General features: G+C 71.8%; 57 protein-coding genes (2 of these 57 only partly in view). 13 read left to right on the top strand and 44 right to left on the bottom strand.

All coding sequences use genetic code 11. From position 1 onward, the window contains the following. Positions 1–821: the 5' portion of an LLM class flavin-dependent oxidoreductase gene (locus ACFPFQ_RS32700; RefSeq protein WP_379625822.1), read on the bottom strand. The gene continues 223 nt to the left of window position 1, outside the view; 821 of the gene's 1,044 nt are visible here — the first part of the coding sequence; it begins with the start codon at positions 819–821; its stop codon lies beyond the left edge, outside the window. 337 nt (positions 822–1,158) lie between these two features. On the opposite strand from ACFPFQ_RS32700, the gene ACFPFQ_RS32695 reads away from it, so the two are divergent. The 3 genes from ACFPFQ_RS32695 to ACFPFQ_RS32685 are packed head-to-tail and all read left to right on the top strand — an operon-like array spanning position 1,159 to position 3,357. Continuing rightward, positions 1,159–1,530 (top strand): hypothetical protein, encoded by a 372-nt coding sequence (locus tag ACFPFQ_RS32695; RefSeq protein WP_379625820.1) that lies wholly within the window; start codon positions 1,159–1,161, stop codon positions 1,528–1,530. Further along, positions 1,517–2,155, top strand: a complete 639-nt coding sequence (locus ACFPFQ_RS32690) for a GntR family transcriptional regulator (RefSeq protein WP_379625818.1) — start codon at positions 1,517–1,519, stop codon at positions 2,153–2,155. Before ACFPFQ_RS32695 ends, ACFPFQ_RS32690 begins: the two co-directional genes overlap by 14 nt. Next, positions 2,152–3,357, top strand: a complete 1,206-nt coding sequence (locus ACFPFQ_RS32685) for an MFS transporter (RefSeq protein WP_379625816.1) — start codon at positions 2,152–2,154, stop codon at positions 3,355–3,357. The genes ACFPFQ_RS32690 and ACFPFQ_RS32685 overlap by 4 nt, the downstream gene beginning before the upstream one ends. Here the strand turns inward: ACFPFQ_RS32685 and ACFPFQ_RS32680 are convergent. From ACFPFQ_RS32680 to ACFPFQ_RS32640, 9 genes are all read right to left on the bottom strand, one after another. Then, a complete protein-coding gene (locus tag ACFPFQ_RS32680) occupies positions 3,311–4,240 on the bottom strand; it encodes an Abi-alpha family protein (protein ID WP_379625814.1) in 930 nt (309 codons plus the stop codon). The genes ACFPFQ_RS32685 and ACFPFQ_RS32680 overlap by 47 nt on opposite strands. Position 4,241: 1 nt before the next feature. Then, positions 4,242–5,597: a hypothetical protein gene (locus ACFPFQ_RS32675; protein WP_379625812.1), complete on the bottom strand. Its 1,356-nt coding sequence runs from the start codon at positions 5,595–5,597 to the stop codon at positions 4,242–4,244. 12 nt (positions 5,598–5,609) lie between these two features. After that, positions 5,610–6,383: a universal stress protein gene (locus ACFPFQ_RS32670; protein ID WP_379625810.1), complete on the bottom strand. Its 774-nt coding sequence runs from the start codon at positions 6,381–6,383 to the stop codon at positions 5,610–5,612. 165 nt (positions 6,384–6,548) lie between these two features. After that, positions 6,549–7,022, bottom strand: coding sequence for a (2Fe-2S)-binding protein (locus tag ACFPFQ_RS32665; protein WP_379625808.1), 474 nt, complete (start codon positions 7,020–7,022; stop codon positions 6,549–6,551). Between the two features lie 9 nt (positions 7,023–7,031). Further along, positions 7,032–7,838 carry an FAD binding domain-containing protein gene (locus ACFPFQ_RS32660; RefSeq protein ID WP_379625806.1) on the bottom strand — a complete coding sequence of 269 codons (807 nt, stop codon included), beginning with the start codon at positions 7,836–7,838 and terminating at the stop codon, positions 7,032–7,034. Beyond that, positions 7,835–10,198: a xanthine dehydrogenase family protein molybdopterin-binding subunit gene (locus ACFPFQ_RS32655; RefSeq protein WP_379625804.1), complete on the bottom strand. Its 2,364-nt coding sequence runs from the start codon at positions 10,196–10,198 to the stop codon at positions 7,835–7,837. Before ACFPFQ_RS32655 ends, ACFPFQ_RS32660 begins: the two co-directional genes overlap by 4 nt. Further along, positions 10,176–10,940, bottom strand: coding sequence for an SDR family NAD(P)-dependent oxidoreductase (locus ACFPFQ_RS32650; protein WP_379625802.1), 765 nt, complete (start codon positions 10,938–10,940; stop codon positions 10,176–10,178). The genes ACFPFQ_RS32655 and ACFPFQ_RS32650 overlap by 23 nt, the downstream gene beginning before the upstream one ends. 11 nt (positions 10,941–10,951) lie before the next feature. Continuing rightward, the gene (locus ACFPFQ_RS32645; protein ID WP_379625800.1) at positions 10,952–11,746 is read right to left on the bottom strand and encodes an MBL fold metallo-hydrolase; all 795 of its coding nucleotides are present in this window, start codon (positions 11,744–11,746) and stop codon (positions 10,952–10,954) included. After that, on the bottom strand, positions 11,733–13,265 hold the full coding sequence (locus ACFPFQ_RS32640) for a class I adenylate-forming enzyme family protein (RefSeq protein WP_379625799.1): 1,533 nt from the start codon (positions 13,263–13,265) through the stop codon (positions 11,733–11,735). The genes ACFPFQ_RS32645 and ACFPFQ_RS32640 overlap by 14 nt, the downstream gene beginning before the upstream one ends. Before the next feature lie 79 nt (positions 13,266–13,344). Between ACFPFQ_RS32640 and ACFPFQ_RS32635 the strand changes: the two genes are divergently transcribed. Next, positions 13,345–13,944, top strand: a complete 600-nt coding sequence (locus ACFPFQ_RS32635) for a TetR/AcrR family transcriptional regulator (RefSeq protein ID WP_379625797.1) — start codon at positions 13,345–13,347, stop codon at positions 13,942–13,944. A 174-nt stretch (positions 13,945–14,118) separates the two neighbouring features. Here ACFPFQ_RS32635 and ACFPFQ_RS32630 read toward each other — a convergent pair whose 3' ends face one another. Continuing rightward, positions 14,119–15,021: a LysR family transcriptional regulator gene (locus ACFPFQ_RS32630; RefSeq protein WP_379625795.1), complete on the bottom strand. Its 903-nt coding sequence runs from the start codon at positions 15,019–15,021 to the stop codon at positions 14,119–14,121. A 93-nt stretch (positions 15,022–15,114) separates the two neighbouring features. Between ACFPFQ_RS32630 and ACFPFQ_RS32625 the strand changes: the two genes are divergently transcribed. Next, entirely contained in the window at positions 15,115–16,347 is a 1,233-nt protein-coding gene (locus ACFPFQ_RS32625; RefSeq protein ID WP_379625793.1) for an MFS transporter, read from the top strand. Position 16,348: 1 nt separating this feature from the next. On the opposite strand, the gene ACFPFQ_RS32620 is transcribed toward ACFPFQ_RS32625, so the two are convergent. Both ACFPFQ_RS32620 and ACFPFQ_RS32615 read right to left on the bottom strand, forming a co-directional pair. Further along, positions 16,349–16,873 (bottom strand): YybH family protein, encoded by a 525-nt coding sequence (locus ACFPFQ_RS32620; protein ID WP_379625791.1) that lies wholly within the window; start codon positions 16,871–16,873, stop codon positions 16,349–16,351. Positions 16,874–16,885: 12 nt separating this feature from the next. Beyond that, positions 16,886–17,917: a nitronate monooxygenase gene (locus ACFPFQ_RS32615; RefSeq protein WP_379625789.1), complete on the bottom strand. Its 1,032-nt coding sequence runs from the start codon at positions 17,915–17,917 to the stop codon at positions 16,886–16,888. Between the two features lie 41 nt (positions 17,918–17,958). Between ACFPFQ_RS32615 and ACFPFQ_RS32610 the strand changes: the two genes are divergently transcribed. Continuing rightward, positions 17,959–18,873 carry a LysR family transcriptional regulator gene (locus ACFPFQ_RS32610; protein WP_379625787.1) on the top strand — a complete coding sequence of 305 codons (915 nt, stop codon included), beginning with the start codon at positions 17,959–17,961 and terminating at the stop codon, positions 18,871–18,873. Here the strand turns inward: ACFPFQ_RS32610 and ACFPFQ_RS32605 are convergent. Both ACFPFQ_RS32605 and ACFPFQ_RS32600 read right to left on the bottom strand, forming a co-directional pair. Continuing rightward, a complete protein-coding gene (locus tag ACFPFQ_RS32605) occupies positions 18,794–19,021 on the bottom strand; it encodes a tautomerase family protein (RefSeq protein ID WP_379625785.1) in 228 nt (75 codons plus the stop codon). The genes ACFPFQ_RS32610 and ACFPFQ_RS32605 overlap by 80 nt on opposite strands. 1 nt (position 19,022) lies before the next feature. After that, positions 19,023–19,736 carry an SDR family NAD(P)-dependent oxidoreductase gene (locus tag ACFPFQ_RS32600; protein ID WP_379625783.1) on the bottom strand — a complete coding sequence of 238 codons (714 nt, stop codon included), beginning with the start codon at positions 19,734–19,736 and terminating at the stop codon, positions 19,023–19,025. A gap of 347 nt (positions 19,737–20,083) precedes the next feature. On the opposite strand from ACFPFQ_RS32600, the gene ACFPFQ_RS32595 reads away from it, so the two are divergent. Next, positions 20,084–21,682 carry an HNH endonuclease signature motif containing protein gene (locus tag ACFPFQ_RS32595; RefSeq protein WP_379625781.1) on the top strand — a complete coding sequence of 533 codons (1,599 nt, stop codon included), beginning with the start codon at positions 20,084–20,086 and terminating at the stop codon, positions 21,680–21,682. 5 nt (positions 21,683–21,687) lie between these two features. Here the strand turns inward: ACFPFQ_RS32595 and ACFPFQ_RS32590 are convergent, their stop codons facing one another. Beyond that, positions 21,688–22,224, bottom strand: coding sequence for a hypothetical protein (locus tag ACFPFQ_RS32590; protein WP_379625779.1), 537 nt, complete (start codon positions 22,222–22,224; stop codon positions 21,688–21,690). A 334-nt stretch (positions 22,225–22,558) separates the two neighbouring features. Here ACFPFQ_RS32590 and ACFPFQ_RS32585 point away from each other — a divergent pair, with 334 nt between their 5' ends. Further along, on the top strand, positions 22,559–23,452 hold the full coding sequence (locus tag ACFPFQ_RS32585) for a hypothetical protein (protein WP_379625777.1): 894 nt from the start codon (positions 22,559–22,561) through the stop codon (positions 23,450–23,452). On the opposite strand, the gene ACFPFQ_RS32580 is transcribed toward ACFPFQ_RS32585, so the two are convergent. The 7 genes from ACFPFQ_RS32580 to ACFPFQ_RS32550 are packed head-to-tail and all read right to left on the bottom strand — an operon-like array spanning position 23,427 to position 30,186. Next, positions 23,427–24,353, bottom strand: a complete 927-nt coding sequence (locus ACFPFQ_RS32580; protein WP_379625775.1) for a carbohydrate ABC transporter permease — start codon at positions 24,351–24,353, stop codon at positions 23,427–23,429. The two genes, ACFPFQ_RS32585 and ACFPFQ_RS32580, sit on opposite strands and share 26 nt — an antisense overlap. Further along, on the bottom strand, positions 24,343–25,221 hold the full coding sequence (locus ACFPFQ_RS32575; RefSeq protein WP_379625773.1) for a carbohydrate ABC transporter permease: 879 nt from the start codon (positions 25,219–25,221) through the stop codon (positions 24,343–24,345). The genes ACFPFQ_RS32580 and ACFPFQ_RS32575 overlap by 11 nt, the downstream gene beginning before the upstream one ends. 40 nt (positions 25,222–25,261) lie before the next feature. Then, complete coding sequence (locus tag ACFPFQ_RS32570) at positions 25,262–26,605, bottom strand: ABC transporter substrate-binding protein (RefSeq protein WP_379625771.1); 1,344 nt, start codon at positions 26,603–26,605, stop codon at positions 25,262–25,264. Further along, positions 26,605–27,615, bottom strand: a complete 1,011-nt coding sequence (locus ACFPFQ_RS32565; RefSeq protein WP_379625769.1) for a dihydrodipicolinate synthase family protein — start codon at positions 27,613–27,615, stop codon at positions 26,605–26,607. The genes ACFPFQ_RS32570 and ACFPFQ_RS32565 overlap by 1 nt, the downstream gene beginning before the upstream one ends. 17 nt (positions 27,616–27,632) lie before the next feature. Further along, positions 27,633–28,412: an amidohydrolase family protein gene (locus ACFPFQ_RS32560; RefSeq protein WP_379625767.1), complete on the bottom strand. Its 780-nt coding sequence runs from the start codon at positions 28,410–28,412 to the stop codon at positions 27,633–27,635. After that, positions 28,409–29,173, bottom strand: coding sequence for an amidohydrolase family protein (locus tag ACFPFQ_RS32555; protein ID WP_379625765.1), 765 nt, complete (start codon positions 29,171–29,173; stop codon positions 28,409–28,411). Before ACFPFQ_RS32555 ends, ACFPFQ_RS32560 begins: the two co-directional genes overlap by 4 nt. After that, entirely contained in the window at positions 29,170–30,186 is a 1,017-nt protein-coding gene (locus ACFPFQ_RS32550) for a Gfo/Idh/MocA family protein (protein ID WP_379625763.1), read from the bottom strand. The genes ACFPFQ_RS32555 and ACFPFQ_RS32550 overlap by 4 nt, the downstream gene beginning before the upstream one ends. Before the next feature lie 199 nt (positions 30,187–30,385). Here ACFPFQ_RS32550 and ACFPFQ_RS32545 point away from each other — a divergent pair, with 199 nt between their 5' ends. Next, positions 30,386–30,796 (top strand): RidA family protein, encoded by a 411-nt coding sequence (locus tag ACFPFQ_RS32545; protein WP_379625761.1) that lies wholly within the window; start codon positions 30,386–30,388, stop codon positions 30,794–30,796. Here ACFPFQ_RS32545 and ACFPFQ_RS32540 read toward each other — a convergent pair. Together ACFPFQ_RS32540 and ACFPFQ_RS32535 are read right to left on the bottom strand one after the other, a co-directional pair. Continuing rightward, positions 30,787–31,434 (bottom strand): bifunctional 4-hydroxy-2-oxoglutarate aldolase/2-dehydro-3-deoxy-phosphogluconate aldolase, encoded by a 648-nt coding sequence (locus ACFPFQ_RS32540; RefSeq protein WP_379625759.1) that lies wholly within the window; start codon positions 31,432–31,434, stop codon positions 30,787–30,789. The two genes, ACFPFQ_RS32545 and ACFPFQ_RS32540, sit on opposite strands and share 10 nt — an antisense overlap. Continuing rightward, complete coding sequence (locus ACFPFQ_RS32535) at positions 31,431–32,384, bottom strand: sugar kinase (RefSeq protein ID WP_379625757.1); 954 nt, start codon at positions 32,382–32,384, stop codon at positions 31,431–31,433. The genes ACFPFQ_RS32540 and ACFPFQ_RS32535 overlap by 4 nt, the downstream gene beginning before the upstream one ends. Before the next feature lie 108 nt (positions 32,385–32,492). Here ACFPFQ_RS32535 and ACFPFQ_RS32530 point away from each other — a divergent pair, with 108 nt between their 5' ends. From ACFPFQ_RS32530 to ACFPFQ_RS32520, 3 genes are all read left to right on the top strand, one after another. Next, positions 32,493–33,515, top strand: a complete 1,023-nt coding sequence (locus ACFPFQ_RS32530; RefSeq protein ID WP_379625755.1) for a succinylglutamate desuccinylase/aspartoacylase domain-containing protein — start codon at positions 32,493–32,495, stop codon at positions 33,513–33,515. Next, positions 33,512–34,663 carry a mandelate racemase/muconate lactonizing enzyme family protein gene (locus ACFPFQ_RS32525; protein WP_379625753.1) on the top strand — a complete coding sequence of 384 codons (1,152 nt, stop codon included), beginning with the start codon at positions 33,512–33,514 and terminating at the stop codon, positions 34,661–34,663. Before ACFPFQ_RS32530 ends, ACFPFQ_RS32525 begins: the two co-directional genes overlap by 4 nt. 147 nt (positions 34,664–34,810) lie before the next feature. Continuing rightward, positions 34,811–35,617 (top strand): IclR family transcriptional regulator, encoded by an 807-nt coding sequence (locus tag ACFPFQ_RS32520; RefSeq protein WP_379625751.1) that lies wholly within the window; start codon positions 34,811–34,813, stop codon positions 35,615–35,617. Between the two features lie 9 nt (positions 35,618–35,626). On the opposite strand, the gene ACFPFQ_RS32515 is transcribed toward ACFPFQ_RS32520, so the two are convergent. The 18 genes from ACFPFQ_RS32515 to ACFPFQ_RS32430 all read right to left on the bottom strand — a co-directional run bounded on the left by ACFPFQ_RS32515 (position 35,627) and on the right by ACFPFQ_RS32430 (position 53,303). Next, positions 35,627–36,625: an ABC transporter ATP-binding protein gene (locus ACFPFQ_RS32515; RefSeq protein WP_379625749.1), complete on the bottom strand. Its 999-nt coding sequence runs from the start codon at positions 36,623–36,625 to the stop codon at positions 35,627–35,629. Beyond that, positions 36,618–37,625, bottom strand: coding sequence for an ABC transporter ATP-binding protein (locus ACFPFQ_RS32510; RefSeq protein ID WP_379625747.1), 1,008 nt, complete (start codon positions 37,623–37,625; stop codon positions 36,618–36,620). Before ACFPFQ_RS32510 ends, ACFPFQ_RS32515 begins: the two co-directional genes overlap by 8 nt. After that, a complete protein-coding gene (locus tag ACFPFQ_RS32505; protein ID WP_379625745.1) occupies positions 37,622–39,202 on the bottom strand; it encodes a N,N-dimethylformamidase beta subunit family domain-containing protein in 1,581 nt (526 codons plus the stop codon). The genes ACFPFQ_RS32510 and ACFPFQ_RS32505 overlap by 4 nt, the downstream gene beginning before the upstream one ends. Then, positions 39,199–40,083, bottom strand: a complete 885-nt coding sequence (locus ACFPFQ_RS32500) for an amidohydrolase family protein (protein ID WP_379625743.1) — start codon at positions 40,081–40,083, stop codon at positions 39,199–39,201. Before ACFPFQ_RS32500 ends, ACFPFQ_RS32505 begins: the two co-directional genes overlap by 4 nt. A gap of 34 nt (positions 40,084–40,117) precedes the next feature. Continuing rightward, positions 40,118–41,242, bottom strand: coding sequence for a mandelate racemase/muconate lactonizing enzyme family protein (locus tag ACFPFQ_RS32495; RefSeq protein WP_379625741.1), 1,125 nt, complete (start codon positions 41,240–41,242; stop codon positions 40,118–40,120). After that, complete coding sequence (locus ACFPFQ_RS32490) at positions 41,239–41,976, bottom strand: creatininase family protein (protein ID WP_379625739.1); 738 nt, start codon at positions 41,974–41,976, stop codon at positions 41,239–41,241. Before ACFPFQ_RS32490 ends, ACFPFQ_RS32495 begins: the two co-directional genes overlap by 4 nt. Further along, positions 41,973–42,401, bottom strand: a complete 429-nt coding sequence (locus ACFPFQ_RS32485) for a GNAT family N-acetyltransferase (RefSeq protein WP_379625737.1) — start codon at positions 42,399–42,401, stop codon at positions 41,973–41,975. The genes ACFPFQ_RS32490 and ACFPFQ_RS32485 overlap by 4 nt, the downstream gene beginning before the upstream one ends. After that, positions 42,394–43,311: an ABC transporter permease gene (locus ACFPFQ_RS32480; protein ID WP_379625735.1), complete on the bottom strand. Its 918-nt coding sequence runs from the start codon at positions 43,309–43,311 to the stop codon at positions 42,394–42,396. Before ACFPFQ_RS32480 ends, ACFPFQ_RS32485 begins: the two co-directional genes overlap by 8 nt. Positions 43,312–43,325: 14 nt before the next feature. Beyond that, the gene (locus ACFPFQ_RS32475) at positions 43,326–44,273 is read right to left on the bottom strand and encodes an ABC transporter permease (protein ID WP_379625733.1); all 948 of its coding nucleotides are present in this window, start codon (positions 44,271–44,273) and stop codon (positions 43,326–43,328) included. Between the two features lie 3 nt (positions 44,274–44,276). Further along, positions 44,277–45,911, bottom strand: coding sequence for an ABC transporter substrate-binding protein (locus tag ACFPFQ_RS32470; protein WP_379625731.1), 1,635 nt, complete (start codon positions 45,909–45,911; stop codon positions 44,277–44,279). A 259-nt stretch (positions 45,912–46,170) separates the two neighbouring features. Further along, positions 46,171–47,370, bottom strand: coding sequence for a 4-hydroxybenzoate 3-monooxygenase (locus ACFPFQ_RS32465; RefSeq protein WP_379625729.1), 1,200 nt, complete (start codon positions 47,368–47,370; stop codon positions 46,171–46,173). A 2-nt stretch (positions 47,371–47,372) separates the two neighbouring features. Next, positions 47,373–48,344, bottom strand: coding sequence for a Gfo/Idh/MocA family oxidoreductase (locus ACFPFQ_RS32460; protein ID WP_379625727.1), 972 nt, complete (start codon positions 48,342–48,344; stop codon positions 47,373–47,375). Continuing rightward, complete coding sequence (locus ACFPFQ_RS32455; protein ID WP_379625725.1) at positions 48,341–49,183, bottom strand: class III extradiol dioxygenase subunit beta; 843 nt, start codon at positions 49,181–49,183, stop codon at positions 48,341–48,343. The genes ACFPFQ_RS32460 and ACFPFQ_RS32455 overlap by 4 nt, the downstream gene beginning before the upstream one ends. 2 nt (positions 49,184–49,185) lie before the next feature. Next, positions 49,186–49,572 carry a protocatechuate 4,5-dioxygenase subunit alpha gene (ligA, locus tag ACFPFQ_RS32450; protein WP_379625723.1) on the bottom strand — a complete coding sequence of 129 codons (387 nt, stop codon included), beginning with the start codon at positions 49,570–49,572 and terminating at the stop codon, positions 49,186–49,188. Next, on the bottom strand, positions 49,569–50,480 hold the full coding sequence (locus tag ACFPFQ_RS32445) for an amidohydrolase family protein (protein ID WP_379625721.1): 912 nt from the start codon (positions 50,478–50,480) through the stop codon (positions 49,569–49,571). Before ACFPFQ_RS32445 ends, ligA begins: the two co-directional genes overlap by 4 nt. Continuing rightward, positions 50,477–51,496 carry an amidohydrolase family protein gene (locus ACFPFQ_RS32440; RefSeq protein WP_379625719.1) on the bottom strand — a complete coding sequence of 340 codons (1,020 nt, stop codon included), beginning with the start codon at positions 51,494–51,496 and terminating at the stop codon, positions 50,477–50,479. Before ACFPFQ_RS32440 ends, ACFPFQ_RS32445 begins: the two co-directional genes overlap by 4 nt. Beyond that, positions 51,493–52,605 (bottom strand): 4-oxalomesaconate tautomerase, encoded by a 1,113-nt coding sequence (locus tag ACFPFQ_RS32435; protein WP_379625717.1) that lies wholly within the window; start codon positions 52,603–52,605, stop codon positions 51,493–51,495. The genes ACFPFQ_RS32440 and ACFPFQ_RS32435 overlap by 4 nt, the downstream gene beginning before the upstream one ends. After that, entirely contained in the window at positions 52,602–53,303 is a 702-nt protein-coding gene (locus ACFPFQ_RS32430; protein ID WP_379625715.1) for a 4-carboxy-4-hydroxy-2-oxoadipate aldolase/oxaloacetate decarboxylase, read from the bottom strand. Before ACFPFQ_RS32430 ends, ACFPFQ_RS32435 begins: the two co-directional genes overlap by 4 nt. Positions 53,304–53,421: 118 nt before the next feature. Between ACFPFQ_RS32430 and ACFPFQ_RS32425 the strand changes: the two genes are divergently transcribed. Beyond that, the gene (locus ACFPFQ_RS32425; protein ID WP_379625713.1) at positions 53,422–54,207 is read left to right on the top strand and encodes an IclR family transcriptional regulator; all 786 of its coding nucleotides are present in this window, start codon (positions 53,422–53,424) and stop codon (positions 54,205–54,207) included. Positions 54,208–54,216: 9 nt separating this feature from the next. On the opposite strand, the gene ACFPFQ_RS32420 is transcribed toward ACFPFQ_RS32425, so the two are convergent. Further along, on the bottom strand, positions 54,217–54,803 hold the 3' portion of the coding sequence (locus ACFPFQ_RS32420; protein ID WP_379625711.1) for a LysR family transcriptional regulator. 322 nt of this gene lie beyond the right edge of the window; 587 of the gene's 909 nt are visible here — the last part of the coding sequence; its start codon lies beyond the right edge, outside the window; its stop codon occupies positions 54,217–54,219.

The raw sequence follows: 54,803 nt of genomic DNA, 5'->3' as shown, positions 1-54,803 counted from the left end.
TCGAACTGCGGGACCTGGTCGGGCGGCCCGAACGCACCCCACGAGATGTACTCGTTGAGCTGGTAGAGCGCGTGCTTGCCGATCCGCGACCACACCTCCTCCGGGTCCTCCGCGATGATCGCCCACTGGCCCGCGTAGATCCGGGCGTCCGCCACCGGCTTGCCGAGGCGCTCCAACGCCTCCAGGTAGGCCGTGTGGTGCGCGTTCTGGGTGCTGAGGAACCCGTCGGCGATGCGTGCGGCGCGCTCGATCGCGACGTCGGCCATCGCGCCGACGAGCAGCAGCGGCACCTGCTCGGGCGTCGGGGTGACCGCCACCGGCGGCAGCGAGTATCGCTTGCCCTCGAAGCCCGCGTCGGACCCCGACCAGGCCCGCCGGATGATCTCGATGCCCTCCTCGAGCAGGCTCGGCCGGTTGCGGACCTGCTGGCCGAACGCCGCGAACTCGCGCACCCAGTAGCCCTGCCCGACCCCCAGGTCGAACCGGCCCCCCGACAGCAGCGACAGCGTCGCCGAGTCCTCGGCGAGCCGCACCGGGTTGTGCAGCGGCGACACGATCAGGTTGGTGCCGATGCGCATCCGCGACGTCCGCTGCGCGATGGCCGACGCCAGCACGAACGGCGACGGGCTGTAGCCGTCGGCGCAGAAGTGGTGCTCGGTCAACCAGACCGAGTCCAGGCCACGCTGCTCGGCACGGGTGATCTGATCCAGGATCTCCGCGTAGAAGGAGCTGAAGGAACGCTCGGCATCGGGGTTGCGGAAGTCGTACCACAGCCCGAATGCCGGGCCGATCACCGCGGACGTCTCGCTCTGGCTGGTCATGTGGCGAGGGTGGACTCGGGATGCCGACTTGTCACGGTGGCGGGGGTGGGGGTGTTGTGGGTTCCTTCAAAGCGAGGCCGTGACTCGGGACGGTCGGGGCTCCGTCTTGGGATTGGGGCAGGTCAGCGGGCGAGTTGGGATGGGTGGGCCTGCGAGTTGCGACGGATGGGCCCGCGAGTTGCGACGGAACGACCCGCGAGTCGGGACGGAGGGGCCCGCGAGTTGCGACGGATGGGCTCTGAGTTGGAGTGGGCACCGCCGGTCAGGTCCGGGTTGGTCGGGTGCTCGGCCTTCGTGCCCGAGGTCGAGTGCGGTTTGGTCGCGTGCCCTGGCTTTCGTGCCTGCCGGACAGGTCGAGTTCCGGGTCGCGCGCAACACCCGGCTGCGGGATCAGAACTGCATCGGGCCGGGCTGCACCCGCACCGCACGACGCTCCGATCTGGATCACACGCTCGATCCCGGCAAGGGTGGGGACACCGTCGAGGAGAACGCCGGACCCGCCTGCTACCGCCACCACCCCGACAAGGACCGGGGCTGGACACTCTCCCAACCCGCACCGGGACGGTTCGTGTGGGTCAGCCCGCTGGGCAGGGTTCACCACACCCGGGGCGAACCGATACGCCACGATCTGCCCGACCCGCAGCCCTTCCGACATCATAGATACAAGCTTGCATCTGAGATGTTACGGTCGCGTCATGGCACCGTCTGACCTCGCGCCTGCCGCCGACCGCGCCTACGCGCTGACCAAGGAGCTGGTGCTCACCGGCGAGCTGCCGGGCGGGCACCTGTTCAGCGAGGGGGACATCGCTGCGCGGCTCGGTGTCAGCCGCACCCCGGTGCGGGAGGCGTTCCTGCGGTTGCAGGCGGAAGACCTGCTGCGGCTGATCCCGAAGCGGGGTGCGGTGGTGGTGCCGGTGCCGCCGGGGGAAGCCGCTGACGTGCTCGACGCGCGGGAGGCGATCGAGACGGCCGCGGTGCGGCGGTTGCTGCGGCGCCCCGACCTGGTGCCCGCGGCTGTTGCGGAGCTGCGGGCGGCGCTGGAGGTGCAGCGCGGGCACGCCGAGCGCGGGGACCTGGGCGGGTTCGCCGAGGCCGACGAGGTCTTCCACCGGACGCTGGTGGCCGCCGGGCGCAACGCGCTGACGGTGCGCTTCTACGCCACGCTCGCCGATCGGCAGCGGCGGATGAGCATCCACGCCCTGTCCCCCGTGCCCGGACGGCTGGACGTGGTGCTGCGCCAGCACGGCGAGCTGATCGCGATCATCGAGCGGGGCGACGCCGATCAGTTCGCCGTCGCGCTGGGCGCGCACCTGGACGGGACGCACCACCGATGAACGAGCGTTCCTGGCGGGTGGTCGCGGCGGCCATGTTCGTCTGCGGGTGGGGTGGCAACCAGTTCACGCCGCTGCTCGTGATGTACCGCGAGTCCGGGTGGTCGGTGCTCGTCGTCGACGCGCTGCTCGGCGCCTACGTCATCGGTCTGGTGCCGACGCTGCTGCTGGTGGGCCGGGTGTCGCAGCGGTTCGGGCGCCGCCCGGTGATGCTGGCCGGCACGCTGGCCTCGCTGGTGGCGAGCGTGCTGCTGGCGCTGGGCCCGCTCGGCAGCGGCTTCATCGCGGCCGGGCGGTTCGTCACGGGCGGGGCGGTCGCCGTCGCGATGGCCGTGGGCACGACGTGGGTCACCGAGCTGTCCGCCGTGCCCGCCGCGGGGGCGCGGCGCAGTGCGCTGTGGCTGACGCTCGGGTTCGGCATGGGCGCCGGTGTCGCCGGGGTGCTGGCCCAGTGGGCACCCTGGCCGATGGTGACGCCCTACGCGCTGCACGCCGTGCTCGCGCTGGCCGCGCTGGTGCTGCTGCCCCGCGCGCCCGAGACGCGGGTTCCCGGCGACACCGGTCGAGCGTCGATCCTCGCCGGTGCGCGCCATCCCCGGTTCGTCCGCGTCATCCTGCCGATGGCGCCGTGGATCTTCGGCTCGGCCGGGGTGGCGTACGCGATCATGCCGCAGCTCGTGGGCGACGCGCTGGGACGGTGGGGGCTGGCCTACTCGACCCTGCTGACGGTCTGCACGCTCGGCGCGGGCGCCGCGGTGCAGCCGCTGGCGAAGCGGCTCGACCGGCCGGGCACGGCGCGGGCGGTCGCGGTGTCGATGGCCGTCATGTCGGCCGGGCTCGCGGTGAGTGCGGTGGCGGCGATCGTGCGCTCACCGGTGGTCGCGCTGGTCGCAGCCATCACACTCGGCATGGCCTACGGCGTCGCCGTGGTCTCCGGCCTGCTGGAGCTGCAACGGCTCGCCCGGCCCGGCGAGCTCGCCGGCCTCACCGGCATCTACTACGCGCTGGCCTACATCGGGTTCCTGCTGCCCACGGTGCTGGCGCTGCTCGCGCGGGTGGCGAGCTACCCCGTGCTGCTCGGCTGCCTGGCGCTCGTCGCGCTGGCCGGCACCGCGGTGATCCTGCGCCACTCCCGGGCCCACCTCCCCGCGCCGCCGGTCAGGAGTGGTGCTTCTTCTTCACCTTCGGCGGCCCCTTACCGATGATCTTGTCGCCGCGGTCGTCGTCGGCCCAGCCGCCGGCGTCGTAGCCCGTCATGTCGAAGCACGCCTCGCAGAACTGCTGCCCGAACAGCGAGAGGTAGATGCTGCGGTAGACGGTGGTGGCCCGCTTCACCTTCTCCATGGCATCCGACACCTTGGGTTGGGCCTCGATCAGCGAGTAGCGACGGAAGTCGGCGACCGGTTCCTGCGAAAAGCGCACCAGGCCCAGCCGGTTGAGGTTGGCCAGGTAGTGGTGGTCGTGGTCGGGATAGGAGCAGCCGGCCATGTCGGCGATCATGTTCATGCCGCCCGCGATGCGCTCGGACCCGATCCCGAACGGCGTCCTGGTGCGGACGTCGAGCGACGGCTGCGGCCCGGCGACGGCGAGGAACCGCAGGATGCGGACCTCGTCGGGCGTCAGTGACGACAGCATCGCTGCGAACGCCGGGTGCACGTCGTGGGGCTGGTTCGCCGCGTACGCCGACGTGCGGAGCATGCGGTTGCCGATCGTGCGCAGGTCCTCGGCGGTGACGTTGCGGGTGGCCGCCGACCGCGTCGACGGCGAAACGGTGCCCACGATCGGCGCGCCGTCGAGGCCGAGCGCCTGCACCGCGAGCGAGCGCGCCTTCTCCACCTGGTTGTCGACGATGTCGCTGAGCGGCTCGCCCGACTGGACCTCCCGCACGATCTCGGTGGCCGCACCGAGGCTGCGCCGCGTCACCGCGTTCACGGCGCGCCAGACGACAGTGCCGGCAACGCGGGCCATGCCGATGGCGTCGGCCGCGTCCACGCGCGGCGCGCCCCGGACCAGGTCGGAGAGGCTGCCGTCGGACGCAACCCCGTTCGGCTCGGGCTCGGGCTGCTGGTACTGCGGTGCATCGCTCATCTCAGGCTCCGAACAGGATGAGGTGGGCCACGCCGACGGCGATGCCCAGCAGCCCGCCGTGGGCGTAGAGCAACCAGGCGTCCTGCTCGATCGCGGAGTAGAGCATGTCCATGAACTGGCCAGGAGGCAACGCGCGCAGCTTCTCGGTGCAGAACCGGTCGATCTTCTCCGCCTGCACCTTGCTGAACGCCGCGTCCTGCACGACGCCCGGGGCCACCTGCAGCACCGCGGTGCCCGCACCGGCCTGGATCGCGTCGAACTCCGACGCCCCGACGGCCACGCGCACCATCGACGTGATCGGCCCGAGTATGACGCCGATCTCCTTGGACAGCACGTCCTGGATGACCACCGTGGTGCGGTCGCCGCGCGGCCCGGCCAGCAGCTCGTGCGTCACGTTGGGCATCGTGATCACCTGGTAGGCGAACGCGTGGCCGAGGTCGGCGGCGGCCTGCGGCTGGCGCTTGGCGAGCTTCGCGTGCTTCCACGGGTACTTGTAGCGCGGCTGCGGCTCGCCGGGGGTGAACACGACCTTGATGGCGATGACGTTGACCGCGATGCCGATGAGGGACGCCCCGAGCAGCACGATGACCCACGACGGGATCCACGAGAGCAGGAAGAAGTGCTCGTGCACCTGCAGGTACACCGCGAGCAGGAAGCCGATCGGCGCCCCGAGCACGCCGCTGCGCACCATGAACCGCAGCTCCGGGGCGCCCATCCCGTAGAAGATGTCCTTGAGCAGCTCGGGGTGGCGGCGCAGGTGCCCGACGGCCAGCAGCTTGACGTCCACCAGCTGATCGACGTTGTCGCCGATGCGGTGCAGCGCGGTGCGGGCGATCTCCGGGATCTTCGCCTCCACCTGGCGGTGCACGAGCTCCTTCATGTGCGGGGAGAGGTCGCGCCACAGCTGCGGGTGCTCGCGCTGCATCAGGTCGGCCACCAGCGGCCGGAACAGCTCCTGCCCGGCGGCGGCCAGGTGCGCGGCGATGGCGTCCGGTTCGAGCTCGCGGTAGAAGTCGTGGACGCTGCCGATCTTGGTGATGGCCTTGTCCACCATGAGGCTCGCCATCTTCTCCGCGCGGGCCGGGATGAACCCCTGGAAGCCGAGGATCCCGCCGGGCGCGAACGTCGGCAGGATCTGCAGCTTGCGCGGCAGGAACGGGAACAGCGTCTTGAGCCCCGGCACGTAGAACCCGGTGAACCGGACGGGCGCGAACATCATCAGCACGCCCGTCCAGTTGGTCAGCAACCCCGCCAGCGCACTGAAGATCGGGATGCTGACGAGGTCGATCACCAGCTTCGACTGGCCGGTGAGCTCCTCCCAGTCGATCAGCCCCGAGGCCTGCACAACAACGGACATCGTCGTCCCCGTTCAGCCGCGAGTGGTGTTGACCAGCAACAGGTTGGTCCGGAGCTCGTGGGTGACCGTGTTGGCGATCGACCCCAGCAGCCGGCTCGGTCCGCTCATCCCGCGGTTGCCGATCGCCAGCAGCTCGTACTTCCAGCCCGCGTTGACGATCGCGCTCGCCGACTGCGGGTCGACGAGGACCTCGCGCTCGACGTCGCCGTCGAGGCCCATTCCGGCCGCCGCGGCCGCGAGCACGTCGTCGCCTGCCTCCTGGCTCCGCGCGGCCGTGATCAGGCGCGGGGTGGCGTCCAGCGCGTGGGCGAGGCGCAGGCCGTGGCGCACCGCCTCATACGACGTGGTCGACCCGTCGGTGGCGAGCGCGACGAAGTTCCACGCCTGCGGCAGCGGCGCCCTGACGAACAGGACGTCGGCGCGGCTGTGGTGGGTGAGCCGGTTGGACGTGCTGCCGGCGAGCCTGCTGGTGGTGCTGGCCAGGCCGGCCGCGCCGACGACGACCAGCTGCTCGGGTTCCTCGTCGGCCAGTGCGAGCAGGGCCTGCGGTGCCTTGCCCTCGGCCAGGAGGGTGCTCACGTCCGGGGCGCCCGCGGCCGCGGCCACCGCGGCGGCCTCCTGCAGCAGCAGGTCGCCGTCGTGGCTATCGCGCTCGACGTCCTCGACGGCGTGCACGATCGCCAGCGGCACGGCGAGGAGGCCCGCGACGGTGGCGCCGAGGTGCACCGCCGCCACCGCATCCGGGGAGCCGTCGGTGCCCACCAGCACCCGCGGATAGCTGTCCATCGGCGTGGCGTCCCCTCGTCGGCACGGGCGGCCCACATCGCGGACGTACGCGGTGGCCTGTTGTGCTCAACGTCTCATCACCGGCCCAGGTGACGGCCGCCGCGTTACGTGATCGTTATTCGCCCGAATGCCCCATGCGGAGGACACCCATGCGGTGGAGTCGGATCACGCCGAACCGCGCAACACCGCGGCCGCCGCCTCGACCGCGTCGACGATGCCCTGGTAGCCGGTGCAGCGGCAGATGTTGCCCGACATGCCCTCCCGGATCGTCGCGCGATCGGGATCCGGTTCCTGTTCCAGCAGGTGGGCGGCGGTGAGCAACATGCCCGGCGTGCAGAAGCCGCACTGCAGGCCGTGGTGCGCGCCGAAGGCCTCCTGCAGCGGGTGCAGCGCGCCGTCCGCTCCGGCGAGGCCTTCCACGGTGGTGACCGCCGCGCCGTCGGCCTGCACCGCGAACATCAGGCACGCGCGGACCGGCTCGCCGTCCACCAGCACCGTGCAGGCACCGCAGACGCCGTGCTCGCAGCCGAGGTGGGTGCCGGTGAGCCCGCAGTTCTCGCGCAGGGTGTCGGCCAGGGTGTGGCGGGGCTCGACCGACAGCGGCGTCGGCTCGCCGTTGATGGTGATCGTGATCTCCACGGTGTCCTCTCAGATCCCGGCCTGCGCGAGCGCGCGACGGATCATCTCGGCGGCCAGCGCCTGCCGGTAGCGGGCCGAGCCGTGCAGGTCTGCGGTCGGGCGCAGGTCGGCGGCGGCCGCGGTGGCCGCCTCCGCCGCGGTGCCGCCGTCAGCGAGCACCTGCTCCCCCGCCGTCGCCCGGACGGGCACGGGCGCCGTGCCGCCGACGGCGATGCGGACGACCCCGTCGATCTCCGCAACCAGCGCCGTGACCAGCGCGAAGTCGCCCGCACGCCGCGCGAACTCGGCGAAGCCCCAGCGCTGCGGCAGCGGGAAGCGGATCGACGTGATCATCTCCTCCTCGCCGAGCGAGGTGACCAGCGCGCTGACGAACAGGTCCGCGGCGTCGATCGTCCGGATGCCGTCGGGTCCGGCGACCGTGACGGTGGCGCCGGTGCCGATCGCCACCACCGGCAGCTCGGCGGCCGGGTCGGCGTGCGCGACGCTGCCGCCCGCGGTGCCGCGCGACCGGATCGCGGTGTGCCCGATCCAGCGCGCGGCCGCGGCCAGCAGCGGGTGCGCGGTCTGGGTGAGCAGAGCGCTGTGGCGGACCAGCGCGCCGACCTCCACGGCGTCGCCGTCGGCGCGCACCTGTGCGAGGTCGGGGATCCGGTTGACGTCGACGAGCACGGTCGGCTGGGCGAGCCGCAGTGCGAGCAGCGGCACGAGGCTCTGGCCGCCCGCGAGGATCTTGCCGTCGCCCTCGGCGCCGGCGAGCGCGGCCACCACGTCGTCGACGCTCCCGGCGCGGACGTACTCGAAGGGAGCGCACTTCACGAGAGGGCACCCCAGATCGCCTCGGGCGTGATCGGCAGGGTGGTGATCTCGATGCCGAGCGCGTCGGCCACCGCACCGGCGAGCACCGCGTTCGGCCCGAGCGTGCCGCCCTCCCCCACACCGCGGACACCCAGCGGGTTGGCCGCGGGCCGCTCGACGTGGGAGATGACCATTTCGGGGACCTCCGCGCTGGTCGGCATCAGGTAGTCCAGCAGCGTGCCGGTGACGAGGTTGCCGTCCTCGTCGTAGACGAGGTGCTCGTAGAGGGCGCCGCCGATGCCCTGCGCGATCGCGCCGGCGATCTGCCCGTCGACGATCTGCGGGTGCAGCGCGCGACCGGCGTCCTCCACGCACACGTACTTCAGGATCCGCAGCGCGCCGGTGGCCCGGTCGATCTCGATGGCCGCCACCTGCGCACCGGCGGCGAACGCCCCCCGGATCGGGTCGTAGAACCGGGTGGCCGTGAGGCCCGGCTCGATGCCTTCCGGCAGCCGGTTCGACTCGAGGTAGGCCACCCGCGCGACCTCGGCGATGGTCAGCCGCGGTTTCGGCTCGCCGATCACGCCGATCCGCCCGCCCGCGATGCGCAGGTCGGCCGGGTTGGCCTCGAGCAGCCCGGCGGCGAGCGCCAGCACCTGCTCCTTGACGGCGACGGCCGTGCGGTGCGCGGCTCCCCCGCCGATCACGGCCTGGCGCGAGGAGAACGCGCCGAAGCCCCACAGCGCGTCGTCGGTGTCGCCGAAGCGGACGTCCACGTCGTCGAAGCCGATGCCCAGGCCGTCGGCGACGATCTGGGCGAGCGTGGTCTCCCAGCCCTGCCCCTGCGACGTGACGCCGGAGATCACCGACGCCCGCCCGTCCGGGTTGATCCGCACCGTGCACGCCTCGTGCCCGGTGCGGAACGGCATCCGCGGGCCGGCGCTGGCGGCCCGGCCCAGCCCCGTCAGCTCGTTGTAGCAGGCCATCCCGATCCCGATCGGCGGCTCGTCGGTGCCGCGGCGACGGGCCTGCTCGGCGAGCAGCGCGTCGTAGCCCGCGGCGTCGAGGGCCTTGGTCAGGCACTCGTCGTAGTGGCCGGAGTCGTCGACGAGCCGCGACGGCATCCGGTACGGGATGTCCGCCGGCTGGATCAGGTTGCGCCGCCGGATCGCGACGCCGCTCATGCCCAGCTCGCGCGCGCCCGCGTCGAGCACCGCCTCCATCGCGAAGACGCTCGCGGGCCGCGCGACCCCCCGGTACGGACCTGCCGGAGCGGTGTTGGTCGCCACCCCGCGGACCGTCGCGCGGTAGTGCTCCAGCTTGTACGGCCCGGTGAGCAGACCGCCCGCCATGAGCGGCTCGATGCCCGCCGTCCAGGGGTAGACCGAGTAGGCGCCGACGTTGCAGGTGATGTCGGCGCGCACAGCGAGCAACTGCCCGTCGGCCGCGAACCCGGCCGTCATCAGGTAGCGGTGATCCCGCGCGTGGCAGGCGGCGGCGAGGTGCTCGATGCGGTCCTCGACCCACTTGACCGGCACCCCGGGCATCGCCATCGCGATCATGCACAGCGCGACGTCCTCGGGGTAGATCACGGCCTTCACGCCGAACCCGCCGCCGACATCCGGCGCGATCACGCGCACGCCGCTCTCGGGGAGGTCGAGCAGCTCGGCGATCATGTTGCGCACCAGGTGCGGCACCTGCGTGCCGTTCCAGAACGTCAGCTTGCGATCGGCTGGCTCCCAGATCGCGACGCCCGCGCGGCACTCCATCGGGTTGCCGGCGTGCCGGTTGGTCACCAGCTCCCGCTCGACGACGACGGCGGCGCCCGCGAGCGCGTCGTCGACGGAGCCGGCGTCGAAGGTGCGTTCCAGCAGCACGTTGTCGGGCGCGGCGGCGTGCAGCGGCTCGCGGGGCTGATCCCACGCGCAGACCGTGGGCGGCAGCGGGTCGTAGTCGATCTCGATGAGCTCGAGACCGTCCTCGGCCCGGTAGCGGTCGGCCGCGACCACCGCCGCGACGGCCTCGCCCGCGAACCGGACGCGGTCGTGCGCGAGCACCGGCTGCTCGGTCTCCACATAGGACGGCAGCGCGGACTGCGCCCGCAGCGTCACGGTCGCGAAGTCGGCCCCGGTGAACACGCGCAGCCCGGCGGCGCGGGCGGCGGTCGCGTCCACCTGCGTGATCTGCGCGTGGGCGTGCGGGCTGCGGGCGAAGGCGACGTGGCGCATCCGGGGCAGCTGCAGGTCACCGACGAACCGGCCGCGCCCGGTCAGCAGCCGGGTGTCCTCCTTGCGGCGCGGGCTGGTGCCGAGGCTGTCGATCTTGCCATCAGGTCCCCCGGCACCAGGCCTGCCGGCATCAGACCATTGCGTATCCGCCATTGACCGAGATCACCTGCCCGGTTGTCCACGACGACAGCGGCGAGGCCAGCAGCAGCACCATCGGGACGACGTCGTCGGGATGGCCGAGCCTGCGCAGCGGGTACTGCGCGATGATCTTCTTCATCCGCTCGTCCTCTGCACCGCCTGCGTGCTCCTCGAACCGGTCGGTGCGCACCAGCGCGAGCGACACGGCGTTGGCGCGGATGCCGAAGCGGGCCAGCTCCTTGGCCAGCGACCGGGTCAGCCCGACGGTCGTGGACCGCGCGGTGGCCGTGACGAGCAGGCCGGACTCCCCCACCCGCCCCGAGTCGCCCATCAGGTTGATGATCGCGCCCGCCTTGCGCGGCGCCATCCGCGTCGCCACGGCATGGGTGATGGCCAGCGTGCCGGTGACGGTCACGTCGATCTGGGGCGCCCAGTCGGCGGGTGTGGAGTCGAGGAAGCGCTGCATCTTGGTGGCGGCGGAGTTGTTCACCAGCACCTCGATCGGGCCCAGCTCGGTCTCCACCCGCTCCGCGACGGCGGCGGCGGCATCCGGGTCGCGCAGGTCACCGCCGACGGCGATCGCCCGCACCCCCAGCTCGACGGCCTCCGCTGCCGCCTTCTCGGCGCCCTCGGCCGAGGAGTGGAAGTGGAACGCGACGTTCGCACCCTCGGCGGCGAAGCCGAGGCCGAGCGCGCGCCCGAGCCCCTGCCCGGCACCCGTGACCAGCACCGTGGTGCCCGCGAGCTGGAGATCCACTGGACGTCCCTTCAGAGAGCCTGGAACCGGCGGTTGCCGGAGGTGGTGACGACGCGACCGAAGCGCAGCCCGGGGAAGTGCGCGCCCACCACCAGGTCGGGCCCGTCGACGACCTCGTCGGCGAGCGCGTTGCGCGCCGCCCGCGCGGCGACCGGATCGACGTCGAACACTGCCTCCCAGTCGCGCTCGGCGAGCTCGACCACGGAGTGCACGACGTCGCCGAGCAGCAACGCCCGCTCGGCGCCCGCCGACACGACGTAGACGGTGGATCCGGGCGTGTGGCCCGGGGTGTGGCGCGCGTCGAGGCCGGGGGCGAGCGGCCCGTCGGCGGTGAACGGTGCGAGCTGCCCCAGCAGCGGGGAGAGCTTGCGGACCGCGCCCGGGTCCGCGTCGGGGGCGTCGACGAAGTGCGCCCAGTCGGCGGCGTGGACGTGGTAGGTGGCGTTCGGGAACACCACGGCGCCCTTCTTCGTGGTCCAGCCGACGTGGTCGAAGTGCAGGTGCGTGAGCAGGACGTCGGTGACGTCGCCGGGCGCGACGCCCAGCGCGTGCAGCGAGTCGAGGAAGCCGCCGCCCGCGTATTTCCCGTTATCGATGGTGCCCACGCCCGCGTCGACGAGCACGACCCGGTCGCCGGTGCGGATGAGGAACCCGCCGAGCTCGAAGCGCAGCGAGCCGTCGTCCTCGACGTGCTCGGCGTGGCAGGACCACGCGTCGGGCACCCCGGGCCGGGTCAGGACCTCGCCTGCGGGCTCGCGGCCGATGCCGTCGAGCACGGGCTGGATGTCGATGTCACCGATCCGCACCGGAGTCCGCCTTCCGTCCGCTCAACTGCTCCTGCAGCCGGAAGCGCAGGATCTTGCCCGACCCGGTGCGCGGGATCGCGTCGATCTCGATCACCTGTGCCGGCATCTTGTAGGGCGCCAGCCGGTCGGCGCACGCCGCGAGGAGAGCGCTGTGGTCCACCCCGTCGGGTGCGACGACGAACGCCACCGGCACCTCGCCGAGGCTGCGGTGCGGAGCCGCCACCACCGCGGCGTCCTTGACGACACCCGTCGCCATGATCGCGGCCTCGACCTCGGCCGGGTAGATGTTCTCGCCGCCGCGGATGATCAGCTCCTTGGTGCGCCCGCTGATCCGCAGGAAGCCGTGCTCGTCGCGGCGGCCGAGATCACCGGTGCGGTACCAGCCGTCGACGAGCACGGCGGCCGTCGCATCAGGCAGGTTGTGGTAGCCGGGCGTCACGTTCGGACCCTGCACCCACAGCTCCCCCTCCGCACCCGGGAGCGCGTCGACGCCGGTGCCGGGGTCGACGAGCCGCACGGTCAGGCCCGGCAGCGGCAGGCCGCACGAACCCGGCACCCGCTCGCCCGTCGACCAGTTCATCGTGACCATCGTGGAGGTCTCGGTGATGCCGTAGCCGTCGAGCAGCGGCACGCCCGCGGCGTACTCGAAGGCGGTGTTCAGCGCGGCGGGCATGATCGCGCCCGCCGACATGCAGACGCGCAGGCCGGGTGCGTCGAGCGGTTCGCCGTCGAGCCGGTCGAGCAGGTACTGGAACATCGTCGGGACGCCGGGGAACACCGTCGCCGTCCCCGCCCGCAGGTGCGCGAGCACCTCCTGCACGGAGAAGCGCGGCAGGATCCGTTCGGTGGCACCGACCGCGACCACCGCCAGCACGCAGAGCACCAGCGCGTAGGAGTGGAACAGCGGCAGCGGTGAGAGCACGACGTCGTCGGGCCCGAGTCCGAGTATCGGGGCGAAGCACGCCGCCACCACCCAGAGGCACCCCCGCTGCGTCAGGTACACGCCCTTCGGCCGGCCCGTCGTACCGGAGGTGTAGAGCATCCACGCGGGATCGTCGAGCTCCAGGCAGTTCCGCGGCGGCTCGGACTCCGCGGTGAGCAGCTCTGCGTAGCGCGCCTCGTCGATCACCAGGATGCGGCGGCCGTCCGCGGCGAGTGCCTGCACGGTGGCCCGGTGCGCCGCGTCGGTGAGCACGATCCGAGCACCGCTGTCGTCGAGGACGTGCGCGATCTCGGCAGGCGCCGAGGCCGGGTTGACGCAGACGGCGATGCCACCCGCCCGCGGGATCGCCAGGTAGGCCTCGGCCACCTCGACGCGGTTGTCCACGAGGATCAGCGCGCGGTCGCCGCGCGCGAGGCCGAGTCGCTGCAGGTGCCCGGCGAGCCGCGCCGTCGACGCGTCCAGCTCGCCGTAGGTGATCGACCGGTGCTCGTCGAGGAAGGCCGTGGCCGCCGGGCGCAGCTCGGCGTGGTGGCGCAGCAGGTCCGGAACGGTCCGGATCAGGTCCGTGCGCAGCACCGCGCCTCCCCAGGTTCACCGAAGCTCGTTCGCGGGACACTAGCTAACGTTCATTAGTCCGGCAAGCTAGAGTACCGGGATGGCAGGACCCCGCGTCACGGTCAACCCCGACGCCGTCATCGACGCGGCGCTCACGCTCTTCGCCCAGTACGGCTACCACGGAACAGCCCTGAGCCAGATCGCCGAGCTGCTCGGTGTCCGGACCCCGAGCCTCTACAACCACATGCGCTCCAAGCAGGAGCTGCTGCGCACGATCGTCGACCGGACCACCGCGGGCGTCCTCGCCGACTTCCACGCCGCCGTCGCCGACGTCACCGACCCGGCCGAGCGCCTGCGCCGCGCGACCCTCGTCTACGCGCGCCGCCACGCCACCCACCGTCGCGAGGCGATCATCGTCAACCGCGACACTGCCAGCCTCGACGAACCCGACCGCTCCGCACTGCAGGACCGCAGGCGCGAGCACGAGCACGCGCTGCGGCGGCTCATCAGCGACGGCGCGGCAGCCGGGGTGTTCCACGTCGACTCCCCGGCGCTCGCCTCGTTCGCGATCCGCGAGATGTGCGTCAGCATCGCCCGCTGGTTCCGGGAGGACGGGCCGATGGACGTGGCCGCGGTAGCCGACCAGTACAGCCGCTTCGCCCTGCGCATCGCGGGGCACACGAGCTCGCGCACACCATGAGGGGGTGGCGCACACCGTCAACGATGTGCGCGAGCACCTGACGGTGTGCGCGACGGGGCCGGGGCCAGCAGGGCGGCTAGGTACTCGGGTACGCCGCGGCCGTCTCGGGACAGCAGTCCGATGTAGCCGTCGGGGCGGATCACGGCGTGGTCGCGGACAGCGACCGGCCGGAGATCACCGCGGATCCCCGCCGCCCGAAGCCCTGATCCGCTCCTCGAAGAGCTCGAGCAGCGTCGCCACCGCGACGCTCGGCGTCGGCCTGCTGATGGCGCTGAACGTCCATTCGAGGCCATCGTCGGTCACGGGGAGCACCACGACGCCGGGCGCGGCCCGGTAGGTGATCGTGGGGAGCACGGCGACGCCGAGACCCGCGGCGACGAACCGCGGCACCTCGCCGAGGTCGGCGACCTCCGTGGTGACGACCCGGCCGAGGCCGGCCGCCGCGAGGGCGCGGTCGACGGCGATCCGGTTGCCGAACCCTTCCAGCGTGTCGACCCACCGCTGCGCGGCGAGCTCCGCGAGGCCGACGGCGGGCTGCGCAGCGAGCGGGTGACCCGGCGGGAGCACGGCGACGAAGGGCGAGCGGGCGAGCTCGAGCACGTGGAAGCCGGCGAGGTCGGCCGGGGGCAGACCCATGAACGCCATGTCGATACGGCCCCGCCGGACGTCGTCGGCGAGCCCGGTGGAGCCGGTGGGTGACGCGACGAGCTGCAGGTCGACGAACGGGTACCGCTCGTGGAACCCGCCGAAGACCGCCGGGAGGTCCATGAAGTCGAGCGCGGTGAAGATCCCGACGCGCAGCCGGCCGCGGATCCCACCCTTGGTGAGCGCCACGGAGTTGTGCACGCGATCGATCGCCTCGATGGCGGCGCGGGCCTCCGGCAGCAGCGCGACCCCGGCCGAGGTGAGCACGACCCGCTTGGACGAGCGCTCGAAGAGCGCCGCGCCGACGTCGTGCTCCAGCGAGCGGATCCCCGCCGACACGGTGGACTGGACCGCGAACAGCCTGCGCGCGGCACGGGTGAAGTTGAGCTCCTCCGCCACCGTGACGAAGTACTCCAGCTGGCGCGTGTCCATCGCACCATGATGCCGCCAACAATCGCCCGTGTCGATCGTACCCATCAAGAACGTTCGTTGGACTCGATCAATGAGCGGGCGCAGTCTCGATGCATGGCACTACTGATCACCGCTCCGCCCACCACCGCCACCCGGAGCCGGCGCCACCGCACCGGATCCTGGGTGATCGCGTCCGCGTTCCTCGTCGTGATGGCGTTCTCGACGGTCCCGACGCCCCTGTACGCGCTCTACCAGGCCCGCGACGGCTTCGCGACGATCGTCGTCACGGTGGTCTTCGCCGCGTACGCCGTCGGTGTCGTCGCCAGCCTCTACCTCGCCGGGCACCTCAGCGACTGGATGGGCAGGCGCCGGGTGCTGCTGGCGTCCGTGCTCGTCGAGCTGCTCGCAGCGGCGGTGTTCCTCGTGTGGCCCGACGTCTCGGGGCTGCTCGTGGCGCGGCTGCTCTGCGGCCTGGGCGTCGGCGCGCTGACCGCGACCGCGACCGCCCACATCGGCGAGCTGCGCGCCGTCGCCGCACCGCACGAGGACGGCCGCACCGCCACGGTGGTCGCCGGCTTCGCCAACCTCGGCGGGCTCGGTCTCGGCACGCTGGTGTCCGGGGTGCTCGCGCAGTGGGTCACGGCACCGCTGGTCGTGCCCTACGTCGTCTTCGCGGTGCTGCTCGCCGTCGCGGCGACGGCCATCGCCTTCGTCCCGGAGACCGTCGAACGGCCGCAGGTGCGGCCCGCCTACCGCCCCCAGCGGGTGGCGCTGCCACCGACCGATCGCGGCACCTTCCTCTCCGCCGGTGCCGCGGCCTTCCTCGGGTTCGCGATCTTCGGCCTCTTCACCTCACTTGCGCCGACGTTCCTCATCGGCACCCTGCACGAACCGTCCCGCCTCGTCGCGGGCGCCGTCACGTTCGCGGCCTTCGGATCGGCCGCTGCCGCTCAGGTGCTCACGATGCGGCTGCCGGCACGGCTGCAGCTGCGGCTCTCCACGCTCCTCATCGGTGCCGGCCTCATCGCCATGGCCGTGGCCCCGATCGCGGCCAGCCTGCCGCTGTTCATCGTCGCGGGGGTGCTCACCGGCGGGGGTGTCGGCATCCAGTTCCGCTCCGCCATCGCCGCGGCCGCAGCACTCGCCGCCCCGGCGCAGCGCGGAGAGGTGCTCGCCGCGCTGTTCCTGATCGCCTACGCGGGACTCACCGTTCCGGTGCTGCTGCTGGGGGTGGCTCTCACGGTGCTGCCCAGCACGGCGGTGCTCATCGGCTTCGCCGCGATCGTGCTGGCGGCGTCGATCCCGGCGAACAACGCGATGAGCCGCCGGATGAGCGCAGGCGCCTGAGCTACGAGATCGTGGGCCCGGCACCGCACCAGGACCCGACCGCGCGCTGGTAGGCGGCCAGCTCGCCCGCCTCGTCGATGCTGCCGTGGTGGTGCAGCTGCTGCCAGCACCCGGCGTCGCGGCAGTAGCCGAAGGCCCGGGTGGTGCGGATCGTCAATGCGACGGTGCAGCCGTCACGTTCGCGGTAGCGGCCGATCTCGCGGCCGGCGAAGACCACCACCCCGTCGCCGGCGTAGGCGACCGCGTCGACGAGCGTCACGGTCAGCCCCAGCCCACCGGCAAGGATCCGCCGGTGCAGCCCCGTCACCGCCGCGGCGGACCGCACGACACCGCCCACCGGATCGTCGACCTGGACCAGCTCGTGCTGCGACAGCACCGCCGACAGCGCGCCCAGGTCCCGGTGGTGCACCGCGAAGTAGAAGGTCTCCAGCGCCGCGAGCGCCCCGCGCCGGTCCGGCCGCGCGATCTCCGCGAGCCGGTTGCGCGAGGCGGGACCGAACTCGCCGTCGACGACGTCGATCACCATGGCCGTCTCCGCTCAGAGATCCCCGGCCAGCCGGGCCAGGATCTGGCCGACGGGCTCGGCGGTGGCGTGGCGGTGGCCCGTCCCTGCCCAGAGGTGGATCCGCTCGACGTCACCGGCCACCACCGCGGCCTTGCGCATCGGGCTGGTCAGGTGGTGCAGCGCCGGATAGCCGGCCGGCGCCAGCACCGTGTAGCGGTCGGTGAAACCGTTGCGCAGTGCCCGCGCCGGACGGCCCGTGAAGGCACTGGTGATCACCGTCTCGGCGCGCGCCACATCGGCCAGCGCCGCCTTGTGAGGAGCGGAGGCACCGCTCTCATCCGCGCGCAGCAGCACCGTGCCGACCATGGCCCCGGCCGCGCCGGCTCCGAGCACCTCGGCGATCGCCGCCGGGGTCGCGAGCCCGCCCGCCGCGATCAGCGGCAGCGACACCGCGGCCCGCACCTCGGCGATCAGGTCGACGATCGGCGTCGCGGCCGGGAGGTGCTCGGGGCTGAGCGTTCCGGAGTGCCCGCCCGCCGCCGAAGCCTGCACGGCGAGCGCGTCGACGCCGGCGGCCGCGGCGAGCTGCGCCTCCGCCACCGAGGTCACCGTCTGGACGAGCACCGTGCCCTTCGCCCGCAGCGCCGCGATCACGCTCGCGTCCGGGATGCCGAAGGTGAAGCTCACCAGCGGCACCGGGTCCGACACCAGCAGCTCGATCTTGGTCGCCCAGCCGTCGTCGTCCTCCACGATAGCCACGTCCCCAGCGGCGAGACCTACCGCGGCGAACTCCGGGCGCAGGATCTCGGCGTAGCGGTGGAAGGCCGCCGGGTCGACCGGGATCGGCGGCGGGGCGAAGAGGTTCACCCCGAACGGGACCGCCGCCGCCCGGACCGTCGCGATCTGCTCGGCGAGCGTCGTCACGGGCTTGTAGCCCCCCGCGACGAACGCGACGCTGCCCGCCGCTCCCGCCGCCGTCACCAGGTCGGAGCTGCTCGGCCCACCCGCCATCGGTGCGGCGAGCACCGGGCTGGTGGCTCCGAGCGCGCTCAACAGGGCATGCATCGTGATCTCTCCTCTGCTCCGCTCCACTATCCTTCTCGACCGTGGACGTCGAGCTGCGTCATCTGCGCGCGTTCGAGGCCGTTGCGCGCCTGCAATCGTTCACCCATGCCGCCACCGAGATCGCGATCACCCAGCCGGCGCTCAGCCGCACCATCCGCCAGCTCGAGACGGCGATGCGCGTCACCCTGCTCGACCGCTCCTCACGCCACGTCGAGGTGACGGCGGTCGGGCGGCGTTTCCTCGGCGACGTCGAGCGCATCCTGACCGACCTCGATCGGGCTGTCGCCACCGTCCGCGAGCAGGTCAGCCTCCGCCTCGGGTTCAGCTGGCTGCTGCCCGACCCGTGGGCGCAGGACGCCGTCGCGCGGTTCGAGCGGGCCACGGGCAGCGCGGTGAGCCTGGTCCGCAGCGACGACCCGCTCACCGCCGTCCAACAGAACAAGATCGACGTCGCGCTGGTGCGCGGCCGGGTCCGGTCCTCCACATGGCGCGTGGTGCACCTGTTCGACGAGCAGCGGGTGGCACTGTGCTCGGTCCATTCCGCGCTGGCCGACCAGGACCGGCTCGACTGGGCCGATGTCCCCCGCTGGCCGCTCGTCGTCAACATCGTCAGCGGCACCACCGGGCCGTGGTCGTGGCCGGCGGGCCACGGTCCCGAGAAGGTCGTGGAGACCACCAACTTCGACGAGTGGCTGGAGTCCATCGCCGCCGACCGCGGCATCGGCGTGGTGCCCGAGGTGGCGATGCGCCGCAACATCCACCCGGCGGTGAAGTTCCTGCCGCTGGACCACGCGCCGTCGATCCCGGTCTCGCTCGTGTTCCTGCCGAACGGGCAGGACGCGCTCCTGCGCCGGTTCGTGGAGGCGTCGATGGACGCTACCCCGACCGCTGCGCCCGGAACTGCTCGACCGGAAGCCCGCCCCAGCCCCAGTTCTCGGTCTCGACCTCGTCGATGATGACGAACGTCGATTCGGGCGCCTTGTTCAGCACCGTCGACAGCAACTCGGTGACACCGCTGATCAGCGCCGCCTTCTCCGCCGCGGTGACCGAATCCCGATCCGGACCGGTTCCCTCGCGCGTGACCTGAATGGTGACGACCGGCATCTCAGTGGCCCGCGCTCTGGCCACCGTCGACGTGCAGGATCTCGCCGGTCACGAACGGCGCAGACTCCAGGTACATCACGGCCGAGACGATGTCGGAGATCTCGCCCATCCGGTTCACCGGGTGCAGCCCGGCGAGCGCACCGTGCGTCGCGACCGGGTGCATCGGTGTCTTGACGATGCCGGGCGAGACCGCGTTGGCCCGGATGCCCCGCGCCGCATACTCGATCGCGAGCGACTTGGTGGCCGCGTTGAGACCGCCCTTGGTCAGGGAGGCCAGCACCGACGGTACGTTCGAGTTGGCGTGATCGGTGAGGCTCGTCGTCACGGTGACGATGTGCCCACCGCCCTGCTCGAGCATCCGCGCGACCGCGCGCTGCGTCACCACGAAGAAGCCGTTGAGGTTGATCGCGACCTTCTCGGCGAAGTCGGCGGCCGTGTAGTCGGTGAAGGGCTTGGCGATGAAGACCCCAGCGTTGTTCACGAGCGTGTCGATCCGGCCGAACCGATCAACACCCTCGTCGATGATGCGCTCGGCCGTGGCCGGCTCCCCGATGTCGCCCTGCACCGCCAGCACGTCCGGGTCGTCGGACGGCTTGATGCTCCGCGAATTGGCGACCACCGCATATCCCTGAGCGCGAAAAGCTGCGACGAGTCCCGCACCGATTCCCTGCGAGGCACCGGTGATCACCGCTACCTTCTGGATCTGGCCATTCATGACGAACTCACGCTCACTTCCGGACTGATCGAGCCACCGATTCTCCGGGAATCACTCCGATTCCCGACGACTCGAACGTAGGCGCGATCCAGCGGCTGCGGAAATGCCTGTCACGCACCGTCCATGCCCGGGCGGCATCGGTGCGGACTGGCGGGACGGCGCCAACGAGGTGGCCACTGCACCGATGCAGTGATGGTGACCCGGTGACTGCTGGATGATTTCGCCATCCGGGCACGGTTATTTCGCGATCTCGACACGGTGGTCTCGCGATCACGACACGGAGGCGGGGTTCCGCGGCCGGCTATGGTGCAGGTCAGGACGCGAGTCGGGACAGAACGCACCGCGAGTTGCGACGGATCGGCCCGCGAGTTGCGACGGATCGGCCCGCGAGTTGGGGTCCGCGGGGTGCGTGGATTTACGGGTCTTTCGGGTCGCGTTGGGTGGCGTACCCCGGCTTTTGCCGCCGGTCAGATGCGGTCGATCGCGTGCCCCGGCTTTACCGCCGCCTCGCCGGCGGGGCAGGTCTCCGGGAGGGCACTCTGCCCCCGGTGTGCGCGCTGCGCGCGCACGGCCAATACGACGCGCACAACAGCTCTGAGCTGCAGAAATACCTCCCGAAACACTGGATGTCGAACATGTGTTCGAGTATGATGGGGTCATGTCCCGCGCTACCGTCGCCGATGCGCACCGCCTTCTTCGTGAGGCGACCGTTGCGCTGCGATCCGTGGCTGAGCACGGCAGCGATGACGAGCGGCTTGCCGCCTTGCGGGTCGGGTGAAGGGGTCGGTCGTCAGCTGACCGTGCTGACGGTCGACACCGTGGCCGAGCTGCAGCGGCGGGGCGCGTTCGTCGAGCGCGGCTACAAGTCGGTGAACCGGGCGCTGGTGGATCAGCTCGGGTTCGAGTGGGCTGAGGCGCGACGCCATTCGGTGGCCGTCGAGCAGATCTGCCCGCGCGTCGCGCTCGATGGCGCCGAGCTGCCGGCACTGTTACCCGCCACCGCAGAGGCGTTCCACGCCGGAGCGGTGACGCTGCGCCACGTCGAAGTCATCGCCAAGGTGCTCGCCAGCTCGGCCGCGTCGCGGATCAGTCCTGACGACCTCGCCGTCGTCGAAGCCGAACTCGCAAGCACTGCCGCCGAGACCACGCCGGACCGGTTGTTCCGCCACGGCACCGACCTGATCAACCTCCTCGACCAGGACGGCCCCGAACCCGACGACCGCGACCCGCAACCCGTCGATGACCTGCAGATCCGCCCGAACAAGAACGGATCCGGTGGCACCATCGCGGGGCGCTTCGACAGCGCCCTGAAGTTCGCCACCATCGCCGCCCTGCTCGACGCCAAGTCCAAGCCCCTCGGCAAGGAAGACTCGCGCACCATCGGACAACGCCAGGCCGACGCGCTCGCCGATATCTGCGGGTTCGTCCTCGACCACGGCGACGTCCCCCACCGCGGCGGGCACCGACCCCACCTCAACGTCACCATCGCGCTGCAGGACCTGGAGAACCGGGCCCGGGCCGCGATGCTCGAGTTCGGCGGCGCACTCAGCCCGAAGGAACTCCGCATGCTGGCCTGCGACTCCGGGATCATCCCGACCGTCCTGGGCGGCAGCCGCCAGTTGCTCGACATCGGCCAGTCGACCCGCACCATCCCCGACGCCATCCGCAAAGCGTTGATCATCCGCGATCAGGGCTGCGCCTGGCCCGGCTGCGACCGACCACCCTCCTGGTGCGACGGCCACCACCTTCGCTACTGGGAACACGGCGGACCCACCAGCCTCGACAACTGCGTCCTGCTCTGCAAGGCGCATCACCGCCTGCAACACGACAGCGAGTGGATCATCCGCATCCGCGACGGGCTACCCGAGTTCATCCCACCGGCATGGATCGACCCGCAGCAGGTCCCGCGCAGGAATCCGGCCACCCATCTACGGCGGGCCGCCTGAGTGCGTCAGCGCCGTCGACCCCGCCCAGCCCTGGTGGCCACAGGCCACGCGAAGACCGGCCCGCGCTCGCCCGGCACAAGGACCTTCCAGGCCGCACGGAGCGTTCGCAGCTCGTCGACCGCACCGCCGGCCTGCTCCGGAGAGAACGGGCTCGAGCCGGTGCTCGTGATCCCCCACGCCTCGTCGAGGCGCTTCTTCGTGGTGAGACCGTCGCAGTCGATGCACGACTGCAGGACGCCGACCACCGTCTCGGCGGTGCGGAGGTGCTCCGCGTTCTGGCGGCGGACCTCCTCCGACCGCTGCCGGCGATCGTGGCGCAGCCTGCCCTCGACGACCTCGATGCTGTCGAACAGCGCGCCGGCGGCGATCGACCCCCACAGCCCCTGCTCCAGCCCCAGCGCACGCTCGCCGATGAGGTGTACGGCGTCGTGGGGCACCGCGCCGACCCGGTCGTAGGAACGCAGCTGCAGGCGCACGCCGTCGCCACGATCGATGATCGCGAGCGAACCGCCGTCCGCGCGCTTCCAGAACTCGACCCGCACACCTGCATTCGAGCACGGAGGGGGCCGCACGTCGCCCGAATACGGGGCGCTGCAACGGGGTAGCCCGCAGGGTCGAACAAGAAGCGTGAACGCCAGCACGAGCACATCAAGGACTCCGCGCGGGACCGCGGTGAGTCCGAGAGCAGGGCCGAGGAGATCGCCGCACCAAGGCGCAGCTCTACGAGGACGCCAAGCGCCAGCACATCGCCGGACGCTCGACGATGAGCAAGGCCGAGTTGGAGAAGGCCGTCGACTGACGCGCTCCCTCACCCGGCTACCGTGCAGGCGTGCCGTGCGCCGAGGATCGGCGAACAGGAATGAAGGAGTGTCGGAGTTGCCCGAGGTCACGCAGGTCGACGCGAAGGTCGTCGCAGATTCGGTCAACGAGACGGGCGACCGGCTGACCACGATGGTCGTGACGCTGCCGCGCTCCGCGCTGGCCGAGCTCAACACCCACCGCGCCTTCAGCCGCAACTCCGCGTCCTCGCGTGCCGTCCCGGTCGAGCGGATGATCGAGTACGTCCAGCGTTCGCCGTACGTGCCGCGCGCGTTCTCGGTGAACAAGCCGGGGATGAACGCGCACGAGTTCATCGAGCCGGGCTCTCCACAGTGGACCGACGTGCTCGCGTGGTGGACGCAGAGCGTCGAGATCGCGGTGCGCCAGGCGCGCGCCGGGCTCGAGCTCGGCGTGCACAAGCAGGAGGTCAACCGGATCCTCGAGCCGTACCTGATGCACACCGTGGTCATCTCCGGCACCGAGTGGAACAACTTCTTCGAACAACGTCTCGCCACCGACGACACCGGCGCTCCGCTGGCGTACCTGCCGATCTACGACGCGGCCGTGGCGATGCGGGACGCACTGACCGGCTCCGCCCCCCGAACCGTCGCGAGCGGCGAGTGGCACACGCCGTTCATCACCCCCGCCGAGCGCGACGTGCTCGCGCCCGACCAGGTGCGGGCCGTCGCGGCGGCGCGCAGCGCGCGGGTCTCCTACTTCACGCCGACCGGTGACCGCGTGGTGGGCGCCGGCCCGTCGCTCGAAGCCGACCTGCGGCTGTGCGAGCGGCTGCTCGACCCCGGCGAGGGTTCGGCACCGCACCTGTCCCCGTTCGAGCACGTGGCCACCCCGGCCGCACCCGGCAGCGGCAACTTCACCGGGTGGCGGCAGTGGCGCGCCGACGTCGAGGCTAAGCGGGGCGCGCTCAGCCCTTCACCGCTCCGGCGGTGAGCCCTGCGGTGATCCGCCGCTGCAGGAACGCGAACACGAACAGCACCGGGATGACGGCGATCATGATCGCCGCGAAGAGGGTGACCCAGTTGCTGCCGTAGGTGGCCGCCTGACTCAGCTGCCAGAGCCCGACGGGCAGGGTCATCCGGTCCCTGGTGTGGACGAGCACCAGCGCGTAGAAGAACTCGTTCCAGTTGTTCAGGAAGCTGATGATCGTGATCGAGGCGACGCCCGGGCCGAGCAGCGGCAGGATCACCCGGAAGAACGTGGCGGCCGGTCCGGCACCGTCGACGGCGGCCGCCTCCTCCAGCTCCACCGGCAGGGTGCGCATGAACCCGACCATCACGAAGATGTTGAACGGCAGGTTGTAGGTGGCGTAGACGAGGATCAGGCCCAGCCTGCTGTCGAGGAGCCCCAGGTCCTGCAGCGTCAGGTACAGCGGGATGAAGGTCACCATCCACGGCACCATCAGCCCCATCAGGAACACGCCCAGCACCACGTTGCTGCCGCGGAACCGGATCCGGGCCAGCGGGTAGGCGGCCAGCACGGCGAGGAACACCCCGAGCGCGGTCGCGGTCACGGAGACCAGGACGCTGTTGCCGAAGTAGGTGCCCACCCCGCCGGCCTCCCAGGCCGCGGCGTAGTTCCCGAACTGCCAGGACCGTGTCACCGAGAACGGCGGGCTGCCGATGAACTCGACGTTGGTCTTGAGCGAGACGTTGACGACCCAGACGAACGCGCCGACCGCGGAGAACGCGCAGGCCCCCATCAGCAGGTAGAAGTACAGGTGGAAGGGACGGAACCGGGTCCGATCGCCGCGTGGACGCCGCGGCGGGGCGTCCCGGACGGTGCCTTCGGCCGCGGGCCCCAGGTCGATGTCGCTGTCGATGTCAGTACTCAACGCTGTCTCGCTTCAGCAGGGTGTTGAGGCCGAGGGCAACGAGGAGCAGCAGCACGACGACCACCACGCCCATCGCCGCCGCGGCTCCGAAATCGGCGTTCTCGAACGCCGTGCGGTACATGACGGTGGCCGGGATGTCGGTCGAGAAGAAGGGCCCGCCGCCGGTCATGATGTAGACGAAGGCGAAGGCCTGGAGGCTCTGCACCACCCACAGCACGATGAGCGTGCGGAACAGCTCGCGCATCATCGGCAGCATGATGCGGGCGAACAGGGTCCATTCGCCCGCGCCGTCGAGGCGGCCCGCTTCGAGCACATCGGCCGGCATGCGCGAGAAGCCCGAGGAGATCAGCACGATCCAGATCCCGATCCCGTGCCACACCGCCGTGAAGGCCACCGCCGCCAGCGCCGTCCGAGGATCGCCGAGCAGCACCGGCACGAGATCACCGAGGCCGAGCGCGGCGAAGGCCGGGTTCACCAGCCCGAGGGTGGGATGCAGGATGAACTTCCACATCAACGCGACGACGGCCACCGAGAGCACGACCGGCGCGAAGATGAGGAACCGGAAGACGCGCTCACCGTGCAGCCGCTGATACATCGCCCAGGCGATGGCGATGGCCGGCGGGAACAGCATGCAGCCGCCGATGAGCGCGAGCAGGACGGCGTTGCCCAGCGAATGCAGGAAGCGCTCGTCGCCGAGCAGGTCGCCGTACTGCGTGAGCCCCGCGAAGGTCGACCGGCCGGTCCGCGTGAACGTGTTGAGCGAGAGCACGACCGTGCGGGCGAGCGGGTAGAGGAAGAACACCGCCAGCAGCAAGGACGCCGGGAGCAGGAGCGGAAGGATGATCCTGCGCTGCGATCGGCGGAACATGGCGGGTCCTGCCTCCTGGGTCCTGGGTGGTGTGCCGAGGTCAGTTGTGGAAGTTGGCCCGCAACTGCTGATCGAGGTGGTCGAGCGTCGTGCGGGCGTCCTGCTGCCCGAACATCAGCCGGGCGACCTCGGCGTAGACGAACTCGTAGGGCTTGGTGCCGCCCATCGCGAACTCGCGCGGCACCAGCGCCGACGCGCCGGCGATCACCTTGTCGATGCCGGTGACGCCCGTCGGACTCGCGACCCCGGCGACGCCTGAGAGCTCACCGAACTGCTGCGCGCGCTGCGTCTGCACCTGCGCGCTGGTGAGGCGGGTGACCCACTCCAGTGCCAGCGGGATGTTCTTGCTCCTGGCGTTGATCGAGACCATCTGCGGCGCGGAGGCGACGGCCTGCTGGTCGCCCTTGCCGTCGGCGACGGTCGGGAACGGGACCACCCCGATCTGGAAGTCCGGCGGGATGACGTCCTTCATCTCGCTGACCAGCCAGCTGCCCATCAGGATCATGCCGGCCTTGCCCTGGAAGAACAGCGCCTGCGCCGGGGTGAAGTCGGTGCCCTCGAAGCCCTTGATGAACGAGTGGCTGTCGCGCAGCTGCTGCACCTTCTCCAGACCGGCCAGGAAACCGGGGTTGTCGGTGATGTGGCCCGTGCCCTTGACGAGCACGTCGTTGGCCGCCTGCCAGCCCACCTCGCGCAGCCACAGGTTGTCCGACCACATGCCCATGTAGGGCTGGAACAGCCCGGTCAGCGCGATCGGGTCGACGCCGGCGGCCTGCAGCCTGCCCGCGGCGCCGATCAGCTCGTCCCATGTGCGGGGCGGGCTGATGCCCAGCTTCGTGAACATCCCCGCGTTGTAGAACAGCACCTGCGTCGACAGCTCACTGGGGACGCCGTAGACGCCGCCGTCGCCGGGATTGGTCATGAAACCGCTGGCGGCGGGCGTGAACGAGGTTCCCCACGGCGCCTTCGTCGCGGGGTCGGGGGCGGCCAGATAGGGCTTCAGGTCGAGCAGGAAGCCGTCGTTGGCCCACTCCTGCTGTGCGGGCACGGTCCCGTCGAACATGCCGTAGTCGACGTCGGGCCCGTTGCCGGAGCGCCAGCGCTGCTCCAGCGCCGGCCGGGCCTCGGTGTTGGCGAAGGTCAGAGTGATCTTCGTGCCGGGATGGTCTGCTTCGATGCTGCTGGCGAGCTGCTGCAGGTACGCGCGGCCCGGGGTGCCCTCTGCCGGGATCACCCCCACCTCGATCGAGCCGGTGATGGCGTCCTGCCAGCCGCCCGGGTCGGGTCCGGCGGCGGCACCACCTGCGGCGGGCGTGCCACCCGAGCAGGCCGCGAGGACCATGGCAGCGACGACGACCGGGATCGCGGCGAATCGTGTGCGCATCAGTGTCGGCCTTCCTCTCCAACGGTTTCGGGGACGTGATCGGCCGCCGTGCCGCTCACGTCGGGCAGCAGGTCGGCGAACTCGGCGAGGAAGCGCTCGACGGCGGCCACCTCCTGCTCGTCGAGATCGCGACGCGGTGCTCGGCAGTGGTCGCTGTCGATGAGCCCGCGCCGCTTCGAGATGAGCTTCTCGGCGGCGATGATCAGCTCGGTGTCGAGCATCCAGTAGGAGGTGTAGGGCAGCAGCCGGGCGTGCAGCAGGTCGCCGGTTCGCTCGTCACCGCACTCGTAGAGCCGCCAGATCTCCTGGTAGATCTCGGTGAACGAGCAACCCGGCTGGGTTCCGACCGCGCCGCGGCGGATGGCGTCGGGCAACTGCACCCCCGCGTAGCCCTCCACCGCCAGCATCGGCGGGTCGAGCCGGGCGAGCTCGCTGATGAACGGCCCCGGCGGGCTCGACTCAACCTTCACCAGCACGAGGTTGGGGTGGTCGCGGCCGATGGCCGCGAGCCGGGACGCGTCGAGGCTCGCGCCGGTCTCGTTGGGGGCGTACTGCAGCACGACGGGCGTGTCCGGAACGGCCGTGAGCACCGCCCGGATGTGGGTGTCGACCACCGGCGCCGGGAGGTTCAGCAGGTGCGGCGGCAACAGGTTGAGGGCCTTGGCCCCGGCCGCGACCGACCACCGCGCCCGCGCGACGGCGAGCTTCGTGGCGTGGTCCTGCACCGCCGCGATCACGATGGCGGCGGGGAACGCCTGTGCCTCCTCGATGAGCGTCTCGGTCAACGTCGTGCGCTCGACGTCGGAGAGCTTGTAGAACTCGCCCGCGAAACCCGGGAACATCACGCTCGTGACGCCGGTGCCCAGCACGTACCGGACGACGCGGCGGAACCCGGGCAGGTCGATCTCGCCCTCGGCGGTGAACGGGACCTCCAGCACCGGCGACACCCCGCGGATGGCGCGGGCCGCCGCGAGGCCGGAGTACAGGTGATCGACGGTGGCAGTGGTCATGCGGTTCGGTACTTCCTTCATCTGTGCGTCCCGTGAGCGTCGGCGGACAGCCCGAGCAGGCGCGCCATGGTGGAGCCGAGCACCTCGGCGCGCTGCTCGGGCCGGATCGGCCAGTCCCGGATGCGGCGCATCTCCCCGCCCGCGGTGGCGTAGGGCAGGTCGGTGGAGAACACGAGCCGCGACGTCCCGATCTCCGGATCGGTCGCGAACCCGGTGAGCACGGTGTCCCACGGCGCGTACGCCGTGTCGCCGTAGAGGTTCGGGGCGTAGCGCAGCGCGGGCGCGGCGTCGATCCAGAAGTCCGTGGCGCCGCTGCGGCCCATCACGAACGCGACATCGGGGTGCCGGCGGGCCAGCGCGGCGGCCGGCAGCGGCAGGTGCCCCGGCGGAGTTCCGGTGCGGACGTAGACCGGCCACCGATGGTCGGCGGCGAAGCGCAGCAGCGGGTCGACGAGACCGTCGAGCAGGTCGAAGCCCTGCAGTGCGGAGTCGACCGCGAGTGCCCGCGCTCCGTGGTCGCGGGCCCACGCCAGCTCGTCGCGTGCAGCGCTGCCGCGCCATGGGGTGGCCACGGCGTACGCGATCAGCCTTCCCCCGCTCGCTGCCGCCGCCGCAGTGGTGGCGGTGTTGCCGGCCCGGTTGTCGTAGGCGATCTGGGCCTCACTCGGTGCGATCACGGCGTGGTCGACGCCGATCCGGTCCATGGCTGCCACGAGCGCGTCCACCGTGAGCTCGCACTCGCGGTGGCGCCCGATGCGGACGTGCGCATCGACGACGGGGGTGTGCGCCGTGGTCATGCGGCCCTCCCCTGCAGCAGCCGCGCCGGGTTGTCGACGAGCAGCGCGTGGCGCTGGTCGGCGGTGATGCCCCACTCGTCGATCTCGAGGACCCTGGCCACGGCGTAGTCCTGGCTCGCCTTCTCCGACAGGCCCGCGTCGGTGCCGAAGAGGACCTTGTGGGCCGGGGCCCGGTCGAGGATCTGCTTGGCGGCGTAGGGCGGGGTGCCGCAGAGGCACAGGTAGAGGTTCTCGGTCTCCTGCACGAAGGTCAGCGACTCGCGCCACAGGTCGTGCAGCCCAGCGTGTCCCAGCACGACCGGCACGGTGGGATGGCGCCGGGCGAGCATCGCGATCTGGCCCGCCGTCGAGTAGGGCGGGGTGCCGTCGTGGCACAGCAGGATGCCGCGATGGGCCGCGACCACGTCCATGATCGGGTCGAGCACGGCCTCGTGCATGCTGAATCCCTGCAGCCAGGGGTGCAGCTTCAACCCGCGCAGGCCGAGCTCGGCGAACGTCCGCTCGATCTCGCCGACCGCCTCCGGCCGCCGAGGGCTGAACGTGCCGAAGCCGAGCAGGCGGTCCGGGAAGCGTCCGACGAAGCGGGCGACGGCGTCGTTGGCCTCGGTGGTCGAGTTGAACAGACCGTCGTGGCTGAGGACGACGGCCTGCTCGATGCCGGCGCCGTCCATGAAGTCGACGAACTCCTCGGCGCCGAACGCGGTGCCACCGAGCCAGCTGGCGTTCGTCCAGAGCGGGGTGTGGGTATGGAAATCGATCATCCTGTCCTCATTCGGCGGGGCGGGACGTGCGCGGCGGTGGCGCGGTGCTCGACCTGCTCGCTCACGGCGAGTGCGCGCAGGCCGTCGTCCAGGCTGGGATCGGGCCGGTCCGTCGCTCCACGGGCGAGGCCGACCAGCCGGTCGAGCTGCCGGTCGAAGCTGCGGGTGGCGCGGTCCGGTACCGGGGTCGACGTGCGCGATCCGGCATCGGTGGTGACCGTGAGGTCGAAGGTGCGGCCGTCGAGTACGGCCATCCCGCGGTCGCCGAGAACGGTGAGCTCCGTGCGGGGCAGCGCGCCGAGCAGCCAGCCGAACTCCACCAGTACCTCGGCTGTCCCGTAGCGCAGTCGCGCGCCGACGAGGTTGGGTGCGCCCAGCCCGGGCCGCGTGCGGATCGACCAGGCGTCCTGCAGTTCCGGTTCGGCGTCGAGGAGGAACCGGAGCCAGTCGAAGACGTGGGCACCCTCGTGGACGACGGGGCTGCCGTGGCCGAGGGTGCTCTCGATCAGCGTGCTGTGCGCCGTGTCGGCGGTGCGCTGCTCGTCGTAGATGTGGGCGCGCACCAGCAGCGCGGGCCCGAGCTCCCCGCTCGCGATCACCTCACGCAGCGCGATCATGCCGGGGTCGTGCCGGTAGGTCAGGCCGACCTGGATCCGCGCGCACTCCACCGCCGTCAGCACCGCGTAGGCGCCACCGGCCGCCACCGAGGTGGCGACGGGCTTCTCGGCGAGGACGAACCGGCCGCGGCGGGCGGCCTCGATCACGAGGTCCGGCGTGACCCACGGCGGCGTCGCGAGCACGACGGCGTCGACATCGTGGCGGTCGAGCGCAGCGGCCAGCCGTTCGACCACCGGCACGCCCGGCGGGAGCAGCGGCGCGGACCGCGCCCGCTGCGCCGCTGCGGGTTCGACGGCCACCCGCAGTCGGACGTCGTGGCGCCGCAGGATCGCGGGCAGATGCGCGGTGCGCCCGATCTCCCCGAGCCCGACGAGCGCGATCCCGAGCGGTCCCATCGCACCCCCTGCGGTCGGATCGATCAGCTTCTATCTACGAAATACCGGATATCAATCCGATAAATCGAAGATTAGCAGCGCCCGCCCGGGTTCGACAAGGGAGCACCACCGCCGCCGCCGGGCGGTTGCCTGCACTGGCGTCGAATGCGATGCTCCGCAATATCAGGTATATCTCTACGATTTCGAAGGATGTGACGGCATGACGTCCGAGTCCGCGCGCGGCTGGCGACCGATCACCGCCCCCGGGGCACCCGATCCGCGCGGTGGCGCCTACAGCGTCGCCGCCGTTGCTGGCGACCTCGTGTTCACCGCTGGCCTCGGCCCGGTCGATCCCGCGACGGGCACGATCGTCGGCACGGAGGTCGGCGAGCAGACCCGCCAGGTGCTCCGCAATCTCACCGCGGTGCTGGGCGGCGCCGGCTGCACGCTCGACGACGTCGTCAAGGTCACCGTGCACCTGGCGAACGGCGACGCCGACTGGCCGGCCTACAACGCCGCCTACCTGGAGTTCTTCCGCCCGCCCTACCCCGCGCGCACCACCGCGGGCTCGCAGCTCGGCTCGATACTGGTCGAGATCGACGTGGTGGCGGTGCGGCCGCCTCAGCGGTAGCGCGCGGCCGCGAGCGATCCGACGAGGTCGGCGACGACCCCGCGGAGGTCGCGGCCGGGCGCTGCGGTCAGCGCGCTGCCGATCCCGACGGCGACGGCCCCGTGGCGGACCCATTCCGGCGCGTCCGCGAGCCCGACCCCGCCGGTCGGCACCAGGCGCAGGTGAGGCAGTGCGACCAGCACGTCGGCGAGGGCGCGGGGCGTCCACGTCGTGGCCGGGAAGACCTTGACGAGGTCGGCCCCGGCCCGGTGCGCCGCAAGCATCTCCGTCGGGGTCGCCGCGCCGGGGAGCACCCCGACGCCGGACGCGGCGGCGTACGCGATCACCTGCTCGCAGAGCACGGGCGCGACCAGGAACCGGGCACCGGCCGCGACGGCCTGCCGGGCCTGGTCAACGTCGACGACGGTGCCGGCGCCGACGAGCGCCCGGTCGCCCGCCGCTGCGGCCAGCGCCGTGATCGTCGGCAGCGCGTCGGGCGTGGTGAGCGAGACCTCCACGACCCGCACGCCCGCGTCGACGAGGGCCATCGCCCGCTCGAGCGCCGCCGGGCCGGACCGCTCGCGGACGATGGCCACCACCCCCTGCTCCGCGACCGCGGCACACCACTCCGGCACGTTCGCCTCCTCGCCCGCAGTCATCGCCGCACCATCCCGGCCCCGCCCGAGGGCATCGCCACCTCGGCCGCCGTCGGCAACCCCTCGATGTCGCCGGGGACGGCGACCACCGCAGCCGCAACGATCGCCCCCTGCCGCAGCGCGGCCCCGACGTCCCGGCCGCGGGTACGCGCCGCGAGGAACCCCGCGGCGAAGGCGTCTCCCGCGCCGACGGGGTCGACCGCGTGCACGGGCACCGCGGGCTGCTCCCACGTGGTGGTGCCATCGGTCGCCCAGGCGCCGCGGGCGCCGTCCTTGAGCACGACGAGCCGGGCCGCGCGTTCCAGGAACCAGGCTGCGGCGTCCGCGGGCACGCCACGCCCGGTGATCAGCTCGGCCTCGTCCCGGCCGGCCAGCACGACGTGCGCCGCGGCGGCGAGCGGACGGAGCACCGCCGCGGTGCGCTCGACCGGGCCGAGGCGCCTACGGACGTTCGGATCGAAGACCACGGTCAGCCCGTGCTCGCTCGCGAGCCGGACCGCCCGCTCGGACGCCGCCCTGGCCGTGTCCGACAGCACCGCGGTGATGCCCGAGAGGAACAGGGTGCGGGCCGAGCGCAGGTAGTCGGCGTCCACATCGGAGGGGCCGAGGGTGCTCGCCGCCGAGCCGGCCCGGTGGTACTGCACGGTGACGGGCCGGTCGGCGAGCGCGTCCCGGACGAGCAGGCCCGTCCAGCCGTCGGGGTCGAGCCGCACCCGGGACGTGTCGACGCCCTCGGCCCGCAGCGTGGCCGCCACGAGCCTGCCGGGGACGTCGTCGCCGAGCCTGCCGAACCAGCCGGCGCGCAGGCCGAGGCGCGACAGGCCGACGGCGACGTTGAACTCCGAACCGGCGACGGTTCGGCGCAGCGTCGCCGCGGCCGCGAGCGGTAGGCCGGGCTCGGCCAGGTGCACGACCATGGCCTCGCCGAACGTCACGACGTCGAGCTCGGGCACGGCGCCTCCCTCCGCAGAGTGTCATAGGCAGCTGATCGTACGAATTACCGTATATGACATTGACTATCTGTAGACAGAGGGGCGCGTGCGGTCTTAGGCTCCCGCTCCGTGTCCGACGTGGTGTACGACCTCGCGACCCTCGATCTCACCCGGCCCGGCATCAGCCACCACCGGCTCGCCTTCCCGCTCGACGGCAGCTGGGGCTCCTCACTCGTGCCGATCACGGTGATCAACGGCACGCGGCCGGGACCGCCGGGCGAGCCCGATCCGCCCGGCGTCGCCGTGTTCGGCGGCACCCACGGCGACGAGTACGAGGGCCAGGTCGCCGTCACCCGCCTGTGCCGCGACCTCGACCCGGAGCTGTTGCGCGGACACGTCGTGCTGATGCCGCAGCTCAGCGAGAGCGCATGCCGCGCGCACAGCCGGACCTCACCAGAGGACGGCATGAACATGAACCGGGCGTTCCCCGGCAGGCCGGACGGCTCGCTGTCGTCGCGGATCGCGCACTTCGTGTCCAGTCGCGTACTGCCCGGCGTCGACGTCGTGCTCGACCTGCACGCGGGCGGCCACCAGATGACCTACGCGCTGTGCACGTCCTTCCATCCGCTCGCCGACGCCGAGGCAACGCGCCGGACCGTCGATACGGCGCGGCTGTTCGGCACGCCGTTCGTGTTCGTCTACTCGCGACAGCTGGCGTCCGGGCTGCTGACCGACCACGCCGAGGACCTCGGCAAGATCACGCTCGGCGGCGAGTTCGGCCGCGGCGGCGCCACCAGCCGGGTCGGCACGGAACACGCCTACGAGGGCGTGCGCAACGTCCTGCGCCACTACGGCCTGCTCGACGAACCGGTGGTGGCACTGGGGGCCACGCCGAGCCGGGTCGTCGCCGCACCGAGCCTCGACGGGTACGTGCCCGCACCCCGCGACGGCGTCTGGGAGCCGACGGCCGACCTCGGCGACGACGTGGTTGCCGGCGATCTGATCGGCAGGCTGCACGACTTCGCCGAGCACCCCACCGGTGTCGCGGAGATCCGGGCGCACCGCGACGGTGTCCTCATCGCCTCCCACTACGGCGCCCGGTGCGAGCAGGGCAACACGATCTTCGTCATCGCCGAGGAGGTGCGGGCGTGAAGATCACGGCCGTCGAGCTGATCACGCTCAAGTCGCCAGGGCTCTACCGCAACCCGGACGGAGCCGAGGAGCCACCGGGACCGACGTTCCTCGGCCTGGTCAAGGTGTCCACGGATGCCGGCATCACCGGATGGTCCGATGTGGAGACGTCCGCGCACGTCGCCCGCGCGGTGATCGAGGCGCCACCCTGGAGCGAGCCTGGCACCGAGACGTTCCACGGGCTGGCCTCGCTGATCGTCGGGGAGAACCCGCTGGAGGTGGAACGGCTCTGGTACAAGATGTACCGGGGAAGCATCTACTACGGCAGGCGCGGGGTGGCGATCCAGGCGATCTCCGCCATCGACATCGCGCTGTGGGACATCATGGGCCAGGCCTACGGCCAGCCCGTGCACGTCCTGCTCGGCGGGAAGTGGCGCGACAGCGTCCGCGCCTATGCCAGCACGCTGTTCCGGCCGACCCCGGGGGCGATGCGCGAGGCGACCGCCGGCTACCTGGAGGCGGGCTTCACCGCCGTCAAGTTCGGTTGGGGCGGGTTCGGCAACGACCGGCGCCGCGACGTCGCACTCGTCGACGCGGCGCGCGACGTGCTCGGCGACGACCGCGACCTGCTCATCGACACGGGCTGGTTCGTCGAGCGCACGCCGAAGGAGGCGGTGCAGCTGGTGCGGGCGCTGGAGCACGCGCGCCCGTACCTGATCGAGGAACCGCTGCACCCCGAGGACTACGCGGGCTACCGCTTCCTCGCCGAGCGGGTCGACACGCTGATCGCGTGCGGCGAGCAGGAGGCCACCGAATGGGGCTTCCGCCAGTTGCTGGAGCAGGGTCGGGTGGACGTCCTGCAGCCCGACCTCAGCCGCTGCGGCGGCTTCACCGCGGCCCGCAAGATCGTGCACCTCGCCGAGCTGGCGAACGTGCTCGTGATCCCGCACTCCTGGTGCTCCGACCTGCTCACGGCCGCCTCGCTGCACCTCACGGCGTTCCTGCGACGGGCGGAGTTCGTGGAGTTCAACGTCTCGCAGGGTCCGCTGTCGCGAGAGCTCGTGACCGCGCCGCTGGCGTTGCGCGACGGGCACCTCGACGTGCCCACCGGACCCGGTCTCGGCGTGCAGGTCAACCTCGACACGGTGGAGCGCTACCGGGTCGCCTGATATCTTCATGTTGTCAGAGTTGTCTTCGGTATTTCGATTTTCCAGAAGGACGGTCGGGGTGGCGGAACCGGGGTCGAGTCGCAGGTCCGCCCGCCATCGGCCGTCTCCGGCCGGCCGGCCCCGGCTCGACGGCTAGGATTCGCGCCCGTGCCCGCCCCCGATCGTGCCGCCGAGGCCGACGAGCGTCCGCCGTCGCCCGCGGTCGACCGCGCGCTGACCATCCTCGAGACGCTGGTGGCAGCCGACGCCCCGATGACGCTCACCGCGCTCGCCCATGCTGCCGACGTCCCGCTGGCCACGTGCGCGTCGATCGCGCAGACGCTGGAGATCCGCGGTTACGCGAGCCGCACGGTGGTGGGCCGCAGCCACTTCTGGCGTCCCACGCTCAAGCTCAGCGGGCTCGCCGCCCAGCTGGATCGCAAGATCGACCTGTCTTCGCTGACGCAGCCGTTCCTACGCACGCTCGTGGACCTCACCGGGATGGCAGCGCACGTCGGCGTCCTGGAAGGCACACTCGTGATCTACGTGGCCAAGGTCGGGGCGCCGGGCATGGTCCAGTTCAACACCTACCCGGGCAAGACGGCCCCGTTCAACCTCACCGCGCTGGGCCGGGCCGTCGCGGCCCACCTGCCCGAGGCGGCGCTGGCCCCGCTGCTCAAGCGCCTGATCCCCGGTACGGGCCCCAATGCCGTCCCGGTCACGCCGGCGAGGATGCGCGCGATGCTCGCCGAGGTGCGCGAGCGCGGCTACGCGGTGGAGGATGAGGAGGAGGACGCCGGCATCGGCTGCATCGCCGCGCCGTTCTTCGACGCGCAGGGTGAGGTCGCCGGCTCCATCGGCGTCACCGGCTGGGTGGAGCGGGTGCGCGGCGCGAGCCTGACCGAGGTGGTGAACGCCGTCACCACCCAGAGCGCGCTGCTGAGCCGGGAACTGGCGGCAGGGCGCACGCCCTGACCCGCGCCCTCAGCGCAGGGGCGACCCGGAGAAGTGGCACGCCGCCAGGTGACCCTCCGACGTCTGCTGCAGGGGTGGCTCCTGCTCGGCGCAGATCTGCTGCGCGATCGGGCAGCGGGTGCGGAAGCGGCAGCCCGACGGCGGGTCGATCGGGCTGGGCACGTCCCCGGACAGCACGATCCGTTGCGAGGCCCGGCCCGGCTCCGGACGCGGCACGGCCGAGAGCAGCGCGACCGTGTACGGGTGCTGCGGGCTCTCGAACAGCTCCGCCGACGGCGCCAGCTCCACGATCTTGCCCAGGTACATGACGGCGACGCGGTCGCTGATGTAGCCGACCACCGCCAGGTCGTGCGCGACGAACAGGTAGGTCAGGCCCAGGTCGCGCTTGAGCTCGACGAGCAGGTTGAGCACCTGGGACTGGATGGAGACGTCCAGCGCCGACACCGGCTCGTCGGCCACGACGAAGCGCGGGTCGAGCACCAGCGCGCGGGCGATGCCGATGCGCTGGCGCTGCCCGCCGGAGAACTCGTGCGGGTAGCGGTCGGCCGCGTCGCGCGGCAACCCGACCCGGTCCAGCGTCTCCCGCACCCGCGCGGCCCGCTCGTCGCGGGACTGCCCGCGCGCGTGCACGGTCAGGCCCTCGCCGACGATGTCGCGCACCCGCAGGCGCGGGTTCAACGAGCCCGCGGGATCCTGGAAGATGATCTGCATGTCGCGGCGCAGCGACTTCAGATCCCGGCGACCCACGGTCGTCAGGTCCCGGCCCTCGAACCGGACGGTGCCCGCCGTGGGCGGGATCAGCTGCAGCAGCGTCCTGGCCAGCGTGGACTTGCCGCAGCCCGACTCCCCCACCAGGCCGACGGTCTCCCCGCGTCGGATCTGCAGGTCCACCCCGTCGACGGCCCGGACGTGGCCGACGGTGCGCCGCAACACCCCGTGGCGTACCGGGAACACCGTGGTGACGCCGCGGGCGTCAAGCACCGGTTCGACATCAGCCGGCTCAGGCACGGCCGACCCCCTTCCCCGTCGACACGCCGGCCTCGTCGACGCGCAACCAGCACGCCGCGTCCTGCTCGTCAATGGCCACGAGCGGCGGATACTCGGCGAGGCACCGGTCGTGGGCGTAGTCGCACCGCGCGGCGAACCGGCAGCCGACCGGCCACCGCCGCGGGCTGGGCACCATGCCGGGGATGACCTTCAGCGGCTCCTGCCGGTTCATGCCCAGCACCGGGATCGACCGCAGCAGCGCCTCCGTGTACGGGTGCTGCGGCCGCCGGAACACCTCCGCGACCGGTCCGCGCTCCACGATCCGCCCGCCGTACATCACGGCCACGTCGTCGGCCATCTCGGCGACGACGCCCAGATCGTGGGTGATGAGCAGCATCGCCATGCCCAGCTCGTCACGCAGCCTCCGCATCAGGTCGAGGATCTGCGCCTGGATGGTGACGTCGAGCGCGGTGGTCGGCTCGTCGGCGATCAGCAGCTTCGGGTCGCACGCCAGCGCCATCGCGATCATGACACGCTGCCGCATGCCACCCGAGAGCTTGTGCGGATGGTCGTCGGCGCGCCGCTCCGGCGCCGGCACGCCCACCAGCCGCAGCATCTCGACCGCGCGTTCCCGCGCCTGCGGCGCCGACACGTCCCGGTGCAGCCGCACGGCCTCGGCGATCTGACGCCCGACGGTGTGTGCTGGGTTCAGCGAGCTCATCGGCTCCTGAAAGATCATCGAGATCTCGTCGCCGCGCAGGTGCCGCAGCTCCGCCTCGCTCGCGCCCGCGAGGTCACGGCCGTCGAACACGATCCGGGTGCCGGGCAGCACGCGGCCTGGCGGGTCCACCAGCCCCATGATCGACAGGGCCGTGAGGCTCTTGCCCGAACCGGACTCGCCTACCAGGCACAACGTCCGGCCGTGCTCGATCGTCAGATCCACACCGTCGACGGCCCGGATCGCGCCGGTGCGGGTGGCGAAGTGGGTGTGCAGGTCGCGGACCTCCAGCAGCGCCGTCACGGCGCCTCATCGAGGAAGCGCGCCAGCACGTTGCGCGTGACCGCCGCGACGCCCTTGTCCACCTGCACCGCGGCCGACCAGGTGATGGAGCCGACCGAGAACACCTCGCCACCACCCCGCTCGGCCCGCACGTGCACGATCTCGCCCCCACCGGAGTCCGGGTTGAGGCCGGTTGCCAGCAGGTGGGTGCTCACCGGACTGTCGGGCGCCCGCTTGTCGGTCTCGTGTCCCGACGCGCCGCCCGGGATCCGCTCGTGGAGGCTCTCGGTGCCGAACACGTCGCCGTCGGCCAGCCCGGTGCCGGCGAACACCCAGTGCCCGGCGTCGACCACGCGGTAGGGCGCCGACGTGCCCTCGCCGGCATGGGTGAACACCACACCCAGCAGCGCCGAGGTCGGCCGGTGCGTGCGGTGCATGCGGTTCTCGTCCGGGCCGTCGGGGTCCTCGTCCTGGGTCAGGAACCGCAGCGTGGCCGGATCGAGGAACTCCACCTCGCAGTCGACGCCGTTGCCGCCCAGGTACATCAGCTTCCCGCCGCGCTCGTGCACCCACGCGTACACCGCGTCGTACATCTCCCGCGACCAGTACTCGGGGTGCGTGCTGATCACCAGTACCCGGTAGCGGTCGAGGTCGAGGGTGCCGTCGTGCAGCTGGGCCTCGGCGTAGAGGTCGTGGTCGAACCCCTCACGCTCCATCCACGACAGCAGCCGCCACTCCGCAGCGGCCAGGTGGCAGGGCTGGCGGCCCCGGATCGGGTCGCCGGGACGCTCGTCGCGCCCGATCTGGTTGAGCGGCTCCGGCCGGTCGAACGAGAGCGGGCGGTAGTGCTCGTCGGCGGGCTGGTGCTCGGTGGACGTGCCGGTGCGGTAGCGGTCGAGGTCGGTGTGGGCGAAGACGATCGGTCGCGGGGGCAGTGCCGTGGCGTTGATGTAGTTGCTGCGCCCGCCGAAGTTGTTGTAGGCCAACCAGCTGTTGGTGGAGGCGAGCACGGCGATCGGGCTGGCCGGGACGGCGGGGGCCACCACCCACGGGAACGAGAAGTGCGCACCGGACTCGGTCTCGAGGTGGAAGTAGTACAGGCCGGACGCCCCCGGCGCGGTGACGGCGGTGTGCTGCGCCCAACCGACGCCGGTCTGCGTGTAGTCACCGTCGGGTGTCACCTGCACGGTCGCCCGCGGGCCGTGCTCGTCGAACCAGCCGACGAGGCGTACCTGCTGTGCCTCGACACCGTGGCGCACCAGGGTGAGCCGGTAGGGCTCGGCACTGTGCACCCGCACCGAACCGGTACCGCCCGCAACCGTCCACTTCGGCCAGACGTAGCCACTGGGCGCCTCGGTGAGCAGCCGCAGGTGCGCCGGGTCCGCCGTGCCGTCGGCTGCCACCTGCACCACGGCGCGCTTCGCGCCGTAGCCGTCGCGGGCGAGCGTGACGCGGTAGTGCCCCGGTGCCAGCTCGCCGTGCACCGCCCCGCTCGGCGCCGAACGCAGGACGACCACGTCGGTGCCGTCGTCGAACTCGACGTCGACGCCCGCGAGTGCGGCGAACCGTTCGTCGCTGACGTGGCAGATCACGGTCACGATGCCGCACCGACCCGCTGCAGACCCAACGCGCCCAGCGCGTCGGCGTGGATGATCTGCTCGATGCCCTCTTCCGGGATGCGCGGCATCCCCGTGCCGGCGACCACGTCGTTGACCCGGCGCAGACCGGCGATCGCCTCCGCGGTGTTCGCGATCGGGAAGTCCGATCCCAGCAGCAGCTTGCCCATGGCTCCCCACTCCGAGGCGTAGAGCAGCGACTCGTAGCAGACCCACGGCCGCAGGTAGATCGACGAGACGTCGGCGTAGACGTGTGGGTGCTTGCGAATGGTCATGACGGTCTCGCGGCCCCACGGGTGACCCATGTGCGCCATCACGATGCGCAGCTCCGGGAACTTGATCGCCACCTCGTCGGTGACGAGCGGGTGGGTGTAGCGCAGCGGCGCGAACCGGATCGGGGAGGCACCCTGGTGGAACAGGATCGGCAACCCGACCCGCTCGGCGTGGCCGTACACCGCGAGCGCCTCGTCGCACAGCGGCTCGAAGTCCTGGTAGTTGGGCCCGAGCTTGATACCGACCAGTCCCTGGTCGCGCCAGCGCTCGATCTCGTCGATGACGTCGGACTGCCGCGGGTCCACCGACATGAACCCGATGCGCCGCTGCGGCGCGTCGGCGCAGAAGGCGGCCGTCGCGGAGTTGGTGTCCTCCGGCCGGTAGTCCAGGCCGGTGGCCTCCAGGGGGTTCGCGACCGCGATGTTGAACACGATCGAGACGTCGGCCGCCGCCATGGCGGTGTCGTAGTCGGCCCACGAGTTCGTGGTGACGACCGGCCGGTCGGTGCGCCAGTTGTCGAACGTGCGGACCTGGTCGGCGGGAACCTCGGTGCGGTGGGTCGGGGTGTGGGCGTGCACGTCCACGATCATGGTGAGGGGCTCCTGCTCATCGGAACTGTGCAACTCATCGGAATTGGGCGACGATGTCGGGTCGGGGCACGACACCCAGCCCGGGTGCGGCGCCGAGCCGAACGCGGCTGCCGTCGCTGTCGAGCGGCTCGGCGAGGATGTCCTCGGCGTAGTAGTGCGCGCCGATGATGTCGGATGGGAAGTCCGTGGCCAGGTGCGCCACGGCGCAGGCGACGTGCAGCTGTGCGGCCGCTCCGATGCCCAGCTCCCCGTTGGAACCGATGAGGCTGCGGATCCCGAAGGCGTGCGCGGTGGCCGCCAGCTCCACCGCGCGTCCCGGGCCGCCCGCCTTGCCCACGTAGACGCTGATGACGTCGGCGGCGTCGGCCCGGATCACCCTGGTCAGGTCGGCCAGGTCGAACACCGACTCGTCGGCGACCACCGGCACGCCGAGTGCCCGCACGGCTGCCAGCCCCTCGACGTCGCGGGCCGCGCACGGCTGCTCGACGAACGCGATGCCGTAGGGCGCCAGCAGCGGTACCGCCCGCGCGGCCTCGGCCCGCGACCAGCCGCCGTTGGCGTCGACGCCGAGGAACGCGTCGGGTCCGGCCAGCTCGCGGGCGGCGGCCACCCGCGCGACGTCGCCGGCCACTCCGAGCCCGACCTTGACCTTGAACGCGCCGAACCCGGCCCGGCGGGCGGCCGCGTAGGTGCGGCGCAGCGTGTCCCCGTCACCCGAGAGCGACAGCTTGATCGGGACCTCGGTGCGGTAGGGGCCACCGAGCACCGTCGCGAGCGGGAGCTCCAGCCAGCGGGCCCAGCAGTCCCACAGCGCGATCGAGACGCCGGACTTGGTGAACGGGTTCGCCGCGAGCACCCGGTCCATCACCCGTTCCAGCGCCCCGACCGGGGCGAGCGGGGCACCGAGCAACGCCGGGGCGAGCACGGTGCGGAGGAGGTGCTCGGCCGTGGTGCCGTCCTCTCCACTCCACAGCGGCGTGGCGCTGACCTCGCCGTAGCCGACCTCCGTGCGGCCGTCCGGGCCGGCGACGGTGATCCGCACCAGCAGGAAGTCGGAGCGCTCGTGGCCACCCTTCGCACCGTGCACCACCAGCTCGGGGTGCGCAGCGAGTCCGACGTGGGCGGTCTCGATCGCACGGATCGTCGGGATGCCCGTCATGATCGCGCCAGAGCGGTGAGGCGGGCGGCGAGCGCGGCGACGCAGGCGTCGAACCACTGCCGGCCCGCGTCGGCGCCTGCCGTGGCCGGCCGGTCGGTGAAGCCGTCGATGCGCGTCCAGGACTCCTGCTCGTGGACGGTCACCGCCCTCGGACCCGGCGCGGCGGCGGGTCCCGGCCGGTCGGACAGGTCGCAGACCAGCTCGGGCCGCAGGTGCGCGACCAGCGAGGTCTCGAACGCGCCCGCGTGCCCCGGGACGGGCGTGCCACCCGGGTCGGGCCCGGCATCGGCGAGCAGCAGCTCCCAGTAGTCGGCGTAGGCGACCCGCAGCCCGGGATGGGCCGTGGCGGCGCGCTGCGCCGCACTGTGGCACGGGCCGCGGTTGCCGCCGTGCCCGTTGACGACGAACAGCCGCCGACCGCCCGCGGCGTGGACCGAGCGTGCGAGGTCGAGCAGGACCTCGGTCATCGTCTCGACCCGCAGCGAGAGCGTCCCGCCGAACGGGAAGTGGTGGTCCGAGGCGCCGAACGGGAGCGTCGGTGCCACCACGAGATCACGCCCGGTCGGGGTGGTCGCGGCCGCCGCGACCACAGCGTCGACGACCAGCGCATCGGTGCCGGTGGGCAGGTGCGGGCCGTGCTGCTCGGTGGCGCCGACGGGCAGCACCACCCACGCCTGCGGGAGCAGGGCGCCGAGCCGCTCGCGGGTCAGCTCGGCCCAGCGGTAGGTGGTCATGCCGCCAGCCAGTAGCGGTGGGACGTGGCCGTGTAGCCCAGCGACCGGTAGAAGGCGTGCGCGTCCTCGCGGGCCAGGCCGCAGGTCAGCTCGATGCCGGCGCAGCGGTGGGCGACCGCGTGGTCCATCGCTGCGGCCATCAGCTGCCGGGCGGCACCCGAGCGGCGTGCAGCCGGGCTCGTCACGAGTGCGGTGACCTGCACCAACGGCAGCTCGTGGCCGAAGTAGTGCTCGATCGTCGCCGCCACGAGCCCACCGAGCTCGCTCCCCCGCTCGGCGACGAACACCTGCTCGCGGGCCCTCGCCAGCCGCCGGCGCGCCTCGGCGGTGTCGACGTCCGGCGAGCCGAGCTCGGTGAGCAGTACCGCGACGCCGGGCGCGTCGGCAAGGGTCGCCGGCCGGATGGTCCATGCAGGTTCAGGCATCGCGCACCTTCGGGTCGAGGATGTCGCGCAGGCCGTCACCGAGGAAGTTCAGGCCCAGCACGACGATCATGATCGCAACGCCGGGACCGATCGCCAGCCAGGGCGCGAGCTGCATGTAGGGCATCGAGTCCTTGAGCATCGATCCCCAGGACGGCTCCGGCGGTTGGGTGCCGAGCCCGAGGAAGCTCAACGCTGCCTCGGTGAGGATCGCCGAGGACATGTAGACGGTGCACAGCACGATCACCGGCCCCAGGATGTTGCGCAGCACGTGCCGCGTCATGATCCGGAGGTCGGAGACGCCGAGCGCGCGCGCCGCCTCGATGTAGGGCCGCGCCATCACCGACAGCGCCGACGCCCGGATCACCCGGGCGAACGCGGGCGCGAAGACGATGCCGATCGCGATCATCGCGTTGGTGCGGCTCGGCCCGAGCAGCCCGGCGATGAGGATGGCGAGCACCAGGCTCGGCACGGCGAACAGGATGTCGACGATGCGCATCAGGACGGCGTCGACGACGCCGCGATAGAACGCCGCGACCACGCCGAGCAGGATGCCCAGCAGCAGCGCGATGGCGACCGCGACGACACCGACCTGCAGCGACACCTGCGCGCCGTGCACGACCCTGGCGAACACGTCGCGGCCGAGCTGGTCGGTGCCCAGCGGGTGTGCCCCGCTCATGCCCAGCAGCCTGCGGAAGTCCTGCGCGGCGAAGGGGGTGGACCACACCAGCGGGCCCAGCACGGCGGTGAGCACGGTCAGCACGATGACGCCCAGCCCGACCATCCCGAGCGGGTTGCGCAGCAGCGACCGCAGGTCCGCCCAGCGCTCCGGCCGGGGCACCACCTCGCCTGCGACATCGGGCCCGTGCTCGGCGAGCGCGACGTCGGGTGGCGACGGGAGCGGACCGGTCACCGGCGCCTCCCCTTTCACTGTTCGATCCGGGGATCGAGGTAGCCGTAGAGCAGGTCGACCACGAAGTTGAGCGCGATGAACACCGCTGCGAGGAAGATCGCCGTGACCTCGACGACGGGATAGTCCCGGTTGTAGGTGGACTGCACCAGCGTGTTGCCGACGCCGGGCAACCCGAAGATCACCTCGATGATCGTGGCGCCGCCCATCAGGTTGCCGACCTGTGTACCGATCACGGTGACGACCGGGATCATCGCGTTGCGCACCGCGTGCCGGGTGATCACGCGCAGCGGCGGCGCGCCCTTGGCCCGCGCGGTGCGGACGTAGTCCTCCTGCAGCACCTCCAGCACGCTGGCGCGCGTCATCCGCATGACGGCGGCCAGCAGGTACAGCGACACCGCGAAGGCCGGGATGGCCATCTGTCCGAGGTTGCCGAGCGGGTCGTCCCAGATCGGGATCCAGGTGACCTGGGGAACCCACTGCAACAGCGTCGACGTGAGCAGGAGGGCGAGTATCGCGATCCAGAAGTTCGGCACCGACAGCCCGATCAGCCCGCCGATGCGCACGACCATGTCGGTGACGGTGTCGCGGCGCACCGCGGAGACCACCCCGAGCGGGATGCCGACCACCACGGCGAAGACCGTGGCCAGCACCGTCAGCTCGAGCGTGATCGGCACGGCCCGACCGAGGATCTGCGTCACCGGCTGCCCGCTGAGGAACGACGAGCCGAGGTCTCCGGTGAAGATCCCCGTGACGAAGTGCCAGTACTGCAGCAGGAACGGGTCGTCGAGACCGAGTGCGGTGCGGACCGCCGCCCGGGACTCCTCCGACGAGCCGCTGTCCCCGCTGAACAACGAGGTCGTGACGTCCCCCGGCAGGAGGCGCACGAGCGCGAAGATCAGCAGTGACATCCCGACGAGCGTCGGGACGAGCTGCAGCAGCCGGGTACCTGCGATGCGGAACATGCGCTACCCGGTGACCCAGGCCTGCGCCAGGCCACGCTCGGTGTCGTCGACGCTGACGTACATGTTCTGCAGCCGCTTGCGCACCGCCTGGAACTTCGACGGTGCCACGAGCGGCATCGTCGGCCACTCGGTCAGCACGATCTCCTGCATGCGCGTGTACATCGTCGCCCGCTTCGCCTGGTCGGTCTCGGCGATGCTCGCATAGATCAACCCGTTGAGCTCGGTGTTGGAGTACCCGCCCGCGAACCATGCCTTGGCGGTGGATCCCTGCGGGTCGAAGTCGGTGAAGTAGCCGCTCGGGTCGCCCCGCATGCCCCGCCCGGTCAGCGACCACTCGAAGGAGCCCGCGCTGTCGTTCTTCGCGAAGGTGCCGATCTCCAGCGGCTGCACCGTGACGTTGATGTTGATCTGCTTGAGCTGCTCGGCGAGGATCTGCGCGATCTGCACGTAGTCGTCGGGGCTGGAGATCGCTTGCATCGTGACCGAGAAGCCGCCGGACTGCCCGGCGTCGGCCATCAGCTGCTTGGCCTTCGCCACGTCGACCTTCTCGTAGTTCGACTTCAGCTGATCCTGCGGGATCGGCCAGCTGCCGTAGCTCGGCGGGATCTTGCTCGTGTACGAGGCGTCGCCGCCGTAGACGTTGTCGATCAGCTTCTGCCGGTCGACCACGAGGTTGATGGCCTGCCGCACCCGCACGTCGTCCCACGGCTTGCCGCCCCTGAGCGAGAAGTGCAGCTCGCGGAACGCGGCGGTGGGGCCCTTGAGGACCTCGACGTTCGCGTTGCCGGCGAGCGTCAGCGCGACGTCGCTGGAGAGCGTGGTGCCGTCGATCGTGCCGGACACCAGGTTCGCCAGCCGCGCCTGCACGTCGGGCAGCACCTTGAGCGTGAGCGCGTCGGGGTGGGGCAGGTCGGGCTGCCAGTACTTCGGGTGCCGGGCGAGCTCGACGCGGTCGTTGGGCACGTACGTGCGCACCATGAAGGGGCCCGTGCCGTCGGCGTTGCTGCGCGTGTCCACCCGGTCGTAGAGCCCGGCCGGCACGACGAAGGAGTACGCGAGCCACGCGCAGTAGCCCAGCAGTGTGCCGTCCGGCTGCGCCATGGTGAAGCGCACCGTGTACTTGTCCGGCGTCTCGATGCTCGCGATCTTCGGGTAGAACGCGGTGACGTTGCCGGGCGCCGGCGGTGCCTTCTGCAGCTCGAACGAGTACTTGACGTCGCCGGAGTCGAGCTCCTTGCCGCTGTGGAAGAACACGTTCTTGCGCAGCGTGAACTCGTAGGTCGTCGGATTCGGCGTGGTCCACGACTCGGCCAGCACCGGCACGACCTTGAGGTCCTTGTCCCAGCCCACCAGCGACTCGTAGACGAGGTTCTTGACCTCCACACTGGATGTGTTGCCGACCCCGAACGGCGTCAGCGTCGCCGGGTCGGCCACGAGTGCCCAGGTCAGGGTCCCGCCGCGCACGGCGGGGCCGGTCGGCGTGGTGGCCGCGCCGGGTTCGGGCCGATCGCCCGGGCCGGCGCCGCAGGCGGCGAGGAAGGCGCCGAGCCCCGTCAGGCCGCCGATGCGCAGCAGGTCGCGCCTGCTCAGGCCGGCCGCGCGGACCAGGTCCTGCTCGGGGGTGTCCAGTAGCGACATGTCCGTCCGTCCCATCGGTGGCGAGAGGGGTCGAAATCCGTGATTTATCTACGAAATACCGTATATCTATCTGAGTTGTCGTAGATTATCAGCGGGTGTCGGCACAGACAAGCGTTCATGGACCAGGGTTGCGGACCACGAGCGGACAGCACGAAGGACCGGACCGACCGCAACGTTCGCGGTCGGTCCGGTCCGGGTCGATCCGGGGTTCAGGTCCGGGGGTTCAGGTCCGGGGGTTCAGGTCCGGGCTGCCGACGGCTCAGGAAGCCACCGCCGTCGCAGCGACGAGCCCACCGGCGGTCCCGACGTAGTTCTCGGCCAGCAACTGCAGCGCCGCGGGCCGCGACACGACCGTCCGCAGCTCCGCCAGTGCGATCTCCCGGTCGATCGGGTCGGCCGGGGTGTGCATCAGCCCGGTGAGCCAGCTGGAGAAGTACTGGGCCCACCAGACGTGGCGCAGGCAGGTGGCGGAGTAGGCGTCGGCGAGCCGCTCGTCGCGCCTCCCGACCAGCGCCGCCAGCGCTGGCGCGAGCACCCGGACGTCGCGGACGGCCAGGTTGAGGCCCTTGGCGCCCGTCGGCGGGACGATGTGTGCGGCGTCGCCCGCGAGGAACATCCGGCCGTGGCGCATCGGTTCGGCGACGAACGAGCGGATCGGGGCCACCCCGAACTCGACGATCGGGCCCTCGGTGAGCTCCCAGCCGTCGGTGGTGGCCAGCCTGCGGTGCAGGTGCTCCCAGATCCGCCGGTCGGGCCAGTCCGCGCGGAGCGCATCGGGCTCGACCTGCAGGTACAGCCGGGTCAGCTCGGTCGAACGCATGCTCAGCATGCCCAGTCCGTCGGGGTGGTTGGCGTAGACCACGTGCTCCGACGAGGGCGGGACCTGCGCCATCACGCCGAGCCAGGCGAAGGGGTGCTCCCGCTCGTAGGTCCGCAGCAGGGCAGCCGGGATCGTCCGGCGCCCGATGCCGTGGAACCCGTCGGCGGCCACGACGGCGTCGGCGACGAGCTCGTGGCGCCGCGCGTCGTGGTCGAACACCACCACCGGCCGGTCCGACGTGACGTCGCGGATCTCGACCGCGGGGGCGTCGAACAGCAGCGGCTCGCCCTGGTCGAGGCGCAGCGCGATGAGGTCGCGCACGATCTCCTGCTGCCCGTACACGGTCATCGGCACGCCCGCGAGCTCGGTGACCGGGACGAGGTGGCGCTCGCCGTCGAGCCGCAGCTCGAACCGGTCGTGCACGAGCGCCTCGCGGTCCAGCCGCGCCCCGGCCCCGAGGTCGCGCAGCAGGTCGACGGTGCCCTGTTCGAGCACACCGGCCCGGATGCGCGCCTCGACGTAGCCGCGGCTGCGCGCTTCCAACACCACCGCGTCGATCCCGAGGCCGCGCAGCAGGTGCGCGAGCACGAGCCCGGCCGGGCCCGCGCCGATGACGGCGACCTGGGTGCGTACCGGCACGTTCACGATGCTGTCCGCTCGGAGGCGAGCTGGGCGTCGAGATCGGCCAGCACGCGATAGGTGGGCAGCACGGCCGCGAGGCCCGCCACCGGTTCGCGGCCCTCGATGATCGATGCCACGAAGTCCCGGTCCTGGCCCTCGACGCCGTTGGCCGGCACGCCCGCGTCGGCCACGTCGACCTTTGCGCCGTCGCCGGTGGCGAGGTCGTCGTAGCGGGCCACATAGGTTGCGGTGTCGCCGATGTAGCGGAACACGCTGCCCAGCGGGCCGTCGTTGTTGAAGCTCAGTGACAGCGTGGCGAGCGTGCCACCGGCGGTGCGCAGCTGGATCGCCATGTCCATGGCGATGCCGAGCTCCGGGTGGGACGGTCCGGCCAGCACGTTGGCCGCCACCACCTCCTCACCGGTCTGGTAGCGCAGCAGATCGACGGAGTGCGCGGCGTGGTGCCACAGCAGGTGGTCGGTCCAGCTGCGCGGCTCGCCCAGCGCGTTGGTGTTGGTGCGGCGCAGGAAGTAGGTCTGCACGTGGAGCTGTTGCAGCGTCAGCTCGCCCGCCCGGATGCGACGGTGCACCCAGCGGTGCGACGGGTTGTAGCGACGGGTGTGACCGGCCATGCACACCAGCCCGGTGCCCGCCGCGGCCGCGGTCACCGCCTCGGCACCGGCCCAGCTGTCGGCCAGCGGGATCTCCACCTGCACGTGCTTGCCGGCCCGCAGCGCGGCGACCGCCTGCGCGGCGTGCATCGGCGTCGGGGTGGCGAGCACGACGGCGTCGACGTCGTCGCGGGCGAGCACGGCGTCGAGGTCGCCCGTGGCGTGCGGGACGCCGTAGCGGGCCGCCACCTTCCCCGCCAGCTCCGGCACATCGCTGACGACGGCGGTGACCTGGGCGTCGTCGACCGCCGACAGCGCATCGAGGTGCTGGGTGCCGAACGCCCCGGTCCCGACGACCGCGACCCGCACACGCCCGGTCATACCGGTGGCCGCAGCACGATGTGGCCGACGGCGGTGTTGGACGCCGGCACGTGGTAGTGGCGGTGCAGCTCCTCCACGTCGGCACCGAGCGCGCCGCGCATGATCAGCCACATCACCATCTCGATGCCCTCCGACCCCGCCTCCCGCAGGTACTCCAGGTGCGGGATCCGGCGCAGCGCCTGCGGATCGGCGACGAGCCGGTCCAGGAACGCCGTGTCGAAGGGTGTGTTGATCAGACCGGCCCGTGGCCCCTGGAGCTGGTGGCTCATGCCGCCGGTGCCCCACACCTGCACGTTGAGGTCCTCGCCGAAGGACAGGACGGCCCGCCGGATCGCCTCCCCCAGCAACCAGCACCGGTTGCCCGTCGGCGGCGGGTACTGCACGACGTTCACGGCGACCGGGACGACCCGCACGGGCCATGCGGCGGGCGCGCCGAACATGAGCGAGAGCGGCACGGTCAGTCCGTGGTCGACGTCGAGCTTGTTGGCGATCGTGATGTCGAACTCGTCGAGGATCAGCGACTGCACGAGGTGCCATGCCAGCTCCGGATGGCCCTCGACCACCGGCACCGGACGCGGCCCGAAGCCCTCGTCGGCGGGCGCGAACGTCTCGGCGCACCCGATCGTGAACGTCGGGATCAGGTCGAGGGAGAACTCCGAGGCGTGGTCGTTGTAGACCAGGATGACGACATCGGGTCGCTCCTGGGTGATCCAGTCCCGGGTCCACGCGAACCCGTCGAACAGCGGCTTCCAGTAGTCGGTTCCGACCTGGTCGCGGTCCATGGCGGCCCCGATGGCCGGGACGTGGCTGGCGGCGACCCCTGCGGTGATGCGAGCCATGATCAGCGACCTTCCCGGATCGAACGCAGTCCCTGCGGCGAGCGGCCACCGGCGATCATCATCGCCGTGTACTCCTCGACGCTGACGCCGGTCATGATGCTGGCGGCCTCGGGGAAGCTGGTGCCATCGGTGGCGAGGATCTTGGCGAGGAAGTAGATGTTGCCGCCCTCGGCCAGCGCCGCGTTCCAGTCCCGGGTCAGCACCGCCTGCTTCTGGGCCTCCGACATCGGCCACTCGTCCACATAGGAGCGCTCGTCGGAGAGGAAGCGTTTGCGGTTGGCCGCGCTGCGCAGGCTCATGCAGAACTGGTTGAGCTGGTAGCCCTTGCGGGTCTGCTCGCCGGTGAACACGGTGGTTCCCGGGATGTCGTGCAGGTCGTCGTCGCTCATGGCAGGTCGCTCCAGTAGAGGCGGCGCGGATTGTCGATCAGCAGCGCCTGCTGCAGGTCGGCGGTGGGTGCGATCCGCGGGATGATGTCGACGAGGTGACCGTCGTCGGGCATGTGGGACGTCAGGTTCGGGTGCGGCCAGTCGGTGCCCCACAGCACGCGATCGGGGAACCGTTCGACCACGGTGCGCGCGAACGGCACGAAGTCGGTGTAGGCCGGTGGCCCGCTCACGGACAGCCGCTCGGGGCACGTCACCTTCGACCAGTACCGGGGATGCTCGGACAACAGGCGCAGGAACCGGGCGAACCCGGGATCGCCGGTACCGGCCGCGATGTCGGGCCGCCCCATGTGGTCGACGACGACGGTGGTGGGCAGTGCGGTCAGCAAGTCCCACCGCGCCTCGAGGTCGGCGGCCTCGAAGTAGACAACCACGTGCCAGCCCAGCGGAGCGATCCGCTCGACGATGCGGTGGTAGTAGGCATCGGGTTTCGGCTCGACGAGCCGCCGCACGAAGTTGAACCGCACCCCGCGCACTCCCGCGGCATGCAGGTCGGCCAGCTCGCCGTCGGACACGGTGCTGCGCACGGTCGCCACCCCACGCGCCCGGCCGCCTGCCGCGTGCAGCGCGTCGACCATGGCCCCGTTGTCGGCACCGTGGCAGGTGGCCTGCACGATCACGTTGCGCTCGAACCCGAGGTGGTCGCGCAGCGCGAACAGCGCGTCCTTCCCGGCGTCGCACGGCGTGTAGTTGCGTTCCGGCGCGAAGGGGAACTCGGCGCCCGGGCCGAAGACGTGGCAGTGGGCGTCGACGGCACCGGGGGGCAGCCGGAACGCCGGACGGCTGGGTGTGGGGTGGTAGGGCAGCCAGCCCGGATCGGTCGTGAAGGGGCTCCCGATCGACGCGCTCATCGGCCCGCCGCCGTCAGCTGCCGGTCCAGCCGGGGGTAGACGCGGCGCGCGTTCGCCTCGTACACCGCGGCCGCCGACTCCGGCCGCAGCGCCACGTTGTCCACATAGCGGCGGGTGTCGTCGAAGTACTGGCCGGTGCGGGAGTCGATCCCGCGGACGGCTCCCACCATCTCCGAGCCGAACAGGATGTTGTCCGGTCCGATCACCGCGAACAGCAGGTCGATCCCCGGCTGGTGGTAGACGCAGGTGTCGAAGAAGACGTTGCCCAGCAACGACTCCGCCGGTTCGGGGCGACCCAGCATGTCGGCGAGCCCGCGGAACCGGCCCCAGTGGTAGGGCACCGCTCCCCCGCCGTGCGGGATCACGAACCGCAGCCCCGGCAGGTCCCGGAACAGGTCCGACTCCAGGAACTGCATGAACGCCGTCGTGTCGGCGTTGAGGTAGTGCGACCCGGTGGAGTGGAAGTTCGGGTTCGTCGTGGCCGACACGTGCACCATCGCCGGTACGTCCAGCTCGATCATCGCCTCGTAGAACGGGTACCAGCTGCGGTCGGTCAGCGGTGGCGACGTCCAGTTCCCGCCGCTGGGGTCGGGGTTCAGGTTCACCCCGACGAACCCGAGCTCCGTCACGCACCGGCGCAGCTCGCCGATCGAACGCTCGATGCCGACTCCGGGCGACTGCGGCAGCTGACCCACGCCGGCGAAGCGGTCCGGGTACAGCCCGACCACCCGCGCCACCAGGTCGTTGCAGCGCCGGGCCCACAGCGCGCTCACCGACTCGTCGCCGATGTGGTGGGCCATGGCCGACGCGCGCGGGGAGAAGATCGTCAGATCGACACCGCGCTCGTCCATCAGGCGCAGCTGGCTGTCCTGCACCGACTCCCGGATCTCGTCGTCGGAGATCTCCGGGTACGGCGGTGGCGCCACGCCGGCCTCGAACGCCGCCCGCTGCTCGTCGCGCCAGCGGGTGTGCGATCCGGGGACGGTCGTGTAATGACCGTGACAATCGATGATCAAGAGATCTGCTCCTCTCGTGCGGTGGCCGGCACCAGCACCAGCACCTCGCCGCGCATCAGCAGCCGCGCGGTGCGCAGCAGCCCGGCCCGGCGGACAGCGCCATCGGCGGCGACGTCGAGGCTGACGGTGAAGTGACCGCTCGGATGCTCGACGTCGAGCTCCACCGCCCCGCCATCTGTGCCGCCACCGGTGGCACCGACCGCGATCGCGGCGGCGACCGAGCCGGGAACGAGGCACGCGGTGGCCACCGAGACGGCACCGAGCACCCCGATCGCCTCGTGCACGCGATGGGGGATGAACGTGCGGGTGGAGATCGCGCCACCGTGGCGTGGCGGTGCGAGCAGGCTCATCTTCGGGGTGGTGGCCGCGCCGACGTCGCCGAGGCCCATCAGCGGTCCGGCGGCGAGCCGGATGCGCTCGACCGCGGCCGTGAGCGTCGCGTCGGCCTCCAGGTCGGCCGGGGACTCGGCACCGGTGATCCCCAGGTCTTCGGCCGCGATGCACACCACGGGCATGCCGTTGTCGATGCACGTCACCCGGATCCCGTCCACCACGTCGACGGCGTTGCCGGTCGGCAGCATCGCCCCGCACGAGGAGCCCGCGATGTCGAGGAAGTCGATCGGGATCGGGGCGTGGCCGCCGGGGACGCCGTCGATGTGGGCCGTGCCGTCGTAGCGCACCCGGCCCTGCGGGGTCTGCACGTGCGCGACGGCGACGGTCCCCGTGTTCCGCATGAAGATCCGTACCGCCGTGACGTCGCCCGCCACCGGCATCAGCCCGTTGTCGAGCGCGAACGGCCCGACGGCGGCCAGCATGTTGCCGCAGTTCTGGCCGTCGGAGACCACCGGTCGGTCCGGCCACACCTGCAGGAACAGGTACTCGACGTCGGCGTCGGGCCGATCCGACGGGCCGACCACGGCCACCTTGGACGTCAGCGGGTGCGCACCGCCCATCCCGTCGATCTGCCGCGGGTCGGGCGACCCCATCGCCGCGCACAGCAGGGCGTCGCGGGCGGCCCGGTCGGTCGGCAGGTCGGCGGCGCGGAACACGAGCCCCTTCGACGTCCCGCCGCGCATGACCGCGCAGGGGACGACACGCTGCGCCGTCACCGGCCGGCCCTGTCGACGGGGGTCGCATCGACGTACCGCAGCCCCTTGGCGGCCAGCGCGTCGCGCATGCCGTAGATGTCGAGGCCGAGCTCGCCCGCGGCGAGCCGGTCGCGCGTCGCCGCCTCCTTGGCCTCCCGCGCCCGTGAGCTCGCCAGTACCTCCGGGGCCTCGTGCCGATCCACCACCACCACGCCGTCGTCGTCGGCGATGACGACGTCACCGGGCCGGATCAGCACGCCACCGCAGACGATCGGGGTCTGGACGTTGCCGACGGTCTGCTTCACGGTGCCCCGCGCGCTGACCGCCGCCGACCACACCGGGAAGCCCATCGCGGTCAGCTCCGCGATGTCGCGGACGCCGGCGTCGATGACCAGGCCCAGCACCCCGTGGGCACGCAGGCTGGTGGCGAGCAGCTCGCCGAAGTAGCCGTCGCCGCAGGGGCTCGTCGGCGACACCACGAGGACGTCACCGGGGCGGGCCTGCTCGACCGCCACGTGCAGCATCCAGTTGTCGCCGGGTGCGACCTCGCAGGTCAGCGCCGTCCCGGCAACGTGGGTGGGGCGGAAGGTGGGGCGCAACCGCGGGTCGACCAGCCCGCGACGGCCCTGCGCCTCGTGCACGGTGGCGACGCCGAACCGACCGAGCCCGGCCACCACCTCGGCGTCCGTGCGTGGCGCGTTCCTGACCACGACGCTCATTGCTGGACCTCTCTCGCTCGCAGTGCTCTCACCTGGTGGGCAGCGTCTCCCCCAGGCCCCGGTGGGCGATCTAGTCTTTCCACCCTGAGGTAAACAATCTCGGAGGCGGAGCGACACCGTGGCCAAGGCGCCGGACGTGCCGTCGAGCACCCAGCGCGCGCTGGCGGTGCTCGACTGCTTCTCGACGGCCACTCCGATGCTGACGCTGTCGGAGATCGCCCGCATGCTCGGCAGGCCGGTCTCGTCGACCCACCGCCAGCTGCGCGAGCTGACCGCATGGGGCGCGCTGGAGCGAGACGCGCACGGGCGCTACCAGGTCGGGATGCATCTGTGGGAGATCGGATCGCTCGCCCCGCGCAGCACCGACCTGCGCAAGGCCGCGCTGCCGTTCCTCGAAGACCTCTACGAGGTCACGCACGAGAACGTGCAGGTGGCCGTGCTCGACGGCAGCGACGTCGTCTACGTCGAGAGGATCTTCAGCCACCACGCGACGCAGATCAGGGCCAGGCCCGGCGGCCGGCTGCCGTCGCACCTCACGGCCGTGGGCCGGGTACTGCTCGCCCATGCCGACCCGGCCGTCGTCAACGCGACGCTGAGCCGCCCGCTGGAGCGGCTGAGCCCCCACACGCTCGTGGACCCCGACGAGCTGCGCAGGGAGCTGGCGAAGGTCCGGCGGACGGGCTACGCGATCACCGACCGCCAGGTCGAGCTCGTGTCCACATCGGTTGCCGCACCGATCTACGGGCCGGGCCGGGCGGGTGTGATCGCCGCGATCTCGATCATCGTGCCGCGCGCCAACACCAACGTCCGCCGCTTCGCACCCGCGGTGCTGACCGCCGCCCGCGGGATCTCCCGGACGCTCGGTGCCCCCGGTGCCGCGACGCCAGCAGGGCGTCCCTCCTGACGTCGAACGTCAGCAGGGCGTCCCTCCTGCCATCCGGCGCAGCCAGGCGGCGAGGGCCTCGGTGGCGGGTGAGCGGTCATCGGTCTCCCGGCGCACGAGCCCGAGCTCGACCGTCACGGCGTCGCCCGCCACGGGCAGTGCGACGAGCGCCTCGAACGGTGGCGCGCTCAGGTGGCGGGGCACGAAGGCCGCCATCACGCCGAGCCCGGCAGCGGCGGCGAGCCCCCTGGCCTGCAGGCCGTCGACCTCCAGTGTGGACTGTTCACCGGAGATGCCGCGCTCGCGGAGCACCTCGCGGTAGTAGTAGGACTCGGCCCCGTACATGGGTGCGGTGATGAGACCGGCCGCGGCGATGTCCTCGACGGTCACGGTTGCGGCCGCGGCCAGCGGATGGTCGCGCGCCACCAGGAACGCCAGCTCGGCGCCGTGCAGGTACTCGAAATGCGCGTCGTCGGGCAGGTGCCAGCGGATGACGTAGGCGAGGTCCAGCTCCCGGTCGAGCACGGCCTGCGCCTCGCGCCTGCTGTGCCCGAACCGCAGCGACAGGGTGGTGCCCCCGTTGGCGTGGCAGAACGGGGCGATCACGTCGTTGAGGA

The sequence above is a fragment of the Pseudonocardia sp. GCM10023141 genome, from assembly GCF_042653605.1.
This window is presented reverse-complemented; position numbering and strand designations above follow the sequence as displayed.

What these genes read in the sequence shown, in the direction of transcription:
- ACFPFQ_RS32690 (WP_379625818.1), top strand. Translation starts at nt 1,517, where the DNA reads ATGGCACCGTCTGACCTCGCGCCTGCCGCCGACCGCGCCTACGCGCTG.
- ACFPFQ_RS32685 (WP_379625816.1), top strand. Translation starts at nt 2,152, where the DNA reads ATGAACGAGCGTTCCTGGCGGGTGGTCGCGGCGGCCATGTTCGTCTGC.
- ACFPFQ_RS32680 (WP_379625814.1), bottom strand. Translation starts at nt 4,240, where the DNA reads ATGAGCGATGCACCGCAGTACCAGCAGCCCGAGCCCGAGCCGAACGGG.
- ACFPFQ_RS32675 (WP_379625812.1), bottom strand. Translation starts at nt 5,597, where the DNA reads ATGTCCGTTGTTGTGCAGGCCTCGGGGCTGATCGACTGGGAGGAGCTC.
- ACFPFQ_RS32670 (WP_379625810.1), bottom strand. Translation starts at nt 6,383, where the DNA reads ATGGACAGCTATCCGCGGGTGCTGGTGGGCACCGACGGCTCCCCGGAT.
- ACFPFQ_RS32655 (WP_379625804.1), bottom strand. Translation starts at nt 10,198, where the DNA reads ATGGCGGATACGCAATGGTCTGATGCCGGCAGGCCTGGTGCCGGGGGA.
- ACFPFQ_RS32635 (WP_379625797.1), top strand. Translation starts at nt 13,345, where the DNA reads ATGGCAGGACCCCGCGTCACGGTCAACCCCGACGCCGTCATCGACGCG.
- ACFPFQ_RS32630 (WP_379625795.1), bottom strand. Translation starts at nt 15,021, where the DNA reads ATGGACACGCGCCAGCTGGAGTACTTCGTCACGGTGGCGGAGGAGCTC.
- ACFPFQ_RS32625 (WP_379625793.1), top strand. Translation starts at nt 15,115, where the DNA reads ATGGCACTACTGATCACCGCTCCGCCCACCACCGCCACCCGGAGCCGG.
- ACFPFQ_RS32620 (WP_379625791.1), bottom strand. Translation starts at nt 16,873, where the DNA reads ATGGTGATCGACGTCGTCGACGGCGAGTTCGGTCCCGCCTCGCGCAAC.
- ACFPFQ_RS32615 (WP_379625789.1), bottom strand. Translation starts at nt 17,917, where the DNA reads ATGCATGCCCTGTTGAGCGCGCTCGGAGCCACCAGCCCGGTGCTCGCC.
- ACFPFQ_RS32605 (WP_379625785.1), bottom strand. Translation starts at nt 19,021, where the DNA reads ATGCCGGTCGTCACCATTCAGGTCACGCGCGAGGGAACCGGTCCGGAT.
- ACFPFQ_RS32600 (WP_379625783.1), bottom strand. Translation starts at nt 19,736, where the DNA reads ATGAATGGCCAGATCCAGAAGGTAGCGGTGATCACCGGTGCCTCGCAG.
- ACFPFQ_RS32575 (WP_379625773.1), bottom strand. Translation starts at nt 25,221, where the DNA reads ATGTTCCGCCGATCGCAGCGCAGGATCATCCTTCCGCTCCTGCTCCCG.
- ACFPFQ_RS32570 (WP_379625771.1), bottom strand. Translation starts at nt 26,605, where the DNA reads ATGCGCACACGATTCGCCGCGATCCCGGTCGTCGTCGCTGCCATGGTC.
- ACFPFQ_RS32565 (WP_379625769.1), bottom strand. Translation starts at nt 27,615, where the DNA reads ATGACCACTGCCACCGTCGATCACCTGTACTCCGGCCTCGCGGCGGCC.
- ACFPFQ_RS32560 (WP_379625767.1), bottom strand. Translation starts at nt 28,412, where the DNA reads ATGACCACGGCGCACACCCCCGTCGTCGATGCGCACGTCCGCATCGGG.
- ACFPFQ_RS32555 (WP_379625765.1), bottom strand. Translation starts at nt 29,173, where the DNA reads ATGATCGATTTCCATACCCACACCCCGCTCTGGACGAACGCCAGCTGG.
- ACFPFQ_RS32550 (WP_379625763.1), bottom strand. Translation starts at nt 30,186, where the DNA reads ATGGGACCGCTCGGGATCGCGCTCGTCGGGCTCGGGGAGATCGGGCGC.
- ACFPFQ_RS32545 (WP_379625761.1), top strand. Translation starts at nt 30,386, where the DNA reads ATGACGTCCGAGTCCGCGCGCGGCTGGCGACCGATCACCGCCCCCGGG.
- ACFPFQ_RS32540 (WP_379625759.1), bottom strand. Translation starts at nt 31,434, where the DNA reads ATGACTGCGGGCGAGGAGGCGAACGTGCCGGAGTGGTGTGCCGCGGTC.
- ACFPFQ_RS32500 (WP_379625743.1), bottom strand. Translation starts at nt 40,083, where the DNA reads ATGATCGTGGACGTGCACGCCCACACCCCGACCCACCGCACCGAGGTT.
- ACFPFQ_RS32495 (WP_379625741.1), bottom strand. Translation starts at nt 41,242, where the DNA reads ATGACGGGCATCCCGACGATCCGTGCGATCGAGACCGCCCACGTCGGA.
- ACFPFQ_RS32490 (WP_379625739.1), bottom strand. Translation starts at nt 41,976, where the DNA reads ATGACCACCTACCGCTGGGCCGAGCTGACCCGCGAGCGGCTCGGCGCC.
- ACFPFQ_RS32485 (WP_379625737.1), bottom strand. Translation starts at nt 42,401, where the DNA reads ATGCCTGAACCTGCATGGACCATCCGGCCGGCGACCCTTGCCGACGCG.
- ACFPFQ_RS32475 (WP_379625733.1), bottom strand. Translation starts at nt 44,273, where the DNA reads ATGTTCCGCATCGCAGGTACCCGGCTGCTGCAGCTCGTCCCGACGCTC.
- ACFPFQ_RS32470 (WP_379625731.1), bottom strand. Translation starts at nt 45,911, where the DNA reads ATGTCGCTACTGGACACCCCCGAGCAGGACCTGGTCCGCGCGGCCGGC.
- ACFPFQ_RS32460 (WP_379625727.1), bottom strand. Translation starts at nt 48,344, where the DNA reads ATGACCGGGCGTGTGCGGGTCGCGGTCGTCGGGACCGGGGCGTTCGGC.
- ACFPFQ_RS32455 (WP_379625725.1), bottom strand. Translation starts at nt 49,183, where the DNA reads ATGGCTCGCATCACCGCAGGGGTCGCCGCCAGCCACGTCCCGGCCATC.
- ligA (WP_379625723.1), bottom strand. Translation starts at nt 49,572, where the DNA reads ATGAGCGACGACGACCTGCACGACATCCCGGGAACCACCGTGTTCACC.
- ACFPFQ_RS32445 (WP_379625721.1), bottom strand. Translation starts at nt 50,480, where the DNA reads ATGAGCGCGTCGATCGGGAGCCCCTTCACGACCGATCCGGGCTGGCTG.
- ACFPFQ_RS32430 (WP_379625715.1), bottom strand. Translation starts at nt 53,303, where the DNA reads ATGAGCGTCGTGGTCAGGAACGCGCCACGCACGGACGCCGAGGTGGTG.